This is a genomic window from Bacillus suaedaesalsae (assembly GCF_016890225.1).
GTDB lineage: Bacteria > Bacillota > Bacilli > Bacillales > SA4 > Bacillus_BS > Bacillus_BS suaedaesalsae.
Genome location: NZ_JAFELM010000043.1, coordinates 115,344 through 173,014, shown reverse-complemented (window position 1 = coordinate 173,014; position 57,671 = coordinate 115,344). Strand labels below are relative to the sequence as shown.

Genomic DNA, 57,671 nt, shown 5'->3' with positions numbered 1-57,671 from the left:
GCTGAACGAGTAATGAACCAATTCCAATCATAATAACAACTTGTGCTAAAGTCATTTGAGAGATTGATTTTCTTCCAGCTATTCTTAATAAGAATGTACCTCCTAATAAAATGACTACTGCTTTCCATAGCAAACTCCAATCCATAAATAAATCCTCCTTACTTCTATCTACTAGTAAGGTTTCTCATATAAAAATGATTTATACGATTTACTCCTCTCTCTCAATCGTTAGACCTTCAACATAATGCTTCTTAAGTTGTTTCTCTTTTTTTCTGTTGTCCTTAGATTCAAAAACAATATCCATATCATATTGTTCCGGATACAATTCTTCTGATCGAATGTACAGCTCTAATCGTTTTTGATTAATTAGTTTCTTTTCACCTTTGACAATAACAATAACATTCCCTGCAGGATCTTCAGGCTTGAAAATAATTCCGTATTCATTCAAATATGGAATCTTAACGTTATCTCCCACATTAAAATAATGCTTCAATTTCTTACTCTGCTCTTCTTTCATAAAATGTTTTTGATTTCGAATATGTTTATTGTTTGTTCCTAACTGTCTTTCCATCGTTTTAAGACTACCCTCTGTAAGCGACACATAATCTTTTTCCTCTTTATAGGTGATATGGTGTGCTCGTTCAATAATTTTAGGGTGCATTCCTAGCTTCAATGCAATCGCAAACGCCTGGCTGTCTCCACCTTTACCCACTAATAATCGATATGTTGGCTTTAATGATTGTATATCAAATTCCATTGAAGCGTTTTGAAAACCATCTTTAGTTGCAGCGTATTCTTTGATCTCACTATAATGGGTCGTCGCGAGCAAGGTTACACCTTTATGATAAAGTTCCTCTAATATCGCTGTAGCTAATCCCATACCCTCTGCTGGGTCAGTACCTGATCCTAACTCATCAAGAAGGACTAACGTTTGAGGTGTTGCTTCACCTAATATGTCGATTACATTTTTAATACGAGAGGAAAACGTACTTAACGATTGTTCTATGCTTTGACCGTCACCAATATCTACTAAAATCTTATGAAAAATGGCGATTTCACTCCCTTCTTTAACTGGAAGATGTAAACCGATTTGTGCCATAAAGGTGAGCAATCCTACTGTCTTAATCGTTACCGTTTTCCCACCAGTATTTGGTCCTGTAATGACGAGTGCATCGTATTTTATTCCCATATCAATTGTAAGTGGAACAGCATGATTTCCTAATAACGGGTGCCTAGCCTCTATAAGTTTGATAACATGGTGCTCATTAATTATTACAGCTCTTCCGTCTATTTTTTGACTGAACTTCGCTTTAGCAAAAATCACATCATATTGGACCAGTGTGTCAACCGCAATTTTAATTTCGTGTTCATGTTTTTCGACTAAATCAGTTAGTTGATAGAGGATCTTTTGAAGTTCTGCCTCCTCTTCATAACGCAAACTTGTTACTTCATCTTGGATTATTCCTACTTCACTCGGTTCCATATACACCGTCGAACCTGATGCTGAAGTGTCTAATATCGTTCCGTTCATTTGTTTACGAAATTCTCGCTTTACCGATATACAATATCGGCCATTACGGATACTTACAACGGTATCCTGCAAGTATTTACTGTACTTCGATGATTTCACTACATGTTCAATCTTTTCTTTTACTTTTTGTTCTTGAAAATCAATTTGTTTACGAATCTTTAATAAATCCTTGCTCGCATAATCATCAACCTGACCATTACGAATACATCGGTTAATTTCTGCTGCTAACTCTGATAAATCATACACAGAATGCACATATGAACTAATTCTCGGAGCAATAAACTCTTTATCTTTCATAAATTTCTTTAGTTTCTCTGCACAATCAATTAAATGATAAATCTCAGTTAGTTGATCTGGTCGTAAATGCAGACCCTTCTTTAAGTGCTTTAGTGCTTGGATGATGCCTTGTATTGAAGTAAGAGGTACGCTTGATGATTTTGCTAATACGGCCTTCGCTTCTGTTACTTCCTCTAACCATCCTTCAATTTGTCTTTTATGAATAGAAGGTAATAGTTTTTGTATTTTCTGCTTCCCTATTTCAGACATCGCAAACTGTGATACTTCCTTTTTTATTTCTTCTATCTGTAATGCTTGAATTGTATTTTCAATCAATGTTGAATCCTCCCTAAGATAAAGTAAAATATAGTAAAATAAAAAACCGCAAATGAACACAAGTTCACTGCGGTTACATAATCAGCTATTGATAGGAAAAGTTTTAAAATCATCTTTCGTTTATTAGAGACTATGAACAATAATTTCTAATAAAAAACTGTGCATCATTGCACAGTACTTTTCACCATATCAGTTAAAAAGAATATGTGTGTAGTTCTGTGTTCTTAACTCCTGAATCAAGTCATACACAAATAAAACATCGAGTTCCGGATGTTTTTGCAAATGATTCAGAACGTATGAAATTACGTTAGTTAAGAACGACTCCACTCATAAAACAATCTCCTTTAAAATTTTCCTAAATTTACTATAATTTAATCCTTAACTTTCGTCAATAGTGTCTTACTTTATAAATGGTTTTATCGAAAGACTAAATTCATCTGAGATATCAGGATCATTAACATTTGTATGGTTTTTCTTATCTGTAATTATGATGAAATCACCTGAGTTAAAGGAACCCGCTCCACCATTATCTTGAGAACCACCATTAGGTGATATCCGAAGTGCATCTCCTACTGTAAATACACCATTGCCTACGCTGTCAATATTAACTGAACCCACAAAAGATGGCATATAGATCCCCTTTTCATAAAAAGTCACTTTGGCTATACATATGTTGACTTATATTATTTGGTGCAATTCCATAGTAAAAAGGAGCCTCGCCAATAAACGAGACTCATTTTACCGTTAATACATTCTAAAAGTTTTTGAAGCTGTGCTACTTGTGTATCCGCTCTTTGTGGCCGTTACATCAATTCTATATGTTCCAGTTGCAGTTGAATAACTAGTTCCAACTGACCAAGTTGCTACTCCTGAAGAGTTTGTTGTTGTTGCTTGAGTAAGGGATGTGCCGTTCGGTCGTGTAATCTTGAAGTTAACGCTAGCACCAGAAATTGCTGCTCCATTTTTATCCTTTACTGTACTTGTCATATGGATTGTTTCTCCACGATAGTAGTAGCTGTAATTTGTTGAAATTGTTGTAACTGTTTCCGTTGAAGATGGTGGTGGTGGAGTTGTGCCACCGCCTCCAGAAGCCGCCACTACTGAAGCTTGTGCATCCACTATTCCATATCCATAATAAGTTGAGCTTCCAGCATATTGCGCTGTATCACGTAAAATCTGTCTTGCCTCCGCAACCGAAATGTTCGGGTTGGCCGCTCTAATTAAACCCGCTACCCCCGCAACATGTGGAGTGGCCATTGACGTACCGGAAAGAGTTGCATATTGTCCGTTTGGATAGGTGCTGTAAATACTAGAGCCTGGAGCCATAACTTCTAGGCCAGAACCGTAGTTAGAAAAACTGGATCTTGTTTTACTAGAGGTAACTGAACCTACAGCAATAACAGAGCTATATGCTGCAGGATATGAAATGCTAGAAGCTCCGTCATTTCCTGATGCAGCAACAACAATAGTTCCTTCAGCAACTGCTGTTTGAACTGCCTCATCCATACTTTGGTCATATCCGCCGCCACCTAGCGACATGTTTATTACATCTGCATCGATATCTGCAGCATATAAAATACCTTGCGTAATTCCATATAAGGACCCTGAACCATTATCACCTAATACCTTTACTGGAATTAATGTAGCACTTTGCATAACACCCGATACTTGACCGTAACTTGCAATTGTTCCCGCAACATGCGTTCCATGACCTTGAACATCCATCGTTGTTCCACCGACAAAGCTTCTACCTAAGCTTGTGTTAACGAAGTTTGCTAAACTTGGGTGATTATGATCAATTCCCGTATCTAATACTGCTACTTTAACTGAAGTTGATCCCGGTGTTACTGTCCAAGCTTCTGGCGCTTTAATCATATTGTAATGCCATTGTTGATTTGCATGAACTCCTTGAATAGTTGCTGTTCCTTCAATAGCCATCATTTTTTGGTTCTCAGAGATGTAACGAACTTTAAAACCTAAATCTTTTAATTCTTTACGTAATTCTTGTTTTGCTTCTTTACTAGATTTATAAGAATCTAGATTATACTCAACTAAGTATACTAAGCCCATCTTGTCGATTACTTTTTTATTGAAGTTATTACTCACTAAAGGTTTAACAGTTGTTTCCTCAACATGAAGAGTGTCTAGTACTGTAAATCCTTTACTTGTTAATGTCGATTCCTTCCCATTTAAACTATCCGTACTTGCAATTGTAAAATCTGATTTTACTTTTTTCGGCTCAACAGAAACAATTAATTGTCCTTCCACATACTCGACATGATTTCCCTTGGCTGCTTGCCCTGAGCCGTTTGCAGATACCACACCAGAAAACAACGAGAGTACTAGAATTAAAGCGAGTGAAACACTAAACAATCTCTTCATCAACTTACCTCCTGTTTTTTATTTTTGCGTTGTTTCATACACTCTACCTAACTGATAGAATATGATTTCATCCGTCCTCCTTTTTATAAAAGATATTTACAGTAGAAAAAAGTAAAGTTATGAATGTCTTCAGAACTATTACTTTCTAACTGACACTAAGGAAAATGGTAAGTTAATAGAATGATTTATTCGGTATCTTTCAAAGAGGATTTTGATGGAATGAATGAAAGTGGATGATTATAGGGATTTTTTACACCATAATTGCTTCGCCTTTTATATTCTAATATCTCCGCTTCATAGTCAATTAATTCTGTTAATTCAGTTAATTTTTACTAACAACCATTCTTCTTTACTAGCACTAATTCACCATACCCTTAAGTCAAAAGTCATTATTACTACATGTAGCTATAGGAAAAAAGCTTCGCTCACCGAGGAGCAAAGCTTTTTTCATCCTGTTAAAACTTCTTCACTTGGGTAACGCACTTTCTCCTTTTCTTGTTTAGCAATAGAGTATACAAGAGTTAACGGTCCTAGCTTTCCGATTAACATGACTGTAATAATAACGAGTTTTCCGATAGATGTTAATGAATACGTTAGACCCAATGTTAAACCTACCGTTCCAAATGCAGAGACGACCTCAAAAAACACATGAAGTAATGGGGCTTCTTCGGTAATACTTAGTATAAAGATAGCACTAACAACAAATAACAACGAAATCATTGTAATCGCTAATGATTTTACCATTAATTTTTCACTAATCGATCTTCTGGCAATTACAATTTCTTCTTTTCCTTTCAAGTACGTTATTACACTTAATACAATGACAATAAATGTAGTAAGTTTGATTCCTCCACCTGTTGACCCACTTCCTGCACCGATGAACATGAGGATAATCATAAACAAAATTGACGGCTCACTTAATAGAGTTAAATCAACCGAATTGAATCCTGCTGTCCTTGGGCTAACAGCTTGAAAGTAGGAGGCCCATATTTTTTCCCAAATTGTAAAATCTGAGAAGGAGTTGGAGTACTCTAACGCAAAAATAATAAACATTGCACATATATTAAGGATGAATGTCCCACACAGCATAATTTTGGAATGTAATGATAATGAGCGAAAATTCTTCTTATATCGAATATCCATTAGAACGGTAAAACCAATTCCCCCTATAATAAATAAAGATGAAATCGTCAAATTCACAATCGGATCTCCAACATAGCCCATAAGACTATCAGACCATAGTCCAAATCCTGCATTATTAAATGCCGAAACAGAATGAAATAAACTATAATATAACCCTTTCACTAATCCATACTCTGGAACCCAGCGTATAGAGAGAAATACCATCGCAATCATCTCAATGGTCAATGAAAAAATAAATAAATGCTTGACGAGATTAATCATCCCACCTAATGATGATTGGTTTAATGCTTGTTGAATGACCATTCTTTCCTTTAACCCAATTTTCTTTCCTAGAACCATAAAAATGAGAACGGCAAAAGACATAATTCCTAGTCCACCAACTTGTATGAGAACCATAATGACACATTCACCAAATGTCGTAAAAACACTTCCCGTATCAACAACAGCTAATCCCGTCACAGTCATTGCAGATGTGGCGGTAAATAGAGCATCAATCCAAGATATCGGTAACGTGGTAGAGAATGGTAATTTCAATAGAGTCGTTCCTACAAGGATAGATGTGAAAAATACGAACACAAGCAATTGTGACGGGTTAAAGGTGATCCAATTTCTCTTAAAATGATATAAAGTTTTCAATGAAATACTCCCCTGTTTTATCGCTAGAAACAAGAATACAAGGTTGTGAGAAGCATCTCTAAATAGCCCATTCTAAATAAAAAAGACCACAAGAGAATAACCCTTGTGATCGTTTTAAAAAAACGAATGAAAGGCTTCTTCACTCTCTCTTGTAACGCTTACGGAGTTAGCTGTCGGATTAGGGTCATAAGAGTAACCCCACCTTAAAAGGTTTCACCCCAAGTGACATTTGCTGTCACAAAATGGTTCCCCCGCTCGTATTGATTCAGCGAATATAGAATAAGAAACGTATATGCGCTATATTACTCCCACCACTCAAACTAGTAAAGGGACGAAAACGTTAAAAAATAGTTAAAAACGTAGAATTTCATTCACTTTTCACATTAAAGCAACATGTAGCTCATTCAATCTCTTATTATCTAACTCAAAATAATTAGGACAAATTTCTTTATTAGCTGCATACATATTACTAGACAAGCTAAAGGAGGGTTTATATGAAGTTTATCATCATTAAAAGAAGTTGGATTATTACTGGATTTTTAATGCTCATTATTTTGATTAGTGGAATTATTTATTTCAATCCAACATCAATTCCTGTTACAAAGGAAACTCTTGCTGAAGAACATGAAGTGTATTCGTTCCATATGGTAACCGGAGAATTTAGCGGCAAAACAGACGATGGTAAAGAACTAGAGGCGTATCGCTTTGATCCTGGCACAATCGTTGTACCTGCAGGGAAAGATATAAAGCTAAGTATTTTAGGAGTAAATGGAAAAGAACATCCATTCTTCATTGAAGGTACAAACGCTAAGGGCAATGTAAAAAAAGGGGAAGAAACAGTATTAAACCTAAATTTTAAAAAAGAAGGTACCTATCGCCTTATTTGTACAGCACATCCTGATAAAGAACATAATGGTCCTATGATCGGTTATATAATTGTTGATTAAATACAAAAAGCATTGTTCTGTAACAATGCTTTTTGTATTATGTTCTATTAAATAATAATGTTGATTACTGTGGAAGGCATTGGCCGGATACCGCAGACGTCGGTGTTCCTCCTCGTCGATAGACTCTTGCGGGACCTAACCTGCCCCACTTCTCCGCAGGAGTTTCACGCCCTCAACTCTAATCAACATAAAGTTAAATTTCAACTCTGCACTTTAACAATGCCTTGTTACTGAGTATCATACAAGATTGAGTCTACATAGTCGAGTAACAGACTTTCTTCGTTACCCGCTAGCAGGGTCAATCGATGCAGGGGTCGTGTCATCGCGACATATAACAACTTTATATCAATATCGTTATTGGAATAAGGATCTTCGAGACTGACAACAAACACACTATCAAATTCTAACCCTTTAGCAATGTATGAAGGAGTAATAACTACCTTCTCCTTTGTCATTTCCTCCATACCAATTAAAAGCTTTGTTTCAAGTGAACTATGTTTTCGGAAATAGGAGTCTAGCATTTTCGCTTCAGTCTCGGTTTTTGTAATGACAGCAAAAGTTTTCATCCGATCCTGTCTTTGCGATTCTACTTGATTTTCAATTTCTTGCACAAGCTTCTTTTGAGATGTAATTTCAATGAAAAGAGGCTTATTACCATGTCTCACAACTGGTTCAACCTTTGGGATGTCTTCGACCATGAGCCCTAATATTTCATTCGCTGTGTTCATAATTTCGACGGTTGTACGGTAACTTTTCTGCATTGTTACATAATTAGCTCGCGGAAAGATTTTGTTCACAAGCACATTCCAGTCATTCATCCCACGATACGCATGAATTCCCTGCGCCAAGTCGCCAACGATCGTGAACATATCAGTTCCGAGTAAAGATTTTAATGCAAAAAACTGAAAGTAGCTATAATCCTGTGCTTCATCAATGACAATGTTTTTCGCTTTTAACTCAGGATCGATTCCATATAAGTAATGTTGTAAGTATAATAAAGAAGCTAAATCCTCAACTTCATATTGTTTCGTCCTCGTTAACTCGGCTTGATAACTGAGAAATTCATTGATTTGTTCGTCTGTTAAAATTCCATTTGCTAACTTTTTAAAGACATCATATGTAAACATGTCATGATAATAGTCTAGTAACGCTAGTTTAGGAAATTGTTTCATAAATTGTGTTACAGCAGATCGAATTTCCTTTTCAACTACCTTTACTCTTTCTTCTTTCTCATCCATACAATTGGATACTGCCACTCTTCGTTTCAACGGTTCTCTCTCGGCTAGTGCTTTATCAAGCTTATATTCATAAATAGCTTGTACCTTATGAAGCATTTGCTTTTTCTTCCGTTTCACGTCACCTTGCAGTACCTTTTTTATTCGATCCAATCTACGGTAATATGGTAAGTAATGATATTCAGTTGCGAATAGGCGTTTAATCTTTTTCGCTGTCATTAAACGGAATCGTTCAACAGAAAAATCTTCCTTTGGATAAAAAGTAGATTGTATGTCTTTCATATATTGTTCTATCATTCTTTGATATTCTAAAGAACCTTTAAATCGTGAAATCCACTTCACCTTGTTGACTTCAGTTTCCTCAGAATGAATGAGGGTCATTAACTTTTTTTCTTGCGGTATCACTTTAATTTTCTTTCGTATGCAATCCTGTACATAATCGATATACGTTGTTTGCCTAATTCGGTCTACTCCGAGCTCTGGCAGAACCTCTGAAATATAGTCAATAAATAATCGGTTTGGCGCAATGACCATCATATTCTCTGGATCAAATTCATGACCTAGTGTGTAAATAAAATAAGAAATACGATGAAGAGCAATCGTAGTTTTTCCACTACCCGCTGCACCTTGTACAATGATTGGCCTATTTAGATCTGCACGAATAATTTGGTTTTGTTCAGCTTGAATAGTAGAAACAATTTCGGTTAAACGATTATCACTACTTCTCGCTAACGACTCTTGAAGCAACTCATCGTTTGTTGTCAAATCTACATCTCGATAGTCTAGGAGAGAACCGTCTTCAATCTCATACTGTCTTTTAAGCGAAAGGTAACCCTCGTACGTTTCACCTTCCGCTATATATTCTACCTCTCCTAATCGTCCGTCATAATACACATTGGCAATCGGTGAACGCCAATCGACTATAATCGGCTGTTGGGATTCTCGATCAAAGACAGATGCCTTTCCAATATAGAGCTGTTCTTCAATCGGCCGGTCATTTGCTTTAAAATTTATTCTTGCGAAATACGGTTTTGGTCGAATCTTCTTTAAGTTCCGAACTTCCTCAGCCGAACGCTCCATAAACTGTGCGTTCGTTAATATATTGGAATAGCTTAAACTACTATCTAGCCAATCCATATCTTGAAATGCTTCTGAAATCTTATCACGATAATTTTCCTTTGTTGTTTCCGTTGCAATAATGATGGTTTCGATGTAATTCTTGGTGAAGGTTAATCTTTCAACCTCTTTCTGAAAATCAGGTTGTTTTGTAATAGACATGACGATCTCCTTTCAGGATGAAATGGAAAACGGTTAAATGCTATCCTGATAACCCGGTGTAATCGTTCATAAGAAACGGCCACTAAACACCCCAAAAAGTCTGTCCATAGGCTTAGCTACTAAAGTGTTGCCATAGGACATAGAGGTATTAGTGTAAGCACCACTCCACCAGGCTTCACTTTATACCTCCATAGGATTGTAAAGTTTCACGTCTGGATGTTTCTCCTGGAACCATCGAAGTGCAAAATCATTCTCAAATAAGAATGCCTTCTTCTCATATCGGTCTCTTACTAAAATACTTCTTGAGCTAGATAGATTATCATCAACATCATCACTTTCTATCCATCTTGCAATTTTAGACCCCATTGGTTGAATGACTATGTCAACATTGTATTCGCCCTTCATTCTATGTTCGAACACTTCGAATTGAAGTTGACCTACTGCACCTAAAATATACTCCTCTAAATGCATAGAACGGAATAATTGAATGGCACCTTCTTGAACTAACTGCGTTAATCCTTTTTGGAATTGCTTCTGTTTCATTACGTTCTTTGCTGTAACTTTAATATAAAGTTCAGGTGTAAATTGTGGTAGACGGTCATATTGGAATGTGTCTTTACCACCAACTAGTGTATCTCCAATTTGGTAAGTACCAGGATCATATACACCAATAATATCTCCAGCTACAGCTTCATCTACTGTATGACGATCATCAGCCATAAATTGTGTTGAATTAGAAAGCTTCATTTGTTTACCTGTACGTGAGAGTGTTACATTCATTCCTCTATCAAACTTGCCCGAACAAATACGTAGGAATGCAATTCGGTCACGGTGAGCTGGATTCATATTCGCTTGAATCTTAAAAATAAATCCAGAGAAAGGTGTTTCAATCGGATCAATTTCTCCGTCAGTTGAATGACGAGGTTGTGGTGAAGGAGCAAGTTCTACAAAGGTGTCAAGGAATGTTTGCACCCCGAAGTTAGCTAAACCACTACCAAAAAATACAGGAGTTAACGTTCCGTTCTGGACTTTCTCAATTGAGAATTCATTTCCCGCTTCACTTAACAGTTCAATTTCTTCTAAACACTGATCATAAAGACTGTTGTTTACAATTGCTGAGTCGGAAGAAGCTTTTCCTTCTTTATCTAAAGGAATATATCGGTCTTTTTCCTCCACACGTACTTGTTCAATACGATTGTGATAACGATCATAAACACCTAGAAATTCTTTACCCATTCCAATCGGCCAGTTCATCGGATAAGACTCAATGCCTAGCACTTCCTCTAATTCAGCTAAAAGTTCAAGTGGGTCTTTCCCTACACGGTCTAGCTTATTCATGAATGTAAAAATCGGAATTCCACGTTTTCTACAAACTTGGAATAGCTTAATCGTTTGGTCCTCAATCCCTTTCGTTGAGTCTATGACCATCACAGCACTATCAACAGCTGTTAATGTTCGATAAGTGTCTTCACTAAAGTCTTGGTGACCAGGTGTGTCGAGAATGTTAATGTTTCGATTTTTGTAATTAAACTGCATAACACTTGATGTAACTGAAATTCCACGTTGCTTTTCAATTTCCATCCAGTCTGATGTTGCAAATTTCCCTGTTTTCTTCCCTTTTACCGTTCCGGCATCACGAATGACACCACCAAAGAGAAGTAGTTGTTCTGTTAGTGTTGTTTTCCCTGCGTCCGGGTGGGAAATGATGGCAAAAGTCTTACGTGATAGGATTTTTTCTTGTAACGAATCTGTTTTCATACCGTACCTCTTCTTGCAAGAATTTTTTAAAATCAGAAAGATAATTTTACTGGAAAATAGCTTAAAAGTCAATGTTCATAGCCTGTGGGCTTACCTTGCAAACTTAAAGAATGATCAATTATTTATGTTCATTTAAACCCAATTCGATATGCGCTGAATGATGCCTGCTATGCCATGAATAAAGCGATAGGAGTTGATAAAGTGTTATATCTCCTATTTCTGGATGCGAAATCGTTTTGTTATAATCTTCTCTATTCATAGATTGTAATAAAATTGTCCATCGAGTATGAATACCATCAATGATTTGTAGCGAAGGTGTTAGGTCACCGTTGCTATCAGGCATTTGAGCCCAAGCAACTTCGTCATACGTTTTAACAATCGGTGAATATTCTGTTAACGCTAACTTAAATCGAACAAAACAATTCATATGGCTGTCTGCGAGGTGATGCACAACTTGCCTTACTGTCCACCCACCGTCTCTGTAAGGAGTATCTAATTGTTGCTCGGTTGTTTTATCTAGCTGTTTTCTCAATACGACCGGAAGATTTGTAATGTCTTGAATCCATTGTTCAATTCTATCTTCATGAAAGGAAGTAGGTGGTTGAAACTTTCCTACCGGATATCGTAACACTTCCATATAGTCCCTCCCCATATATACACGAAAAAAGATAGGATTCATCTTGTCCTATCTCTCAAACTTTACATTTCTTCAAAATAATCTTTGTAAAAACCGCCAACCATTCCTGTGTTATCAACAATAAAATAAAACTCTTCTGTCTCATTCTTCACTTCGTATGTTTTATCTGGTGTTAAAACGTTATTTACAATATATTTTTCTGCCTTTGAATGCACACACTTTACCTGCTTAACGCTTTCTTTTTCTTTCCATGTTAAGTGGATCATTACGTGTAGCCCTCCTTGAATAGAATCTTCATTCATCATACACAAATATTACGCAATAGAAAAGTCCTATACTTCATATCAAACAGTAGACAGATGATTTCTTGTGCCAAAACTTATTTTTTATGTTATGATAGTTAATAATTAGAATACAATAAAAAAGACCGCAGATGTTGCAGCATCTACGGCCAAATAATATTCGATCCCCAAAGGGATCGGCTATCTTACATGAAAATAGACCTCACCCTGTATTAACGGTCAAGGGAGGTCTATTTTTTTGTGTTGTTTGAGTTTAAAATCGCAACAACTAAAGACGCAAACGAAAGCATAATGACTAAGCTTTCAAATATCGTCATAGGCATCACCCCCTTTCATATGGGGTTAGCCGACCGCCCTTGGTGAATTCGAATATTATTAGTTGAATTATATCACACAACTAATCAGAACACACGTTCTATTAAGGAAATAGGACAACCTTACTATTTTACTTTTTTTACACTGATCGCTTGTGTTGATTTTCGGACACGACATTCTGAAAGATCTTCATCATTTAATAAACCTAATTGAATAGCAGAAGCAATCTTTTCATCATCAGCCTTTTTGACATATTTAATGCAATCTGTTAAATTCAGCCTTTCCAATTGAGTTACAGCCTTATCATCGTCATACCCTTCTGTTACACGAATTTGACGTTGAACGAAATAGTCTCCAATTTGTATTTCAGCTTTTTCACCAGGACCTGTTTGCTCATCAAAATAAACATGGAACACACGTTTTATCTTGTCCATTTCTTCTTTAATTTCCTTCGCACGATTATTCAGGTCTACATATCTTGCCAAAAGACTTTCTGAAAGACTGTCTCTCAAAACTGACATCTCGATCCCTCCCCATACAATCTGATTCATCATATGAGTGAAAAAAGGAATTCATTCGTGATAAATATTTTGATATGGCAGCCAGTGGGTAGGTCGTTTTAACTGAGAGGGAACCTTGTGTGAGCATCGCCATAAGCTGCATTCAGTGATATAGCCTCTTTTAGTTGAAGTGCCTCGGGCAAGAAATAAAGCATTTCGTATTTCCAATCATGCAGCATCGGAAAGGCAACACAGTATAATCGAAAACAACTTTCACAGTCAGCATGCAAATAGTTTGTTCGTTCAACTTCTACTCATTCCTTCTACTAAACTAGTTCATGTCTATCTTTTTTATATCAATGATTTTGAACAATACAAAATGAACTACCGCGATGGTCAACAATATATCAGTATAGGGACTGCTTGTCGTTACGATACTCGCAACAATCCAGAAAAACAAAAATGAGATGGCAAGCAAAACTATTAAATACATCTCAGCTTTCATTAAACGTTCACTCCTTTAGGTAATTACATAAATGAATACAAATAACAAAATCGTCCACGAAACAAAAAAACGGAACTGAAAAGATAAATAGGGTGGCTGGACTAGCTACCTTCCAAAATTAAACAACACATATATATTCAATAAAGAGATTAGAATTCCTATCGACTATTAAAAAAAGCATTAATCCGAAGGGATTCAATGCTTCACTAAATACTAGTTTTGTATAGAATTAGCTAGAAATTTCTTAAGTTTTTCCTTATATTCTTCTTCCGCTATTGTGTAAGCCTCTGTATGACCAGCACCTTCGACAATCCATAGCTCTTTCTCACTTGTCGCGACATCGTAGATTTCATCTGCCATACTTGTTGGCACTAAGTCATCCTGATCGCCATGGATAATGAATAGTGGTAGTGTATTTTTCTTTACAGCTTCGACTGCTGATGCTTCTTCAAAAGAATACCCCGCCCTTATTTTTGTTACAAAGCTCGTTACTTCCATAATTGGAAAGGCTGGAAGTTGGTACATATATTTAAGTTGATGTGTTAATTCATCTTTAACTGATGTATAACCACTGTCTGCAATGATACCCTTTACTTCAGGAGGCAACTCTTCTCCGCTCGTCATTAAAACAGTTGCAGCTCCCATGGAAAATCCATGTAGGAAGATAGAATGTTTCTTCTTTTCATCCGTTAAAAACTCCACCCAATTCACATAATCTTTTCGATCATGCCAGCCGTACCCAATATAATCTCCTTCACTGTCACCATGTCCGCGTGCATCAGGCTTTAATACATCATAACCTAAGTCATAATAATATTTTGTAATTCCTGGCATCTGTTCACTATTGCCTCTGTAACCATGTGCTAGAATAACCACTTTTCCATTCGAATCTGGATTTTCCAAATATCTTCCTTTTAGCGTTAATCCATCATATGATTGAATCTTAACTATGTTAAAGTCTTGTTGATCCGTCCACTCCATTAATTCAGCAAGTCTATTTTGTTGCTCTTCCGTCTCTAACAAACTAGCAACTGCCACACTTTCTCCACCACCATGCAAATCGGGCCCTTCTTCACCTCTATTTATCGCCACTTGGTAAAAATAATTTCCCGCTACACCAAGTACAACGATAAGTAGAAGAACAAGAACAAGTGAAATTTTCCCTAATTTTCTCTTCAATGTTCATTCCCCTTTATTCTTTTTCTATAATTATATTACTATTTTACTAGAATTATAGTAAATCAGGAGAATTTTCTTTTACCACTTTTACCCACATTTTTTGTTGCAATAGGTGTGTATGGAAGTGTTAAAGAATCATGCTAAGAACAAAGAATGTAATAAAAAATAGTACAAAGAAGCTAATAAAGAAATAACCAAAATACCTTAGTGGTTTAGGTAATGATTTTAAGTCAACATTTGTTGGATAACCTTCTATTCCATTCATATGATCCATTGCGTCATTTATGGGCTTACGATCACTCATTTTTTATTCCTCCTTATTTCTCGACATACCGTTCATATGCAAAATATGAGTATACTCTGTAGATTAGTGGAATGATAGCAAGTAGTGAAACAAATTTACTTCCACCATCGGCAACAATCATCCACACAAACACAAAGATTAACAATATTACAACACCAAAATTACCTGAAATTCCGTTTATTGGCTGATTATCTAGGGAAAATGTTTTTGCACCTTTCAAATCCCTTGCATAACACTCCTCATGATACAGAACTACTTCAAAAAATAAAGATGTTGTGACTAAATCATCTCTCACTTTTATCGGACGTAAACATTTATCACAGTAAATAACTTTTCCATCATTTAATCCCCTTATATTAACACTTTTCTTTTAATACGGTTCACCGATAGGATAGGTTTCGAAATTTCTGAATTAATAGCTAATCCCCTTTTTTGTAACTAGTTTGTAACTTCACAAAAGTATTGTGTTGTATGGGGGAGATAGTTGAAAGGAGGTTTGCATAAGAAACTTTAATCATTATTTATCCTTTCTTATTCTACTTATGTACCTCTTTACATCTTCATTATTCGTCCTACTAATATTAAAGTCTTCTCCTTAGAAAGGAACGCCTTAAATATAAAGGAGGACTTTCAATGCTCAAATATTTATTTCGTATATTCATTGTTACCCTTACCTTTCTCATGACTTTAAGTTCATATCCTCAGAAAGACACTCATGCTGCTAGTAGCTTTACTCGATATTCTATGGGTGGTGGCTGGTATTTTAAAGTGTATGTCCCTAGTTCTTATAACGGTAATGCGGTTCCACTTATGGTCATGTTGCACGGTTGCACGCAGGATGCTGATGATTTCGCTGCGGGAACAAGGATGAATCAATTAGCCGAGAGCAAAAATTTCATTGTTGTTTATCCAGAAATGAACAGGACTTACAACTCCTATGATTGTTGGAACTGGTTTTATGACTACAATCAGCACCGTAACGGAGGTGAGGCTGCAATTATTGATAGTATGATTGATTACGTAAAGAGCAATTACAACATTAGTTCAAAAGGGTATGCTGCTGGAATTTCAGCCGGTGGCTATATGACATCCATAATGGGCGCTACTTACCCTGAACATATAATAGCAATTGGAATTCACTCTGGAGGAATGTATAATGCAGCAGACTCTGCTGTTGCTGGTACAAATACAATGTATTATGGTTCTGCTACTAACCCAGATTCAGCTGGATATGAAGCTGCTGTTGAAATGGATAAATCTGCATTACAGCGAGTCCCAACGATTATCTTCCACGGTTCTCAAGATGGTACGGTTTATATAGAGAATGCATGGCAAGCAAAAACGCAGTGGGCACAAACGAATGATTATGCTGACGATCGTAACAATAACAATTCTGTAGATGCAAATTATGATGTGAAACAAACAGGAACGACAAACGGATATAGCTGGGAGAAATATGTATACAACGATAGTGCAGGAAGATCACTTATTCAGTTATGGAAGGTAAATGGATTAGGTCACGCATGGTCAGGAGGGAGTTCTAGCGGTTCCTATACAGACGCAAATGGTCCTCAAGCAACAAATGTAATGTGGGATTTCTTTTTGGGCCATTAACTATTTATAGGGGGTACTCACCCCCTTCCCTTAGATAGAGGAGGGACATATATGTATAAAAACTCATACACTATCCTATTATTTAGCTTTTTACTCTTAGTAGGATGTAGCCAAAATATAGTGAAATATTCTGAAACACCAATTAATGTAGTAAATACTTATTATAATAGTATCTCGAACGAAGACTATGAAACTACTCTTTCACTCTACCCCTCATCCTTTCAACAAATAACGAAACCAAGTGATTTGAGACAGGATTTTCAAGAAGTAAAAGATATTAAGATCAAGAAAATTATCGGATCACAAATAGATAACACTTTAGCACACGTGCTCGTGAGTATTGAAGTAACGACTATGGAGGATCTCCAGATTTATCACATTGCTCAACATGATATGAAACGTACAAAAGGTGTTTGGAAGTTTACAACTTTAGATCTTCTTAATAAAGATGAGAAAACCACCTTAATTAGTTTATGGGAAACACAGAAAGAAAACATCAAAAAAAATGCCACTCTCCAAAAACATATAGAATGGGTTATTGCACAGCAACAAACAGGTCTTCATGAACCAAGGGTTGTAGAGTAATGGTTTTTCTGACCAATCCAAACTATTGAATGAGCATGAAAATTTTTCAAACTAAAAATCAACATTTTTTCCCAATCTCCCCCTTTATAATCTGCGAAATAAACGGTTCAATATAACATTGATACTCTTTTGTTAAGCCTTCTGGTAAATTATGAAGGGGAAAATATTTTAATGAAACAGACTCACTCTTATTCATTTCAACTTCACCCTTTGCTTTGCGGCTGACATAAACTGCCGTTACCGAATAAAATTCATCACCATTTGATACTTTAAAATAGTAATCAGATCCTGAGAAAATACCAAGCAATTGTAGTTCATGTAATAGTAAGCCTGTTTCTTCCATTACTTCTCTTTTTGCAGTATCTTCTAGACTTTCACCTAACTCCATTAACCCACCTGGCAATCCCCATCCACCCTCAATTCTCTCTTGTAATAAGATTTCGTTTTCATCATTTACAATCAATACCACAGCTCCAGGTAGTATTAATGGCCGAGTTCCAACTACTTTTCTTAGTTCCTTCACATAATTCATATATTATCTGCTCCTTATACATTATCGTGTATAAGCAGTACTTCTCTTCAAGATGTTAGTTTTCCTTCATAAAAAAAGAACTTAAGATTTTCATCTCAAGCTCCTTCTCTTTAACTTTATTTACTTTTTACGAAAACCTTCTTCTTCTAAATATTGTCTTGCCTCGTTTAGTGAAGGGAACGTTCCATCTAACATCGATCCCGCATATACATTCCACATTCCTTCTTCATATATAAGTGTTAAAGTATGCTTTTCTGAGTTGATCCAAATTTCCTCATCAAAGTCAATTTGAGCTTCCTCTTCATAGTTTGAAAGTGACTCAATTGATTTTTTTATAATCGCTCTCAGGTCCTCTTCTGAAAAGTCTCTAATATTTGTCATTCCTTTTTCATCACTTGAGAACCCTTCAAGTAACTCTGAATATACATATCCATTTCCGTTTGGGTGTAAATGAAAAACAACATTCTTTTTGTCGTGCAAACTTTCTTCATATTGAAAGTTCACTCGCTTTAATGACACATCTTTTCGTGTTAATTCTGGAAAGGTTTCGATAATCGTTAATTTTTGTTCAAAAGTTAACATGTTGCCTCCAACTATAATTATTTGCATTGATTTGATACCATTATAGCACTAGAAGTGCATACATAAAAATATTGACTAAATTTGTCGCAAGAATGTTGGTGCTTTTAGGAACCATTTGTTGTTAAAATAATTTTTGTGTCGATGAAGAAATGGAGAGGAGCTTATTCGTACTATGGATCTTGTTATGTACAAAGGTTTTGAGTGTAAAGTCGTGTTTAATTACGGAAATGGTAATCTTGAAATTTTATACGGAAAAGATGTACTTCTTGTTAGTGAATCACAAATTAAATTTCTTGTAACAAATTAATGAATTTGAGGATTTTCCCATTACATAAAAAGAGGTATGAATTCATCATTCATAACCTCCTTCTGCCTTAGGTAAACGCTTATATTCTTCTTTATTAACAGCCATTTCGTGAATATAATTTTCTAGTTCATATAATGCGATAATTCTCTTTGGAGGATCACAATATGACATATAGTAGAATGAATTTGTTTCACCATTCATATGAATCGTCCATTTTGATAAGTTAGACGGTTCAACTCCGCATCCTTTTTCTTTCTTTACATTGAATTTTTTCATAATATCCAGTTCATTCATCTTCTCATAAATTTGCTGCATTTCATCACGAGTTAGTACAATGTCAGCTTCAATCTTTCCATTATTAATTAAATCTTTCACAACTTTGCCTTCAAATGTATCAATTCGATTGATGCCATTCACTCCATATGACAGACTAAAATTAAAATCTTCAGGTATTTTTTTATGATCATTCACTTTAAATGTGCAACCAGAAACACTTAGAATGAGGAAAATAGCAATAATGAAACGTTTCAATTTTTTTCGCCTCCGACTCTTTAGTCGAGTTGAATTCAAAATTGTTACAGCGATTTTAAACTTTCTTCACAAATTCAGATTTTAAACTCATCGCTCCAAAGCCATCAATTTTACAGTCAATATTATGATCACCATCGACAAGTCGAATGTTTTTTACCTTCGTCCCTATCTTTAATGAGGATGAGCTTCCCTTTACCTTCAAGTCTTTAATAATAGTAACCGTATCCCCATCCTGAAGTATGTTTCCATTTGAATCTTTGACCACCGATTCATCTTCATTTCCATATTCAGTAGCAGACCATTCATGCGCACACTCAGGACAAACAAGAAGATTTCCATCCTCATATGTATATTCATACTTGCATTTCGGACATTTTGGTAAAATAGACATATTTATACCTCCGTTTCGTTTTTAACACAAGAAGTATACCCCTATAATCCATAAAATCCTAGTTAAAAATTTCATACATGCACAATCAAAATGGCAAAAACACACCATTCCTTAAAGATGAGAAACAACTGTTAGAGCAGGACGGACAATTGTTACAGTTTGAAACCAGGAAAAAAGTAAGAGGCTAGCAAAAGCTAGCCTCTTACGATTGGTGATGAGTAGTTATCTTCCCTGCTTCAATAATGCTTGTCCAATTTTCACCGTTATCCAAACTTATCCAAACACTACCATTATTTGTCGCAATACTTATTTCCTTTTCATCATTAGGACTTATGGCCACATTTGTTATAACTTCATTACCCGCAAGTTCAGGAAGTTTCCTGTCTGTTAAGTCATCAGATTCTAGAGGCTGTTCTACTAATTTGAATTTACCTTTATTCTCCATTACATAAAGGATGGAGTTTTCTTTTAACACAAATGCATAAACAGGAACCTCTTCTGAGAAAAGTGAAAAAGTATCTCCATTATCGTGTGATAAATATAATCCTTTTGGAGTCGACAGACCGACAATATGTCCTAAGTTGGGATGAACTCCCAGGTTATTTGCACTAACGGCTGGCAGTCCTGATAGCTTACTTTGTATCCAATCCTTACCGTCTTTACTAAAAAATAAACCCGTTCCAATTTTACTATTAGGCTGCTCGTTGACAACATATATTTGATTTGATTCATAACTTGCTGCCATATAATGAAAATCAGACTCTCCATAAAAATTTACTTGCTCTAATGTTTGTCCAAAGTCATCACTAAATTGTAAACCAAGTGGATTTTTTAAATCGGATCCTTGTTCTGGGTGTCCACTACTGAAAAATCCTTCTTGTGTTGCTTGGAACCCCATATAATCATGATTATTTTGCTTCGTTTCAAACCATAAATGATCTGAATAAACCTTTAACCCATGGTGAGTGGCGATAAAAAGACCTGAGTCAGAATTTGGATAGCCAATTCCATGTATATGAGTAATTTTGTCATTTTGCAATGTCTGAAATCCTTCAAGTGAACTAAAATCAATACTCTCTGTAGAAATCTGTTGCTTTAATTCTTGGGATTCTTTAACATCGACACTTTGTTCTTTGTCCTCATTACTTCCAGCCGAACAACCTGTTACAAAAGCTAGTCCCATCATTAAACATACAAATAATATTTTCTTCAAAGTTCATACACTCCAAGCTTTTATATCTTATGTACCCCTTATTATTTCATATGAAACATGTGAAAACAAACTACAGTAATTTTCTTTTATATCTCAATGAAATATATGGGTCTGTATCCTTTGCTGCAAAAGTAGACACTTCACTTACAAATTTGAATCCTCGAGCTTCATAAAACGGAATACCTTTTTCATTATCTTTTAAGACCGAAACCCACTGATACTTTGCACCATTTTCAACTTGTAATCTTGTAATCTCTTCTAAAAGAAGAGTACCTATTCCTTCTCCTCTTCGGGTTGGATCTAAGTAAAGAACAAATAATTCTCCTTCCTCATCTCCAATCATTCCTCCACCACCAGCACCAATAACAACATTATTTTCTACAGCAACAATCCAACCGTCCCATCCTTCTGGTTTTTCTAATTCAGATTGAAGTCGGTCAACATTGTAAAATTCCTGTATCGTCCGGTCAATATACTCTTTTGCACATAATTTCTTGTATGTCTGTCTGTACCCTTCAGCGCACACTCTAGCAATTCCTTCTATATGATTAGCAGTTGCTTTCATTATTTGAATCAACTTTATCCACTCTCCTTCTTTATCTATTATTCTAACAAATATATTTTCGTTAGTTTTCCATCAAGTATGTAATTTTTCAAAAAAAGAGGCTGAGACATAAGTATTTCAGCCAATGATAAACCCGAACTATTAGGCAATATCTTTCACCTACTAGTTCGGGTCTTTATTTGTTGCTTTCAATAGATTTGTTTGATTTTGCATACTATTTTATAAAAACTAGTGGAGTGGAGCGGAAGACACTCGACTCCTGCGGGAAGTAGAGGAAAGGCTGAGACCCCGCAGTCGTAGCGAGGAGGTAGGTTTTTTCACGATAGTGAAAATAACCATCAGCTTCCTCCACGCGGTATCCGGCGAGTGTCTGCAGCGCAATGGAACGAACATGTTCTTCCAGCTTAACTGATAAAAAAAAGTATCATATTTAATAGGTAGAATAATTTAGATATTATTCGCTTTTGAGGATGATTTATTTAGTAATGTCCCAGCCTCTACATTGATTTTTCAACAATAGATTTTTGGGTTTGGGACCTTACATGCTTAATCACATAATAAGCAATTAACATAAACGAAGAAACACTAAATACAAGTACCATAAGGTGAAAACCAATTGTATCTAAGAATAATCCAGTTGCAAGTAATACCACCTGGAACATAACTCGATCTAACATATTTTTAAACGAGAAGAATCTTCCGTGATATTCCTTTGGTATCCTTGTTTGAAAGATTGTTGATACAATCGGAAAGAAAAAGCCTAGAGAAAGTCCTAGTAACCCAAAAGACATGAGTGAAAGAATCTGATAATCTGCGAAAAATAGTAAAGCTTGAGAGGCTGCAACTACTGAAGTGAACACGAACATTAATGTAATGTGATTAAACTTCTCAGACACACGTTTTACAAAAAAGGCACCGATCATAAAGGAAACTCCTTCAACAGTATAAATGAGTCCTTTCATTGTACTATCATCTTGCATTTCACTTATTTCAATTACCATTAAGTTAAAACCACCAAGAAAAAGCATTGGTACAATCGTTAAAATTAGAGCCATCATTGCGATCGGCAATCCTTTAATGATTGGGAGAACCTCTTTGAATCCAGCCGACTTCTTATTCGTTCCTTTCGGCGTTCCCATAAGGTTTTCTTCTTTTATGTTTAACAGGAATGTTGAAAGCAACAACAATCCATAGGCAATAAACGATGCAATATATAGTGAGTATAAACTGATTACGACTAACATTGCTCCTGCTAGAGCTGTTCCGATAATTCTGGAAATAGTTGAAACGTTCATATGAGCTCCATTCATTTGCAACAATTCTTTTTCTTCTACAATTCGTGGAATGAGAGCTTGTAAGGCAGGAAAATAAAACGCTGCTGATAATTGTATTGCAATCATAAAGGCAATCATCCAATAAATCGATTCAAACTCAATTGCCAAAAACATAAATAACACACTGATCATTCTACCTATTCCAGCATAAATAAGAATTTTTTTCTTATTCACTGAATCTATAATTCTACCAGCAAGAGGTCCAATCATTACCCCAGCTAATAGTCCTGTAAATAAAATTAGCGATTTTAGAAAATCAGATGGTACATGCTGTTGAAGGAATTCTAAATTCCCGATAATTCCAGTCCATAAACCAACACCCGCGATAAATTCACCAGTTAATAATATCCAAACATTTCGGTTTTTCCACATATGCTGTTGTCTCCACTTCCAAGTATTTCAATATATATAAATGATACCACGCTTGAAAGTATTTCGCTACACGAAATTTATTGAAATGGGTAAACAACCAACCTTGTGTTATAATTCAATTTGCTAATTGATTGATAGAGAATGAGGGACGCTTGATGTATCAAACAATAACAAGTAAAGAAAAATTCATTTTATATTTAAAGATTTTAGTACCGATTCTAATAACTCAAGTTGGATTATTTGCGATGAACTTCTTAGATATTATGATGTCAGGAAGAGCAGGAGCTACCGATTTAGCAGGTGTTGCGATTGGTTCTAGCTTATGGATTCCTGTCTACACTGGTTTAAGTGGAATTTTATTAGCAGTGACTCCAATCGTTGCGCAACTTATTGGGGGAAAAAAACAGCACGAAATCGCCTACACCGTGATGCAGGCAGTGTACTTATCAATAATTATTGCGATTATTGTGTTTATAATAGGGTTCTTCACTCTTCAGCCATTAGTAAATGCCATGGACCTAGAAGTACGGGTACACGAGATTGCCTATGATTATTTAATAGCGTTATCGATTGGAATCATCCCGTTATTTATCTATACGGTACTTCGTTCATTTATGGATGCCCTTGGCGAAACAAAAATGACAATGTGGATTACCCTTACTTCTCTCCCCATTAATGCAATACTTAATTACTTATTGATTTTCGGAAAATTCGGCTTTCCAAAACTAGGTGGAGTAGGAGCTGGATATGCAACAGCCATAACATATTGGGTTATTCTATTTATTACCATTTTGATTATTCAAAAACAAATCTCGTTTTCACAATACAATGTTTTTGCACGTTTTTATGCCATCTCTGTGAAAAAGTGGAAAGAATTACTTGTTATCGGAGTACCCATCGGGCTTGCTATTTTCTTTGAAACAAGTATTTTTTCTGCCGTTACATTATTAATGAGTGAATATGACACAATTACCATTGCAGCTCATCAAATCGCGTTAAATTTTGCTTCATTTCTTTATATGATTCCATTAAGTATCTCGATGGCTTTAACCATTTGTGTTGGCTTTGAAGTAGGAGCAAAACGAACAGTTGACGCAAAACAATATAGCATCATAGGAATTGGACTTGCCTTACTACTCGCCATTGTTACCGGAATTATTTTGTTCCTTTATAGAGATATCATTGCCACAATTTATAGCACGGACCAAGCTGTTATTCCGTTAGCTCAGCACTTCTTACTTTATGCAATATTCTTTCAGTTATCTGATGCAGTTGGCCAGCCAATCCAAGGAGCCTTACGTGGATACAAAGATGTCAATATATCTTTAATTCTTTCTCTTATTTCTTTTTGGGTAATTGGTTTGCCATTAGGATATGTTCTTGCACAATATACAAGCTTAGATGCATTTGGGTATTGGATCGGGCTAAGTAGTGGCCTCGCAGTTGGAGCTATTCTCTTGTTCGTTCGTTTATATTTAGTACAACGAAATTTTCATACAATAGAGCTTTTAAAAGGCAAATAAACATCAAAAGGATCAGGAAAACAAACTCTGATCCTTTTTCAACGATATATTTAATAAACTTCCCAATCACCATTTACTGAATGAACCTTCGTTATCTTACCCTCATCATTAAAAAATTCTATAGAAGTACGTTCTTTTTTATATTTTGTAATAGGAAACTCGAATTCTACTAAATCATATTCTGGATGATCTTCCATAAAATCAAGGTTAAACCTTAACATAACAGATCCTTCCCGAATTTCTTCTATCATTGTTTTAGCAATATTGTTCTCTTCAGATAACTTATTAGCTAATTCTCTTTGGTTACGTTCCATCCAATAAAGCTCATCATAACTAACAATCTTTGTTACTGTTTCTTCATGTTTTTCATAAGGAGAGCAACCTAGAATTAGTACGAACAATACAGTCATAAATGGTAGAACTATTTTCCTCACAAAGACAACTCCTTACAAGGTTCTCAACTTATAATAGCTATTACAAACAATATAATATGAAAAATAATAGGCAATAGCATGACGATATACCCAATTTTTCTCCACTTAAAATGAAGCGAGAAACCAACTACCCACAATGCAAACCACCACAACCATTTATAATCTGGTAGTGAGCCTTCTCCTAACGCAGAGAAACCGATAGCTAACAGTGTAAGGCAACTAATTAATACACCACTAATAATAATGAAACTAATTCTAAACAATCTATTTACGCCCCCTTAAAACGAAAATACAATTTTGACCTAAATAAAAAACCTCACTAATAAAGTAAGGTTCTTCTATACATATTCGCCATAAGGAAAAATTATCCTTTTTTTAAGAAAAGTGGTTCTGTTACTTAATAATGATCAAAAATCATCATAGATATTTAACAAAGCATATAAATTAGTTCAGCTAAAAACTCTTCTTTCTGTTCTAGCCTTCTGAATACTGAAGTGTTCTTATCAAACTAATTTCGGTTTGATGGTCTTCACCTGGTGTCTCAAGGACAAAAGGTAAATCCCTAAGCTTTTTTTCTTGTAGTAGTTGGCTAAATACGTTTATGTCAATTTTCCCACTATCTATATTCGCATGACGATCCATTCCTGAACCATTTTCATACTTGGAGTTATTCAGGTGGATTACCTTTAAATGGTCGAAATAGGAAAGCTCAATTCCTTTTTGTATAAATTCATCGTGTTTCTCACCAGTCCAAACGTCACTAGAAAAAGCATGGCATGTGTCTAAACAAAAACCAATCTTATTAGGAAACTGACAAAGGCTACGTACTTGTACTTGTTCTTCAAGTGTTGTACCCATTATTCCTGATTTACCTGCTACATTTTCAATTAACAATAACGCATTACCTTCCCAATTTCTGAGAACTTCATTTAACATCTCAATCATAACTTGATAGCCCTTTAATGGGTCATAAGAATCGATTTGACTACCAAAATGAACAACAACACCAATGGAACCACATGCTTCTGCTATTTCTAAATCATTTAAAAGCGAATCAATGGTGATCTTTCGTTTATCATCAGAGGGTGTTAGATTGGTCGGATACGGCGTATGTGCGACCGAGATGATAGAGTGTTCTTCACAAAAGTCCTTACACCCCTTCGCATCATAGGAATTATATTCTTTTACAGATAAGCTTCGAGGATTTTTTGGGAAGTATTGATAGGCGTTTGCTCCTAATTGTTGTGCGGTCTTTGCTGCTCCTAAATATCCATCTCGAATACTAACATGACAACCTGCTAACAAAATGAATCACCCTTTTTCCAAGTTAATTTTATCCTCTCCTTTTTAGAAAAATCTACTCAGTTCTTGAATAAAAAGGTGAGGGCTACACCACCAACCCTCACGATCTAGTATTTATTCAACTGGTGGAAAAAAGATATCCGACTTTTTCACAATAAAACTTGCGCCACCAGCACAACTTAAGGCAACAAACTGTTCTTGTTCATCTGAGAGGATACACGTTTGGTCAACTTCAGTTTTGGTCGTTTCTGTTCCTTGTATTTCCGTGAATAAATTCACTTTATATACGTTCGTTCCTTCTTTTAAAGTGATTGGACTTTTTACCTTTGATTGAGTTTCTACTGTATATAATTGTGTATCCGGTTCTTTAATCCATCCTTTCATATTTGCTGGTGTATCAAATACCGGCATCGTAACGTATAGCCAAACTTCTTGATTAACTTCTACAAAATCCTGTACTTCTACAACTGTATTCGGCTCAATTTTATTTAACACTTGAGCATCTACTTGTGGGATTAGCAGCAGTGGTACCTCTTGTTCAACAAATCTTCGTTTATCCTTACCTTCTATGTAGTTTAACGTTAGACTCCCCTGTTTCAATTGGACTGGTGTTAGTTTTTGTTGCAATTCTCTATTCTCAATCTCTAAAGCTTCTATTCTTTTTTTATATTGATCTGCTTCAGCTTGTATACTTGCAATTTCATTGTTGGAGCAACCACAAAGTATAATAGCAAAAGCAAAAAAAATACTACATATCTTTATCGGTTTCATCTTTTACTCTCCCATCAAAACAGGAATTTCTTTTTTAGAATTCCTGTTTCGCCATTTTTCTAAAGAATGCATTTAATTCATCATTCTGTGTTGTAGCAATATGATTATTTAGTTGGTCTATGTATAGCTTTGTATTATCTAGAGTTTCATCAATCCATTTTTTTAGTGTATGAACGACCTCAGATAATTCGCATACCGCATTTCTTTTACGTGCAATGATATCTTGGATTGATCCTTTAACCTCCTTTGATTCTATAATAGAAAGAACTCTTTCAATATGAACTGGTGGAAATTCTTTATACGTCATAATCCATTCACATAACAATAGTGGTCGTATCACATTCAAAAGTAGTTTTGTTGAAGGTTTCTTATCTAGTAGTTTTATGTTTGTTTTAGCCATATTGAAATAATGATGTAATAGTGGTTTTTCTTGGAAGTATCGTTGATGTAGGGATAGTAGCTGTTCTTTCACATCATTTTGGTTGAGATAATGAATCGAACTGTGCAGCCATTCTAATATAGATGGATTTTGTTTTTTTAGAAGCTGAAGAGACTTTTTCAAATCCCACCCTGAATATTCGATATGATCAGAGCTTTTTCCTTCTATTACTTGTTTTGGTTCATTAATTGATAAATATTGATTTATCGGATGAATAAAAATAAACCGAACGTCGTAATCACTCTTTTCATGGTGTAAATTCCAAGCACGACTTCCTGCTTCACAGGCATATAAGATTGTAACGTTATGAGAATGTTCAATTGTTTGAAGTAGAGATAAAATTTGTTCGTTCATTCTATCACCATCATTTATAATTATGTTCATATAGATTAGTATAAGGAGACTGACATGATTTTATCAAAACAACTTACGAAGCATTACAAGTGGGGAGAAAACTATGATGGTTGGTTTTTTGCCAAAATGACGAACAAACGATAATTTTAGAAAAGATGCCTCCTCATACAATGGAACAGAGGCATTATCATAAACATGCACAACAACTGTTTTTTATCCTACGAGGAACAGCATTGATTGAAATTGATGGAACTGTTTATGAGCTTCACGAGCAAGAAGCAATTGAGGTTGAAAAAGGGCTTCCTCATCAAATTTTTAACAAAAGTGAGGAAGCTGTTGATTTTCTTGTGATTTCACAGCCCCCAACTACAAATGACCGTTACCCATTGTAATTACTTTTGGATTGGTTTTTCAAGTAGATACAGTTCTTCTTCAAGAAGACTTATTCTTTCATTTAATACTTTTCTCGCATCAGTAATTGCCTGATTATATACGTATGGAGAAGCTTCCTTGAGTACAAAATCAAGAAAGCCCTCCGCTCCAATCGAACCGATTTCTTCACCACGTTCAAGTTGAAAATATTGTTGTACTTGTTCAATTAATCGTTCCTTTTCATTTCGTGGTATTTTTATCATAATCTATTTAGCGACCTCTTTAATTAAATTTAGTACAGGTTGAATCGAGAAATCACCTTCGTAATGGTCCATCTGAGCAATATATCGATCACGCTCTTGATAGATCTTCTGAACAATAGTTAGGAACTTTTCCTGTGTTAACTCTTCTTCTTGAAGTACTTCCGCATACCCTGCTTTTCGGAAAGATTCTGCATTGATGATTTGATCTCCGCGACTTTGTTCTTTCGTAAGAGGAATTAATAACATCGGCTTTTTTAATGCAAGAAATTCAAAAATCGAATTAGAACCTGCTCTTGTTACAACGACATCTGTCATGGCAAGAACATCTGGTAATTCATCTGTTAAATATTCAAATTGCTTATAGCCAGGTTGATGAAGTGAATGTCTGCTGTTTCCTTTTCCACATATGTGCACAATTTGGAACATCTTTAAAAGCTCATCTAAGTTAGCACGAATCATTTCATTAATACGTTTTGACCCTAAACTGCCACCCATAATTAAAAGGACTGGTTTTTGACTTGTAAAGTGAAGATCTCGCAATCCCTTTGCAGGGTCTCCTTTTAAAATTTCCTCTCGAACTATTGCTCCCGTATGAACGACTTTATCTTTTTCTTTTATATATTTTTCTGTATCCTTAAATGTCACACATAGCTTCGTCGCAAGCGGAATTGCGATTTTATTCGCGAGTCCAGGTGTAACATCTGACTCATGGATAATCGACGGAACTTTGTTAAGCTTTCCAGCAACAATAACAGGAACTGACACGAACCCACCTTTTGAGAAGATAACGTTCGGCTTAATTTTTCTTAGTAGACGATAAGCTTGATACGTACCTTTTAATACATTGAAAGGATCCTTCAAGTTTTTCCAATCAAAGTAACGTCTGAGTTTACCTGTTTCAATCGGGTAATACGTTACGTCATCTACCTTGGAAATAAGGTCTCGCTCAATCCCATTTTTGGACCCTATATAACTAACATCCCAGCCTTCTTTTTGGAAAAGCGGAATTAATGCTAAGTTTAAAATAACGTGACCTGCTGAGCCACCACCTGTAAATACGATTTTCTTTCTCATTGTAACCCTCACTATTCTGTTTATTTTCTATAAGCTGTCTATATTGTCACAATCAACGTACCAACTAGGAATGTGACTTGTAAATTGATTATGGTCTTTCAAAATTTGATGTAGATTCCCAATCATGGAATTAAGTAAGCTCGGTTCTTGCTTAAGTGACCATAAAATCGAAGAAAAAATACTCATACCCATATATACGGTATAAATTTTCCAGAATTCATCTGGAACGCTATTATCAAAATAACCATGTAGCTGCCCTACCGCAAAAGGAACACTTACATGGGTAGTAAATAATCCAACTTTATAAAAGTCATGATAAGGATCTCCCCAGTCATAACGATTAAAATCAATGACACCATTGTATCGACCTTTATGAAAAATAAGATTGCCGGGATGGAAGTCATCATGTTGAAAAGTTGACGGTCTATTTTTTAATAGGTCCACATTTTTTTCAATAAAACGTTGGATGTCCTCTGCATGTTCGAAAACAAATCCGCAAGTTTTATATGATTCATAATAAGACATATGCTTCTTCCATTTTTGTTCATACCAATTTTGAAGGTCAACAGGAGCTGGAATAGAATGCATCATTTTTAACTGTCTGCCCGCTTCAAATCCCATTTTATACTGAATATCTTCAGAATGTTTCCGTAATGCCTCTTCCCCATCTTCACCTTCAATAAAGCCTAACACCATACAAATGTTACCACTAGGAAGGACATGAAAATGTAATGGCTCTGAACATGTCACACCTAGGCGATAAACGGTCGCTAGTACGTCAAATTCATCCTTCTTTCGTTTATATGAATCAGGACTTGAAACACGAACTAACAAAACCGTCCCATCCTTTAGTGAGACTTTATACTTTTCGTCATTTGAAAATCCTTTATGAATCTGTACAATATCTTGTATTTTATATTTATCCAGTAAAAACGTTTGAAATTCGTGCATTCCTTCCTCCATTATAAAGGGTAACCACCTTGCATAAGTAGATCGTTTTCTAACTGTTCGTGAATAAGCATTTAGTAAACAACTTTCAAGCAGAAATTCTATATTTTTGTAAATTCTATTATAACGTGTATTGTCATTTATTTGTTCAAAAACGACAAAAAAGTGAGCAAAACGCTCACTTTTTACTTTTCAATCCATGTATACATATAGTTTTGATCCTCAATAGATTGAGCTTTTTTTACAACTTTAAGTGGTTTGAAGGTATCGATCATAACTGCTAATTCTAACGTTTCCTTCTTACCGATACTTGCCTCTGTAGTACCTGGATGTGGCCCATGCGGAATTCCACTTGGATGAAGGGTAATTGATCCGCGTTTAATTCCTTTTCTGCTCATAAAATTACCTTCAACATAATATAAAAGTTCATCACTATTGACGTTGCTATGATAATACGGTGCTGGAATTGCCTCTGGGTGATAATCATACAATCTTGGCACAAACGAACATACAACGAAGTTATGTCCTTCAAACGTTTGGTGAACGGGAGGTGGCTGATGAACTCGACCTGTAATCGGTTCGAAATCCTCAATATTAAACACCCATGGGTATAGATACCCATCCCAACCAACTACATCAAGTGGGTGATGATTTAACACATGGGAATGCAAATATCCACGAGATTTCGTGATGACCTCGAACTCCCCTTTTTCCGCATATGTTAACAGCTTCTCAGGTCCGCGAATATCTCTCTCACAAAACGGGCTATGCTCAAGTAATTGTCCATATTCATTACGGTAGCGTCTCGGTGTTGTAATTTGACTAAATGCTTCCACAAATAATAGCTTCGTCGGTTCACTTGGTATGACGCGGTAAATCGTACCAATTGGTATCATTACATAATCACCAGGACGATAAGTAATCGTACCAAACATCGTTTCTACCTTACCTGTTCCATAATGGACATATAACATTTCATCTCCATCACCATTACGGTAATAACTCTTCATTTCCTCTGTTACCATGACTGTTCCAATTAATAAGTCACTATTTCCTAATAAGTACTCCCTCGCAAATAGCGCGTCACCAACCGCCTGTATATCTTCTGTTAATAAATGACGATGCTTTAACGATTCATCTGTTTCATACTCGGGCAGATAGGATGATAGTATTTGAGAACTCACCACTTCTGTAGGCAGATGGTGATGATAAAGGATGGATTGAGTTCCAGAGAATCCCTTAGTCCCCATTACTTGCTCCCGAAATAAAGAGCCATCTTCTTTTTTAAACATCGTATGTCTTTTATGTGGTATTTTGCCCATTTGACGATAATACATCAACATTCACCTGCTTTTTCATTAATAATCGTATTCTTCAACGCTCCAAGCCCTGTAACATTTAGCTCAACTTCATCACCAGAATCTAGCCATCTATGAACTTCTTGGCCTAGTTCTAGTAAGCATCCCGTTCCAACAGTACCAGATCCAATCACATCTCCTGGGTATAAAGAGACTCCCTTTGAAGCTCTCTCTATCATTTCATTGAAGGAATAATAGATGTCCTTAAAATTCCCTTTCGATAAAAGCTTACCATTCACAGTAGCTGTCATTTCTAAATTGTAGTTATCTCCGTCTCGATACTGTTCAAGTTCGTCTTTCGTTACAAGCCAAGGTCCTAATGAAGTTGCAAAATCCTTCCCTTTAGCGGGTCCTAAACCAACTTTAACTTCCTGTGCTTGTAGGTCTCTAGCACTCCAGTCATTCAAAATACAAAAACCGAATATATAGGAATGAGCATCTTTAACTTTAATATTTTTGCCTTCTTTTCCGATGATGCAGGCAACCTCAAGCTCATAATCCAGTCGCTGAGTAGCTTGTGGCTTCTCGATTTCTTGATTGGGTCCTTTAATGGCTAGATGATTAGAAAAATAAAAAACAGGAATTTCATACCATTCTGGTACGACATCAAGTCCTCTTCTCCCTCTCGCTGTTCGAACATGATCTAAAAATGCATAGAAATCTCTTACACTAGTAGGTCGCTCTAAGGGCGCTTTCAATATCACACGATCAAGTTGATAAACCCCTGTACTTGGTAGAGCTTTAGACAATGAATCTACTAGATCCTTGTATTCATCATAATTTTCAATGAGTTCCAACATTTTAGAAGGTAACTTTCCATTCGATGCTTCTTGCATATCAATAGCATAATCATCATGTATCCATCCACCAGCAACTTCACCAGATGGCTTTTGAAATGTAATAAATTTCATTCACGTCACCTTTTTCTAACAATTTCAAATGTGTCAGTCATAGGTCTCGTATACATATTTCCTGTTAATCTACCAATTGGGTTTAGCAATTCAGTATTAATTTTTCCGTCATAATAAAGTTCATCATCAATATGAACATGCTGTACTTTACCAATTACAAGACTTCCACTTCCTGCATGTTCACCAAAATGTAATACATCATGAAGAACACACTCTAAGTGTACTTTGCATTCTTTTACTCGGTATGGTCTAACAGATTCACTACGTTCCTTTGTAAGACCCGATACTTCAAACTCATCAATTCTCGCTTCAAATTCAGGAGCTGTGTCATTCATTTTCTGTGCTAATGAATCACTTACGATATTGATGACAAACTCTTTTGTTTGTTCAATATTAATAAGTGTATCCTTCTTATCACCGGTGCTGCCTCGTCTCATCGGAGAAAAACAGATTAATAGCGGATCAGCACAAATAGCTGTGAAAAAGCTAAATGGAGCAAGATTTGAGTTTCCGTATTCATCCATCGTTGAAACAAAAGCAATCGGTCTTGGAACAATCGATCCTACTAGTAATTTATATGCATCTTGCCATGGTAATGTATGAGGCGTGATATCCATCTACTTGTATTCCCCCTGTCTTAGCTTTTGTTCGAGAATTGAAACGAATTTTTGATTATCATTTCTTGTACCAATTGTATAGCGGATTTTATTTGGAAAACCTAATAAACTCCCTGTTCGAACAACAATGCCATTTCGAAGTAGTTCATTTGTTATTTCATCACCAGTACATCCACAATCAATCATCATAAAATTTGCTTCTGAAGGAAAATAAGTTAGTCCTAATTTCCCAAGCTCTTTTTCTAAAAATGCTCTCTCGATTTGATTTTTTTCTTTACACGTTTGAACATGAGCGACATCTCGAATCGAAATCTCTGCAGCCCGCTGCGCTACCTGATTTACATTAAACACATCTTTTACTTTTGTAAGTTGAGTTGCAATTTCTTCATTCATTACACCATAGCCAATTCGTAAACTCGCAAGTCCGTAAATCTTTGAGAAAGTACGTAAGATTACTAGATTAGAAAATTTACTTAACAGTGGTATTGTCTGCAAATAATCATCAGTCGTAACATACTCATAATACGCCTCATCAACTATCACTAAAATGTGTGAGGGAATTTGTTCGATGAAGGCTAATAGTTCTTCTTTTCCTACTATCGTACCAGTAGGATTATTAGGATTGCATACGAAAACCATTTTTGTCTTTACTGTAATTGCTTCAAGCATGCCGGATAAGTCGTGAACACCATTTACGAGTGGAACAAGTACCGGTTTTCCACCCTCTAGAAAGACATTGGATCGATAACGCGGAAATGTCTTGTCTGCCATTACAGCTTCATCGCCATAATTCAGATATGCTTTCGCGATTAGTCTAATCACTTCATCAGAACCATTACCGAATACAAGCTGATTTCGCTTAACATGAAGGTGAGTACTAACTGCAGCAGCTGAATCAGTTACTGAACCATCTGGATATAAATGAAGTTGTTCCGCTAAATTCGCTAAGTAGTTTTTCACCTTAACCGAGCAACCATAAATATTTTCGTTTTCTGACAACTTACGAATTTCTTTCAAACCAAACTCTTCTTGAATCTCATTTAAGCGTTTACCAAGAACGTAAGGTGTGATTGACTCCACTTCCGTTCTTGTTTTAATTTTAAGCATCATTTTGACACCATCCCTTCTTTGGCAATTAGAAAATGATAAATTTTGAAGGAATTATTGAGTTTCCTTATAAACCTATAGAAAAGGGAGATTACAAGTATCATCTCCCTTAACCATTACTTATAGATTTCCACGTTTTTCTTGTTCGCGCTCAATTGATTCAAACAGTGCCTTGAAGTTCCCTTCGCCGAATCCTCTTGCACCTTTCCTTTGAATAATTTCAATAAATAATGTTGGTCTGTCAACAATAGGCTTCGTAAAAATTTGTAATAAATATCCTTCATCATCACGGTCAACAAGAATATTTAACTCACGAATCTTTTCGATTTCTTCGTCAATCTGTCCAACACGCTCTGAAAGCATTTCATAATAAGAGTCTGGTGTGCTTAGGAATTCAACACCATTCTTTTTAAGTACAGCTACTGTCTTCACAATATCTTCAGTTAAAATGGCAATATGTTGAACACCAGGTCCATTATAGAATTCTAAGTATTCTTGAATTTGTGATTTTCTCTTTCCTTCTGCAGGTTCATTAATAGGGAATTTAATTCTTCCACCATTATGCATAACCTTAGACATTAGTGCAGAGTATTCAGTTGTAATATCTTTATCAGAAAAGTGCTTTAATTCTTTAAAGCCCATTACTTTTTCGTAGTATGCTACCCATTCTTCCATTCTTTCAACGTTACCTACTACGTGGTCAACGCCGATAATACCAGCATCTTCTGAAGGAATGGTAAATTCAGTAGGTACAAACCCTGGCATAAACACACCTTTATAGTTTTTACGCTCAATCAGTGTATGTATGGTATCACCGTATGTACCAATGATTGCTTTTTTAATCGTACCGTGCTCATCTGTTAATTCAATTGGAGGCATAATTTCAATAGCACCTCTTGATACAGCTTCACTGTAAGCCTTTTCAACATCAGCAACAGTTAATGCAACGTCTTTCACTCCGTCACCGTGTTTCTTAATGAATGAGGCAACTCTACTACTCTCTGTTAATGATCCAGTGATAACTAAGCGAACTTTTCGTTGCTGTAAAACGTAAGAAACAGTATCACGATTTCCAGTTTCCAAACCAGAATATGCCACGGGCTTAAACCCATAAGCTGCACAGAAAAAATGACATGCTTGCTTTGCATTTCCACTATAAATTTCTAAATAATCTACATCTGTTACTGGAAAAAAATCTTCAACTTCTGTTTGTGCTTTTAATGTTTTTTCTGACATTTTATTCCCCTCCCTATAATTCTAAAAATTATAAACTATCTGATTTTACTATACTTGTAATTGTCAGAATATCTCAAGAGTCTCGTTTAAAGCTATAACGCTTTGTAGTGATAAAGAACTAAACTAATTGTTTTGATTTTGGTGGTAAATGAATTGCCTTACCATTTAAACCTTCCACAGATTCTAGTAAACTTTCATTAATACTTGGATGTGCATAATATGGGAATGAAAAATCTTCTTCTCTAGCGACCATTTCAAGGCCAATTATACTTGTTGACAACAACTCGATTGCACCGTGTCCCATCATGTGCACTCCAACTATGATTCCGCTTTCAGCATCAGAAATGGTTTTAATAAACCCGTCTTTATTCCCAATTACACTAGCAAATCCATTTGACTGAATAGGTGCTTGTGAAACTTTAATCTCTTTATATTCAAACTTTGCTTGTTCTTCTGTTAATCCGACTGTAGCAATTGGAGGATTAGCGTGAATGACTGTAGGAATATGGATATCGTCATATTCGCTATTCATACCGGCAATTACTTCTGCTGCAACCTTCCCTTGTTTAATGGCAATAACGGCAAGCTTATGAGTTGTGGTAACATCACCAATTGCCAAGATATGAGGCACTGATGTTTGGCATTTGGAATTGGTCATAATAAATCCATCTTGATCACATTGAATAGGTAAGCGGTCAATTCCAAGTCCTTCTATATTCGGTTTCTTTTCACGACTAACAAAACAATGTGATCCTTCAAGAGTAACTTCTCCGTTTTTCATTTCTATCGTAACTTGAGCAACCTCGTTATCTCCTCTAACGCTCCGGAGTTTACTACCTTTATAAATTTTAATTTTAGCCTTTTTTAACATACGTGTTAGTTCACGATTAATTGAAGTATCTAGTTTGAAATCCTCTTCTTGTAAACAAATAGATACTTTAGCCCCTAGTTGTTGAAAAACCATCGCTACTTCAATAGAGATGTAGTCTGATCCATAAACAATTAAATGATCAGGTATTTTTTCAAGAGAATAAATCGTTCTCTCGTCTAAGATAAGCTCTGAATCTGTTACAGCCGATTTGTGTAGTGAAGCTCCTGCCGCTATAATAGCGTTTTTGAACTTATAAACATCAAATTGATGACCAGACTCTACGCCAATCTTTTCTTCTGATATAAAATAAGCAGTTCCATTTACAACATCTACTTTATTCGCCTTACAAAGTGCTTCTACACCAGAACGGAGTTGGGCGACTACCTTGTTTTTATATTGATGAAGCTGCATTAAGTTCAATTTGAAATCTTCTAGCTCTATTCCAAAATCATGAAAATTGCTTAAATCACTATACTTCTTAGCACTTGTTGTAAACACTTTTGAAGGAATGCATCCTTCATTTAAACAAACGCCACCTAAATTTAATTTCTCTACTAATGTTACGGATAAACCAAGCTGGGCTGCGCGAATAGCTGCATGATAGCCACCTGGTCCACCGCCTATAATCACAACGTTTCGTTCTTGAGCTAATTCACCAACAACCATTTACACCAACTCCAGCAACATAAAAGTAGGATTTTCTATTAATTTTGCAAAATGGTTCGTAAATTTAACTGCCGTTGCACCATCAACAACCCGATGGTCAAATGACATGGATACATTCATCATTGAGCGGACAACAATTTCATCTTTCTTATTCACAACTGGCATTTTCTTTGTTTTATGAAAGGATAACAACGCTACCTCTGGATAGTTAATAATTGGCGTTGCACCAATTGAACCACCTAGGGGACCTACGTTGCTAATCGTAAACGTACCACCTGAAACTTCTTGTATCGATAACTTGTTTTCAAGTGCCTTTTTCGTTAAATCCTTCATCTCTGTATGCAATTGTTTTAGATTCTTTTTTTCTACATTTCGAACAACAGGGACTATAAGGCCATCCTCTGTGTCTGTTGCAATACCCAAATGATGCTCATCAAGCAGACGAATGACTTCATTTTCTTCATCTAAAACAGCATTGAATATTGGAAACTCCTTTAATGTTAACGAGATCGCTTTTAAGAAGAAGGCGTTAGCAGAAATTTTGATTTCCTCTTCTTTTAGATGCTCCCTAATATTCATTAATTCTGTTACATCAATTTCCTCAAAGTGAGTGCAGTGAGGTATAGTAATTAAAGACTGCTGCATTTTCTTACCAATTTGCTTTCTACGACCCTTGAACGGAATGTCTGTACTATAAGGTTTAATAGGGACAACTGTCTTTGACTCAGTAACTAATTCCTCAACAATGATAGGGCTAGAATTAGATCTGATTTGACTGTAAACATCTTCATCTGTAATTCTGCCACCAGGTCCTGATCCTTGTATCTGTTCAATGTTAATTCCATTCTCCCTTGCAATCTTTCTTGTATATGGAGATGCCATAATTCGTTTTGACTTACTTTTATTCTCGGGTTGTTGATTAGAAGGCTGCGTTACAACAGTAGACTCATCCTCAATAATCATAACCGTCGTTCCTACACTGATTGTTTCACCTGTACCAACAACGATTTCTTTCACTACTCCAGATTTCGGTGCTGGAATTTCCGCCACCATTTTATCTGTTTGTACCTCGACGATCGGTTCATCAGCCTTAACCCGATCTCCCACCTTAACAAAAAAGTGAGTAATATCAGCTTCGGTCATTCCTTCACCAATATCATGAAGCTTCACTTCAATCATAAAAGTACCCCCTAGAACTTCATTACCTTCTCAATTGCTTCAATCACTCTTTCCGTAGTCGGTAAATAATCATCTTCAAAGCCAAAATAAGGTACAGGTGTATCAAATCCCGATACCTTTTCGGTTGGAGCTTTTTGATAAAGGAACGAATAGTCATTAATGATTTGCAAAATATCATTTCCAACACCACTTGTTGAATGCCCCTCATGCACAATAACCGTTCTTCCTGTTTTTTGGACAGACTCTGTAATGAGGTCTCTATCTAGTGGATATAGTGAACGTAGATCAATTACATCGCAATTAATTCCACGATTCTTCATTTGTTCTGCAGCCTTCATGACAAGGGGAATCATCGCTCCCCAAGCAAAAATGGAAACATCTTCACCCTCCATTACACGCTTTCCCTTTCCTATTTCAATCGTATATTTTCCATCTGGTACTTCCTCTTTAAACGCACGATAGGATCTCATTGGTTCAAGGAATAATACCGGATCTGGATCTTCAATTGCTGCTATTAACAGGCCTTTTGCGTCATAAGGATTCGAAGGACAAACTACCTTCATTCCTGGCATGTGGGTAAATAAAGCTTCAGTGCTATCTGAGTGAATTTCAGGAGCACGAACACCTGCCCCATAAGGAGCACGAATGACCATTGGTACCGTATAATGTCCCATCGTTCTTGACCGTAGTCTTGAGGCATGTGTCATGATTTGCTCATAAGCAGGATAAATAAAACCAAGAAACTGTATTTCTACCACAGGGCGAAAACCACAAACAGCCATACCGATTGCAGCTCCAACAAATCCTGCTTCACTCAAAGGTGTATCCAGAACTCGAACGTCACCAAACTCCTCTTGTAACCCATCCGTAGCTCTAAAAACGCCACCATTTTTACCAATATCCTCACCGAGTAAAACAACATCTTCTCTTTCTTTCAGCATAATACGCATCGCGTCCGTAATAGCTTGAATCATTGTTAACGTTTTTGTTTTAACGGCTGTTTGCATGTTTTTCACCTCTCTTATGGTTGAGTAACGCTTCTTTCTGCTCTAGAATTGACCAAGTTGGAGTTTCGAACACAAAATCAAATATATCTGCAGGATTCGCTTTCGGATATTGCTCCATTTCTTCAATAGCCTCATCTATTTCATTTGACACTTTGGTTTCTAATTCTTTCATCCAACTTTCATTAAACCAGCCTTTGTTTTTCATCAATCTCTCTATTCTTAGAAGAGGGTCTGTTGTTTCTCTTCTATTATTACTTTCTAATTGATCACGGTATTTCGTTGGGTCATCAGCTGTTGTATGTGCTCCGTAACGCCATGTAACAGATTCTATTAATGTTGGTCCTTCACCACTTCTCGCTTTCTCAAGTGATTGAAGTGTCGTAAAATAAACTGAAAACACATCATTCCCATCAATTCGAATGCCTTCAATATCATAGGCAAGTGCCTTTTGGGCGATGGTTTTCGTTTTCATTTGCTTATGAAGTGGTACAGAGATAGCAAAGCCATTATTTTGATTGAAAAAGACAACTGGAGAATTCAGAACACTCCCCATGTTTAATGCTTCATGAAAGTCTCCTTCTGAAGTTGCTCCGTCACCAAAGTAAACGATTGCTGCATTTTTCGTTCCTTTTAATGATTCTGCATAAGCAGCCCCAACAGCATGTGGTAATTGTGTCGCAATCGGAATACCTGGTGGGAATATCTTCTTCCCAGGTGGTGGAACACACCCTTCATTTCGACCATTCCAAAATAATAGAATGTTCACTAATGAATGACCAAACGTCATCGCAGCACCATGATCCCGATACGAAGGAAATAGCCAATCATCTCCATTAAGCGCAATAGCACTCCCTACTTGTGATGCTTCCTGTCCTTCAAATGGAGCATACGTACCAATTCGTCCTTGTCGTTGTAAACTTACACATTTACGATCAAATACACGAATGCGAACCATTTGCTCATAAAACTTATATACTAACTCTCTTGTAATATCATTTTCATAGTTTTTATCTACAATAACTCCTTGCTCATCAACGATAGTTTTAATTGGAAATTGAGTTTCCATTTAAACACCCCTATTCTCTATATCCATCATGTTCGTTTTAATATCTTACATTCCATTTAGGGCGCTTTGAGTGAGAGAAGAAGCTATTACGTTTTGTACGTGCTTTAATTCGCTCCTCACAGAAACGGTTCGCTGCTTCTACAGTTGTAATGCTGTCCATTTCAGCTTGCTTGTATATATCAAATAATGAATTGTAAATAGCCTTTGTTTTTCGTAGGACTCTCTCTTTGTTTGGTTCATATAGTTCATCTGCTACTTGAATTAATCCACCAGCATTTACGATATAGTCTGGAGCATATAGAATTCCTTTATCTTGCAGCATTTGTCCATGACGTAACTCCAGTAATTGATTATTAGCAGAACCAACAACAGCCTTTACATTTAACATTGAAATCGTTTCATCATTAATAATCCCACCAATCGCACAAGGCACAAAAACGTCCGCGTTTGTTTGGTAGATTTCTTGACTACTAACTACCTTAATTAATGTCCCAAGTTGCTTTGACTTTGTCACAAGGTCATCAATCGCATGTTGATGAATATCGGTTACATAAAGGTCTGCCCCTTCTTCCATCAAACGTTCTGCTACTTTAAAGCCAACCTTACCAAGACCTTGTATGGCATAGCTTTTACCATACAAATCTTCAGATCCAAATACCGCTTTATTTGTAGCTTGCAGTCCGTAAATTACTCCTAATGCTGTTGGTGCAGATGAGTCACCACTTCCGCCATAAACTTCTTCAACTCCAACAATACAGTTCGTTTCTTTTAATGCATGAACGAAATCTTCAGGCTCTGTACCCATATCTGTTCCTGTATAAAAACGTCCATTTAATCCTTCAACAAATTGACCGAAAGCGCGGAACAATTCTGGTGACTTATCCTTAAGTGGATCCCCGATAATAACAGCTTTACCACCACCAAAGTCGACATCAGCTGCGGCACACTTGTACGTCATTCCCTTTGATAATCGAAGAACATCTTCGAGTGCGTCATCAACTGTCTTGTAAGGTTGCATACGGCAGCCACCTAATGCAGGTCCTAATGTTGTGTTATGAATGGCTATAATCGCTTTTAACCCACTTTGTTCATCATTACAAAAAACAACTTGTTGGTGTTCATTAATTCTTTGAAACATATCCATTCCAATTCATCCTTTCACTCATTCCATTTATAGAGACTTGATTAGCTCATTTATTTTCATTTTTGGAACAATCACTTGTTTTACCTCTCCAACGCCAACTACTTGATTACGATGCTTGACTTCTGTCCTTGTAATAACAACTGACCCCATATGCTTTGTTACTTCGGCTGTTATGGTTAGAATTGCTCCTTCAGGTGAAGGTGCTACATGTTTTACCGTTACTGCACCACCCATTCCTTCTTCGTGCTCTTCTATAAAGGGAAGAATAATTAAACGTGATACCCATTCCATGTGATATACCATTGATACTGTTGAATACACAGGATGAACGACTTGACCACCAAACTGAGCAAACATATCAGGGGTGACGATTATTTCCATACACTCTTTTGTCCCAACTAGTAATCCTTCTTTCATTTTTGAATCTCCTTTTTGTAATGGCCAAAAAAAGAAGAGTAAATAGACGAATGTATTCTCCCTACTTACTCTTTATTTTTTTTGTACTACGACAATAGTGCACGATCACTCGCCATTGTCGTTCCACGAATTTGCTGGAATTCTTGTAGCAATTGCGGAACCGTTAAGTTTTTCTTATTTGCCTCATCCACTTGTAAAATGATCTGACCTTTATCCATCATGATTAAACGATTTCCAAGATCAATTGCTTGCTGCATGTTATGCGTTACCATCATTGTCGTTAGTCCATACTTTTCAACAATTTCTTTTGTAAGATTTGTGATTAACTCTGCTCTTGATGGATCTAACGCAGCTGTATGTTCATCTAACAATAGAATCGATGGCTCTGTAAATGTAGCCATTAGAAGTGAAAGTGCTTGTCGTTCCCCTCCAGAAAGAAGACCGACTTTTGCGCTAAGACGATTTTCCAACCCTAAGTGCAAGCTCTCCAATACTTCCTTAAAGTAATCTCTACGTTTTTTCGTCACACCAAGCTTGAGTGTTCTTTTTTTATTACGTGAATAGGCCATCGCTAAATTTTCTTCAATCGTCATACTCGGTGCCGTTCCTGCCATCGGGTCTTGGAACACACGGCCGATATACCTAGCTCGTTTATTTTCAGATAAAACTGTCACGGTCTTGTCATCGATAACAACGTTACCTGTATCTGGAATTAATACTCCCGAAACTATGTTCATCAATGTCGATTTCCCTGCACCGTTACTTCCAATAATTGTAACGAAGTCACCTTTATTGAGTTTGAGATTAATGCGATCTAACGCTATTTTTTCATCAGGGGTACCCTCGTTAAATATCTTGTTAATATTATTTAGCTGGAGCATTATGTTCCCCCTCTCCATTCATAACAGCTGGCATAGCTTCTAACTCTCTTATTTTTTGTTTCTTCCTCTTCTTATCACGCATCGAGTCAATGATCTTTGGCATAACTAATGCTAAAATGACGATCGTTGCAGTAATGAGTTTCATATCTCCTGTTTCAAGGAACTCTACTCGAAGAGCCATAGAAATGACAATTCGGTAAATAATTGCCCCACCTATTACGGCAAAAGTCGTGCGAACTATTGTTTTTGTCCCGAATATTGCCTCTCCAATAATGACAGAAGCAAGACCAATAATAATCATTCCGATACCCATTCCAACGTCTGCAAATCCACCAAGTTGAGCTATAAGTGAACCAGAGAAGGCAACGAGGGCATTCGATAATCCAAGCCCTAAAATAACAAGTGTGTTGGTATTTGCGGCAAAACTTCGAATCATACGTTGGTTGTCTCCTGTCGCTCTTACCGCTAAACCAATTTCCGTCTTTAAGAAACGGTCAACTAGAAACTTTATAAGAAAAGTAACAATTGTCATGAAGATTAATATCCCCCATGAACTTGGAATTCCGATTTCCGCAAAAAACTCTTCAACACTAGTAAATAGGGTGTCAGTGTTTAGTAGAGAGACGTTTGATCTACCCATTATCCGCAAATTGATGGAATAAAGGGCTATCATCATGAGGATACCAGATAATAAGGCATTTATTTTTCCAATCGTATGTAAAATACCAGTGATACAGCCTGCTATAAAGCCAACAAAGATAGCAGCAACTGATGCAAGAGCGGGATTTACTCCCGCTACTAGTAATGTTGCTGCAACAGCTGCCCCCGTAACAAAGCTGCCATCCACTGTTAAGTCCGGAAAATCTAGCACTCTAAAAGATAAGTAAACGCCTAAAGCCATGATGGCATAGATAATTCCTGACTCAAATGATCCGAATATGGCAGTGAACAAAGGAAACCATCCTCTCTATTTCTGTTTTATTCTCCCTCGTAGATCTCACCAAGATCCTTCCAGCTATCCTTTACTTCAACACCTTGCTCTTTGGCAGCAATTTTGTTGATTACAAGAGCAAAGCTCTTCGGAACGGCTACAGGGATTTCAGAAGGCTTTTTGTTACCTTTCAGAATTTCCACTGCCATTAATCCTGTTTCATAACCAAGATCAAAATAACTAAAACCACTAGCAGCCAATGAACCTTTCTTCATTGAATCTAGTTCACCAGCGAATAGAGGGATATCTTTACTATTTGCTACAGAGATAACAGTATCCAGTGCTGAAACAACCGTATTGTCAGTAGGGACATATATTGCATCCACACGTCCAATTAACGATTCTGCAGCTTGCTTTACCTCAGCAGAAGTTGATACTGATACTTCCACAATCTCTGCACCGTTTGATTCTGCAATCTTCTTAATTTCATTTACTTGAACCTGAGAATTTTGTTCACCAGAGTTATAGATAACTCCTAATTTCTTTGAACCTACTTCTTTTATAGCGAATTCTAATGTTTTGGAAAGAGCTTCTGGGTGGGTGTCTGTTGTACCGGTGATGTTTGAACCTGGCTTATCAAAAGATTTAACCAATTCAGCTCCAACTGGATCCGTAACTGAGGTGAATACAATCGGAATGTCTTTAGTAGCATTTAATGCGCTTTGAGCACTTGGTGTAGAGTTAGCAAAAATTAAATCAACTTTATCACCAACAAAGTTTTGAGCAATTGTTTGACTATTACTCATTTCTCCTTGAGCGATTTGAACGTCAAATTTAACATTCTCACCTTCTATGTATCCATTATCTGCTAACGCCTTTTTAAAACCATCAAACGCAGCGTCTAATGAAACGTGCTCAACTATTTGAGTAACACCAATTACAACTTCCTTGTCCGAAGATGAACTACTACTACATCCACCTAGGACTAATTGAAAAATCAAAAAAAGTGCTGATACGTAACGTTTTCCCATACAGATCCCCCTTGTTCTTTTATTAGCCAGTAATCTAACTTACTAGCATAAGTAAACTATGCTTGTGTTCTACACTCGCAAAGTGTTACTACTACCTTATGAGAAATACTAGCTTTTTAGAAACAAGCTAAAGCTAATACTTACTACTAAATTGAACAATTATCTGCAAACGCTTTCAATTAATATAATGTTATTTTTACATAACGTTATTACAACGTTATATTATCACTGTAGCAATTAAATTGTCAATAATTTTCAAAAAATTTAGTGAAATAACATTTTTACTATTTCTTTGTCTTTATATTCACTGGCTAACCTAGTTTCATAACCGACATTTCCTATATTAGTATATTTTCCCAACAAAAAAACTCCGATTATTCGGAGTCTTCATATGTATTGAGTTTCACAAATACTTGTTGAAGTTGTTTTTTTGCTTCATTCACCATTTTTTTCAATAGTTCTTCTACTGTTGGAACATCATCGATGAGTCCAGCAATTTGCCCTCCATTTATAAACCCATCGGTCAACTTTCCTTCAATTGCACCTACTTTATGATAGTGTTCAGACGTCTTCTCTTGAAAAAGCTCAGCTGTGCCCTTCTTCTCTAATTCTAATAAACTTTGTGCATACGGTGTATCAATTAACCTACGGATTTTCCCAAACGTTCTGCCAACGATCACTGTGTTACCATCCTGTGCTTTAATAATGGCTTCCTTGTAATTAGGATGGAAAGGTGCTTCCTTCGTCGCAATAAAACGTGTCCCCATCTGAACGCCACTTGCTCCAAGTGCTAGCATTGCAGCTAACCCTTTTCCGTCTCCAATCCCTCCAGCAGCCACAACTGGGATGTTCACTTCTTTCACGATTTGTGGAATTAACGTTAACGTTGTGGTCTCAAGTGCTGAATTGATACCAGCTGCTTCATAGCCTTCTGCTACGACTACGTCTACACCTAACTTCTCAACCTTTATCGCTTGTTTTACAGAAGCAACGACACTGATTATTTTAATGCCATTATCTTTGAATAACGATATAAATGGAGCGGGATTCCCTGCAGATAATGAAACAATTGGCACCTTATACTGTATAACTAAATTGATCATTTCCTTCACATATGGATTTACTGATAATGGAATGTTTACACAAAAAGAATTAGATGTTTTTTCCTTCGTTTCAATAATCATTATTTCAATTTCTTGAGGAGTAAGTGTACCTACTCCAATTGTCCCTAGCCCTCCAGCATTAGAAATTGAAGAGGCAAGTGTAGCGTTACTTATGTTACCCATACCACCTTGGATGATTGGATATTTAATATTTAATATTTCTTCAAGAGTACTCATAAAATTTCCCTCCCCGTATTAATAATGTTATACTAGTTGAAAAATTATGACAATATGTAAGGAGGAGAAAAAAATGCTATATACATTTTTAGATAAAGTGCCAAAAGTTGAAGAAAGTGTATTTGTCGCACCAGGAGCGAAGATTATTGGAGATGTTGTCATTGGAAAAGAGTCTTCTATATGGTTTAACGCTGTTTTGCGTGGTGATGAAGACCAAATAACAATTGGAGAAAGGACAAGTATCCAAGATAATGTAACTTGTCATTTATATGAAGGTTCACCACTTGTCATTGAGGATGAAGTAACAGTTGGCCATAATGCAATACTACACGGTTGTCATATTAAGAAAAGATCAATTATCGGAATGGGTTCAACAATTCTAGACGGTGCTGAGATTGGTGAAGAGTGCATAGTCGGTGCAAATACATTAGTGCCTCCCGGCAAGAAAATCCCTCCACGTTCTCTAGTAGTTGGTTCTCCGTGCAAGGTAGTTCGTGAGCTATCAGAGAAAGACTTTGCGTTAATTCAACTTTCCATTGATACATATGTTGAAAAAGGAAAACTGTATAAAAATTCTATTGAATAAGTAAACTCCCCCACCTTCTGGTAAGGTCGGGGATTATTATTTAGTCGATCATTAAAGGATGATTCAGCACATCGTATTTTTTATTCTTATGCAAAATTTCATTACCTTCACTAAAAACTTCTTCAAAAAAGGTAGAAGCTGGTTCTGCCAATTCTTTATAATACTCACTAAAAAGTGATGCAGCATGACTACCGAGCCACTTAGGCGGTAATAGTTCCTCAGGTAACCCTGGATCCACGAATAGAAACTTTCTATACTCATGTACAAGCTTGGTACGCTCAACAAAGCATTCAGCTGGTGTCATTTCACCTTTGTGTATTTTATTTTTATCAATAATATACTTTTGACTATATTCAGAAATAAATTCCTTATATTTTTCGTTAATATCGTGTAGATCCCATGATTTTTCGACTAAACGTTGACTTTCATGAGGGCCTTTGTAATCTGCCTCGAAGAAATCAACATACTCTGCAATATCATATTTGTTAATTAGATCATTCACTTGTTTTCCTAGGTTATTGGGTGATACCCAGCAGCTATTTGAGAATGTTCCAAATCCGCTCCATACAAGCTCTTTACGAAGTTCATCGCGAATATTTCGAATTTCTTCTGGAATGGTATACATTAATATTCTCCACTTTCCATCCCATTCCTCTGGCTTTAGTTTAAAAATACGATCTGCTGCTTCTTCCATACGAGTAGAGCCTCTGTCTGATAAAAAATAATAGCTTTTATTTCCTTGCTTCTCAGATTCAACCCACCCTTGTTTCAGCATTCTTGAGATTGCCGCACGCACTGCTTGGTCATTATGTCCAAACTCATTTAAAAGACGAATTAGACTTCCAATCCATATTTTATTTCCATAATGACGGATATAGTCTCCGTATAAAGTAAAAATCATTGATCTTGTGTTCATTATGCTGTCATCCTTCGCTACTTTCAATATAACGCTTTATTCTCGTAAGGTGTATGTATCATCATACACAATTAACAAACCTTACGATATCACACAATTCAGATTTTAACAAGTTAAAGTACTACAGAAAAATGATAGCTTTATTCTCCTAAAAAGATTGGTGCTCGTTTTTCATTAAACGCTTGTAATGCGATGGTTCTATCTTTTGTTGGAATTGTCATTTCATAAGCCCTAGATTCAATTATTAGTCCAGTTTGCAAATCTGTATTTATTCCAAGATTAATAGCAGCTTTGGCCTGCTGGACAGCTATCGGGGCATTAGACATCATTTCCTCTGCTAATTGTAAGCATTTATCTAGAAGTTGTTCTTTACTAACAACATAACTCAGAATACCGTCTTTTAACGCTTGTTCGGCTGTGATTTTTCTAGCGGTAAAGATTAGTTCCTTTGCTTTTGTCTCTCCAATTAGACGAGGTAGACGTTGTGTTCCACCTGCCCCAGGGATGATGCCCCAGCTTACTTCTGTAAGGCCCATTTTCGCATTACTCACCGCAATTCTAAAGTCACATGCAATCATCAACTCAAAGCCACCACCAAACGCATACCCGTTAACGGCTGCTATTGTCGGCTGTGGGAGACTCGCAACTGCATCAAATACTTCTCGTATCTTTTTCACGTTTCTTTTGACTTCTGCTGTTGAAAGGTGTTGTCTCTCCTTTAAATCTGCACCTGCACTAAATGCCTTTTCACCAGCACCTGTAAATATCACAACTCGAATATCTTGGTTTGTAGATATATTTTCAACAAGTAACCCAAACTCTTGCAGAGTATCATAATTAAAGCAATTTAATGCTTCAGGACGATTCAACGTTACGATTGCTATATGACCCATTCTTTCTAATTTTACATTCATTTGACCACTCCTCTCTTACTCTATATTTTCAATAATGGTCGCAATACCTTGCCCTACCCCAATACACATTGTCGCTAATCCATATTGAACATTTCTTCGCTTCATTTCATATATGAGTGTGGTTAAAATTCTAGCACCACTCGCCCCTAAAGGATGACCGAAAGCAATAGCACCACCATTGACATTCACAATATCCGGATTCACTTCCAAATCTTTCATACATGCTAAGGACTGCGCAGCAAATGCTTCATTTAATTCTACTAATCCAATATCATTTATTGATAAAGAAGCCCTTTCTAACGCCTTTTTCGACGCATAAATTGGACCTAATCCCATTACTCTCGGTTCTAAACCAGCAGTAGCTGAAACAACATATTTAACTAGAGGTTTTAAGTTTAGCTGTTGAGCTTTTTCTGCACTCATTAGTAAAAGCGCAGAAGCCCCGTCATTCACACCTGAAGCGTTACCTGCTGTAACAGTACCGTTTTCAAAAAGTGGTTTTAACGATGATAACTTCTCTAATGTTGTTGACGGACGTGGATGTTCATCTTGTGAAATCACTGCCCCGTTCCCTTTCCGATCGCGAATGACAACCGGAACCATTTCATCATTGAACTTCCCTTCATTCATGGCCGTAGCAGCTTTTTGTTGACTAGCAAAAGCAAATGCATCTTGTTCTTCTCTTGTAATTCCATACTCTTTTGCCACATTTTCAGCTGTTTCAGGCATACTATCTGTTCCAAATTGCTCTTTTAATTTGGAATTCACAAATCGCCAGCCGATTGTTGTATCATACATTTCCATATTTCCACGAGGAAAATCTGAATCAGGCTTTGCCATTACAAACGGAGCACGAGTCATACTTTCCGTACCACCCGCTATAAAAATATCGCCTTCACCAGCGAGAATTGCCCTTGCAGCATAATTAATGGCATCAAGACCTGAACCACATAAACGATTCAACGTTGTTCCAGCCACTTCAACAGGTAATCCAGCAAGAAGCGTTGACATTCTTGCAACATTACGATTATCTTCTCCAGCACCGTTTGCATTACCTAAAACCACTTCTTCAATGTGAGAAGCAGGCACATTCGGATTACGTTTCAACAATGATTTAATAACAATTGCTCCTAAATCATCAGGACGAATAGATTTTAAGCACCCTTTGTATTTACCAATTGGAGTTCTTACGGCATCGACAATGACTACCTCTCTCATGATTCTTTTCCTCCTGTATAATCGTATACACCTTTGCCAGATTTTCGTCCTAACCGTCCTGCCTTCACATATTGTTCTAACAATGGCGCTGGGCGATATTTCTCTCCTAACTTTTCATGAAGGTAACGAAGGTTATTTAATCTTGTATCAAGCCCTACAAGATCTCCTAACTCAAATGGTCCCATCGGATAATTCAGTCCTAGTTTAATCGCTTTATCGATTTCCTCTGGTGATCCGAGCCCCTCCTGCAACATATAAAATGCCTCATTCCCAACGAGTGCACTAATTCGGCTCGTCACGAAACCAGGGAATTCATTAATCGTTACCGTTTCCTTTCCCATCTTCTTCGCCACTTCATTTACAATAGTAGCCGTTTCATCACTAGTCTCTAAACCTTTTACAATTTCTATAAGCGGCATTTTATGTACAGGATTAAAGAAATGCATCGCAATGACACGTTCTGGTCTACTAGTAAAGGAAGCAATTTCAGTTGGACTCATTGTCGAAGTATTTGTAGCAAAATAACAAGATGCCTTCGCGTTTTGGTCAATTAACTCAAACACACTTTCCTTAATTTCTATTTTTTCTGGCACTGCTTCTATAATAAGGTCTGCTAGTTTGCTAACCTCAGCTAGATTTGTTGTATAGAATAGCTGCTCTAGTGCCTTACCTTTCGCTTCCTCAGAAAGTTTACCTCTTTGGACTCCTTTATTGAAAATAGACTCGATTTCTATTTTTGCATTTTCTAATTGTTCATCCTTCACATCTACTAACGTAGTTTCATAGCCACCCACTGCCGATACATACGCAATTCCTCTTCCCATGATACCTGAACCGATTACAACAATGTGCTTAATCACGGTAGTCCCTCCTTACTATTCATTAAGACCAACTATGTCTAACAATATGAAACGAGCACCTCTTTGAGTGCTCGTTCTTTTCTCTATCTAACTTACACACCAAATGGATTTAATGGTCTCGAGCCGTAATAAGAGATGATGCTCTTAGTTTCTGTATATAAGTCTAGCGTTTCAATACATAACTCTCTACCGAATCCTGATTGCTTGTAGCCACCGAACGGAGTACCAGGAAATGCTGAGAACGGACAGTTTACCATAACAATTCCAGCTTGGATTTGGTTTGCAACACGTGTTGCTCTTCCATGATCTTTTGTCCAAATCGCAGATCCTAATCCAAATTCACTGTCATTTGCTAGTTTAATCACTTCCTTCTCATCAGAGAACTTCATCACAACAACAACAGGTCCAAAGATTTCTTCACGAACTGCTTTCATGTCATGATTTACATTTGTAATGATTGTTGGCTCATACCAATGACCATTTTCAAGGCCATCTAATTTTGCTTCTTTCCCACCTGTTACAATCGTTGCACCATCTTCTATTGCAGATTTTACATAGCCATCAATTACTTCAAGCTGGTCTCTACTTATAATGGCACCAACATGTGTTTCTTTATTTAATGGGTTTCCTAATACTAATTTCTTCGTTTTCAGAGTGAATTTTTCTATGAACTCATCATAAATATCCTCATGTACATAAAGACGAGATCTTGCTTCACAAGATTGACCTGTGTTATAGAAGATACCAAATAATGAACCATCAACTGCCGCATCAACATCTGCATCGTTAAATACGATATTTGGAGATTTACCACCAAGCTCTAGCGTTACTCTCTTAAGCGTTTTAGAAGCGCGCTCCATAATGTTTTTCCCAATTGGAGTTGAACCTGTGAAAGCCACTTTGTCTACCTTCTCATGTTCTACTAAGTAATTTCCAACTTCAGATCCAGCGCCTGGAATAATGTTAACTACACCTTCTGGAACTCCTGCTTCAATACAAATTTCTCCTAATAAGATCGCAGTAAGTGGAGTTAATGTTGCAGGTTTTACAACAACTGAACAACCAACTGCGATTGCCGGAGCAACTTTCCAAGCAGCCATCATTAATGGATAATTCCATGGAATAATTTGCGCGCAAACACCTACTGGTTCTTTTTCTGTATAGTTATGGAATGCACCCGGAACGTTATTTACAACTCCACGGTGACCAACGATAGCCCCCGCATAAAACTCGAAGTCTTCAATTGCTTGCATGACTTGACCTTGAGCTGCAGATAAAGATTTACCGCTATCTAAAATCTCTAATTCTACTAACTCGTTAAAACGAGCTCTCATAATTGATGCGATTTTGTTTAATACACGTGAGCGCTTGTTTACAGGGAAATGACGCCATTTTCCAAAATCAAACGCATTTCTAGCGGCTAGTACAGCCTTTTCTGCATCTTCTTTAGATGCTTTTGCTACTGTTGCAATAGCTTCCCCCGTTGCAGGGTTGTATGTAGTAAATGTTTCTCCATTTTCACTATTAACACGCTTTCCATTAATGATTAAATGATAAACCTCACGCTTCATCTCAAGCTGTTCAAACGATTGTTCTTTAACTGTTGCCATGAATTGTTCATCTCCTTTGATTTTCGGGTCTTTGACTGTACTTTATTTTCCAACAAAGGTCGGTCTGCGCTTTTCAACAAACGCCATTACACCCTCTTGATGGTCGATTGTTTTACCAGCAATTCGTTGATTTTGTGCTTCTAATTCTAAATATTCATCATAAGAAATATTCCAGCTATTTTGTAAGGATCTTTTTATTAGCCCTATTGCCTTTGTAGGCATAGCAGCTAAACGAGTTGCAAATGCATGTACCTCTTCCAAAAACGTCTCGACTGGAACTACCTTTGTTACAAGTCCAATATTCTTCGCTTCGTCTGCAGAAATTTTTTCACCTAATACCGCTAGCTCTAATGCTTTCGCATGCCCAATTAGTTTAGGTAGTGTGTATAAATTACCAGAGTCGGGAATGAGTCCGACATGAATAAACGCTTGAAGCATACTTGCTTTTTCAGATGCAATTCGGAAGTCACATGCAAGTGCTAAGCTTAATCCAGCTCCTGCAGCAACACCGTTAATTGCAGCAATTACAGGCTTTTCTGTTGCAGCTAGTTGCTTCATCATTGGACCGTAGTTTGAGCGCAATACTTCCCCATGATCCATTTCCTCTCCTACGCCTTCTAGGTCTTGCCCCGAGCAAAATGCTCTACCTGCTCCAGTCATTACAATACATCTTACGTTATCGTTCGCTTCTGATGACTTTAAGGCATGAGCAATTTCTTTATTCATTTGCGCAGTAAAGCTATTTAGTCTATCTGGACGATTAAGCGTAATCCATGCAAGTTGATTCTGGATTTCATATTGAATCGTTTCGTACATTATGACGCCCTACTTTCCTTTAAAGTTTGGCTTTCGTTTCTCAATAAATGCTTTCATCCCTTCCTTCTGGTCCTCAGAAGAAAACAAAAGGTAGAAATTCTTTCGTTCAAATTGCATTCCCTCATAAAGTGGATAATCAATTGCCTTTAAAACGGATTCCTTAATGAGTCTTAAAGCAATTGGTGGTCTTGAAGCAAGCTTTTTTGAATATTTAACAGCTTCTTCTAACAACACCTCTTTTTCTACAATACGGTTAATGACGCCATATTGGATTGCTTCATCAGCACTCATTCGGTCACCAGTCAATAACCATTCAAGCGCTTTCATTTTACCCATTAATTTAGTAAGTCTTTGCGTTCCACCCGCGCCAGGCATTACACCTAGGTTCACCTCTGGAAAACCAAACTCAGTTCGTTTTGCCGCAAAGAGAACATCACAGCAAAGTGCAAGCTCAAAGCCTCCGCCTAACACAAATCCTTGGACGGCACCAATAATTGGTTTTTTCACTAATGCAAATCGATCCCAACAGGCAAATTGATTTAATAGCTCTAACTCTATCGAACTATCATCTTTCATTTCGTCAATGTCAGCACCTGCAGCAAAAGCACGACCATTACCTGAAATGAGAATTACTTTTACTTCAGGATTTTGATCAAAGCTTTCAGCTGCAGCTACTATTTCAGATACCATTTGACGATTGATGGCATTTAGCACTTTGGGTCTATTTAACGTAATAAATCCAATACCATCCTCAATTTGAGTCTGAATAAATTGGAGCTGATTACTCATTCACTTCTTCACCAATCATTAATGTCACAAGATCTCCTGCAAATGACATTAAATCTTTTCCAGAGGCTTTTGATTCATCTGTTCTCATCGCTATTTTTAACGCTTCATGGCTCTCATAATACATTTCACACATTAAGTAATATTTCCCTTCTCCACCCATTGGTGAGCCTACAACTCTTGTTACTTCCATTTTTTGTAGTCCTGGAATTTTTGCTGTAATTGGAGCGTGTGTTTCAAAATAATGCTTGTCAAAAGCTTCCTTGTTTTCTGGGTGCTTGTATAAAGCGATTAATTTTACCATTTTTCATTTCTCCCTTATTTTTAGATAGCTAGTATACTAGCTTCATTACTACATGAGTGTAGAGATTGGTTTCATTGCTTCAAATGGATTTTTACAAGATTTACAGTATAAAATACTTCTACATGCAGTTGGACCAAATATGTTTTCGAGTGTTGTATACGTCGATCCACAGTAAGGACAGTCAACGTGCCACCCTCCATCTTTTTCCATTTGTTTCGGCGGAGGAGCTATCCCAAACTTCTTTAGCTGCTCCCTTCCCTTAGAAGTTATTCGATCTGACGTCCATGGTGGGTGGAAGATAAATTCTACGTTGATCGTAAAAGCATCTCCTACTTCTTTTGTTACTGCACTTTCTACATTCTTCTTAATGATTTCAAGTGCTGGGCATCCCATGAACGTTGGTAATAATAGAATGGTTATTTCATAATTAGTTAATTTTATTTCGTGAAGCATCCCTAAGTCTAAAATATTTATAGAGTCTATTTCGGGATCCTTTACAAACGATAGTGCAGTCCTTACTTGTTCTTTGATCATGAGTTCTTCACCCTTTAAATAAGGAACACTTACATCCTTACAGTTTATTACAAATCTTCTTTAACTATTACACTCTACCAATTTGCCGCTGGATTTATGTTATACACTTCACTTAGCGTAGTTAGAGCTACTTCAAGATCTTTTGTATGTTGACCGATTCTTCCATTTCCTTTTTCCATCTCCATTGTTAACGGAATTTGCAATTGCAGATTTTCAAAGACTGGTGTCATCGTTGCGACCCAACGTTGTTTTATTTGTTCTTCACCTTCTATTAATCCAAGACTTGAAATATTGGAAGATTGATCCCCAAGTAAAAATAAGTCACCAAGATTACTAGATACCTTTTTAACTGCCTGTTCCATTCTCTCTCTTGCTTCTCCACCAGCTTTTACTAGCTCTTGAAACCACGTTTTCCAATGCAGTAAGTGATAATATAGCTCCATGTTTACTTTAACAGCAGCTTCGGCTAAGGGTTGATAGCTAGAATTTTTTAATGAATCAATGCGAATTTTCTTTGCTTGGGTATAGAAGTAATGGCGAACGACTGCAAAAGCCCAGTCAAAATGTGGTTCTGATAAATACGTACCTGTACCGTTTACTTCTTCTAACATGATTGAATTTCTTCGGTCTTCCGCCTGTCTAGCATGTGCTAGATAATCCATGTCTCCAGCACCTATATCCTCTAACAACTTATAAAAGATTGCGGCGTGCCCCATCGTATCTTGACTAATTGAGGAAAAGGCAACATCCTCTTCAATATGAGGGGCAAGGCCAAGCCACTCAGAACCACGGAAGGCTACGATAAAATCGTCATCTGCTAATTGAAATAATAATTCGGTTAGTGCTTCCTTATATATTGGATTAGAAATTGACTTTGATTGCTCACTCATGACTTGATTTCTTCCCTCCCCATGATAATATTTCCTTTTCATCAAGCATCTCTTGCTCGTAATGACGCCATTTTTTCTTTAAATAGCCATAGCCTTTTGCATTACGATAATCTTTATTATCGAGACGATGAAGAGACAGCTTTTCTTCTTGAGTCATTTTTCGAATATGAGATCGGTTCACTACCCAAAGATCAGCTACTGATTCTCTTCTCATAAAATTTTCTTGTGCCATAACAAGAGCAATTTCTTCGTTAGGAGCTAGTAAACTGAATTGATATTGCATGGGGGCAGTATCTGTTCTTTTGCTGAACACTTCAAATTCTTGATAAAAGCTATTGTCTTTGTTCGCCAATGAAATCCCCCCTTTTTACTTGCTCAATGCTTCTCTAACCCAAGCGTTATTTTGATGAGCAATTTCTCTTAGTCGCAAGCGATCCTTTGATTTTGGACCATTATTTTTAACAATTTGCTTAAAATAATTCCAATCAGGTTGCTGGTAAATCCATGTATTTTGCTCTTCATCATAATGCAAGGACGGATCTGGCAACGTTAAGCCGAGCGAAAGTATGCGTGGTACGTATTTTGTAAAGAAATCCTGTCTTAACTCTTCATTCGTTTTTGTTCGTATTCCATACTTAATCGTAATATCTTGTTTCGAAGTACCTGTTGTTGAAGCATCAGCTGGACCAAAGAACATCAATAGTGCATCCCACCATCTATTAATCGCATCTTGAATCATTGCACGTTGTTCTTTCCATCCTTCAGCAAGGGCAATAATAATTGCCTCCCCGTGTTGTGCATGGAATACTTCTTCTGCACAAATTCTTTTCAGCGCTCTCGCATAAGGTCCATAAGAAGCATCTAACATATTAGTTTGCGAAATAATGGCCGCCCCATCAACTAACCAACCAATTAACCCAGCATCTCCCCAAGTTGGCGCTTCCATATGAAATACATTATGAAACTTTAAATCTCCTGAAAATAAATCTTGCATAATCTGATCACGTGATTTCCCAATAGGTTTCATCAAATCTTCAGCAACTCGGAGCAACAATTGTCCGTGGCCCATTTCATCTTGTACTTTAGCCATGATTCCAAGCTTTCTGCGCAGAGAAGGTGCTTTCGGTACCCACTCTTTCTCTGGAAGAGCCCCCATAATTTCGCTAATACCGTGCATGGAAATTAACTTAATTAATGCATAACGATATTCATCTGGCATCCAATCGTCTGCTTCAATTTTTTCCCCAGCATCAATCCGCGATATAAAATGCTGAAGCTTCTCTTCTTCTGTTAAAGATTGAAAAGAAAGAAGGTCGGACATAATAACGCCTCCTAATTATAACGTATATTTAACGATATTATATAATAACGTTATATAATTATCAATCTAGAAATTTCAAAAAATTTACTCATTTTTATTTCTATGTATCTTGCAAAAATAAAAAGCACTCAAATGAGCGCTTCCGTTTATACTATTATTTCCCAATAAACATCTGAGTCCAGTAGTTACCAGACGATACATGTCCTACACCGATATGGGTGAAATTCGTACTTAGTATATTTTTTCTATGACCTTCACTATTCATCCAAGCGTTCACAACTTCCTGCGCGGAACGTTGACCCATGGCGATGTTTTCTCCTGCGGCACGATATGTGATTCCAAATTGCTTCATCATGTCAAATGGAGATCCGTACGTTGGGCTAG

65 protein-coding genes and 1 riboswitch (2 of these 66 cut by a window edge) are annotated in these 57,671 nt (G+C 36.6%); of the genes, 7 read left to right on the top strand and 58 right to left on the bottom strand.

The features are described 5' to 3' along the window. The 5 genes from JR050_RS17510 to JR050_RS17490 form a co-directional block, all read right to left on the bottom strand. On the bottom strand, positions 1-145 hold the start of the coding sequence (locus tag JR050_RS17510) for a DUF421 domain-containing protein (RefSeq protein ID WP_204204925.1). The gene continues 530 nt to the left of window position 1, outside the view; 145 of the gene's 675 nt are visible here — the first part of the coding sequence; the start codon lies at positions 143-145; its stop codon lies beyond the left edge, outside the window. Positions 146-208: 63 nt separating this feature from the next. Next, on the bottom strand, positions 209-2,143 hold the full coding sequence (locus JR050_RS17505; RefSeq protein WP_204204923.1) for an endonuclease MutS2: 1,935 nt from the start codon (positions 2,141-2,143) through the stop codon (positions 209-211). A gap of 399 nt (positions 2,144-2,542) precedes the next feature. Continuing rightward, positions 2,543-2,773 (bottom strand): spore germination protein, encoded by a 231-nt coding sequence (locus tag JR050_RS17500; protein ID WP_204204921.1) that lies wholly within the window; start codon positions 2,771-2,773, stop codon positions 2,543-2,545. A gap of 114 nt (positions 2,774-2,887) precedes the next feature. Beyond that, positions 2,888-4,525, bottom strand: a complete 1,638-nt coding sequence (locus JR050_RS17495; RefSeq protein ID WP_204204919.1) for a S8 family peptidase — start codon at positions 4,523-4,525, stop codon at positions 2,888-2,890. A gap of 447 nt (positions 4,526-4,972) precedes the next feature. Beyond that, positions 4,973-6,304, bottom strand: coding sequence for a TrkH family potassium uptake protein (locus tag JR050_RS17490; protein ID WP_204204918.1), 1,332 nt, complete (start codon positions 6,302-6,304; stop codon positions 4,973-4,975). Between the two features lie 139 nt (positions 6,305-6,443). After that, positions 6,444-6,585: riboswitch (cyclic di-AMP (ydaO/yuaA leader) on the bottom strand. A gap of 213 nt (positions 6,586-6,798) precedes the next feature. On the opposite strand from JR050_RS17490, the gene JR050_RS17485 reads away from it, so the two are divergent. After that, positions 6,799-7,251, top strand: a complete 453-nt coding sequence (locus JR050_RS17485; protein ID WP_204204916.1) for a cupredoxin domain-containing protein — start codon at positions 6,799-6,801, stop codon at positions 7,249-7,251. A gap of 227 nt (positions 7,252-7,478) precedes the next feature. Here the strand turns inward: JR050_RS17485 and helD are convergent, their stop codons facing one another. The 10 genes from helD to JR050_RS17440 all read right to left on the bottom strand — a co-directional run bounded on the left by helD (position 7,479) and on the right by JR050_RS17440 (position 15,484). Beyond that, positions 7,479-9,764: an RNA polymerase recycling motor HelD gene (gene helD / locus JR050_RS17480; protein WP_204204915.1), complete on the bottom strand. Its 2,286-nt coding sequence runs from the start codon at positions 9,762-9,764 to the stop codon at positions 7,479-7,481. A gap of 180 nt (positions 9,765-9,944) precedes the next feature. Then, positions 9,945-11,522 (bottom strand): peptide chain release factor 3, encoded by a 1,578-nt coding sequence (locus JR050_RS17475; protein WP_204204913.1) that lies wholly within the window; start codon positions 11,520-11,522, stop codon positions 9,945-9,947. Positions 11,523-11,640: 118 nt separating this feature from the next. Continuing rightward, on the bottom strand, positions 11,641-12,159 hold the full coding sequence (locus JR050_RS17470; protein WP_204204911.1) for a YfiT family bacillithiol transferase: 519 nt from the start codon (positions 12,157-12,159) through the stop codon (positions 11,641-11,643). A gap of 62 nt (positions 12,160-12,221) precedes the next feature. Beyond that, positions 12,222-12,425 (bottom strand): DUF6501 family protein, encoded by a 204-nt coding sequence (locus JR050_RS17465; RefSeq protein WP_204204910.1) that lies wholly within the window; start codon positions 12,423-12,425, stop codon positions 12,222-12,224. Positions 12,426-12,691: 266 nt separating this feature from the next. Further along, positions 12,692-12,778 (bottom strand): putative holin-like toxin, encoded by an 87-nt coding sequence (locus tag JR050_RS20885; RefSeq protein ID WP_430392898.1) that lies wholly within the window; start codon positions 12,776-12,778, stop codon positions 12,692-12,694. Between the two features lie 123 nt (positions 12,779-12,901). Continuing rightward, entirely contained in the window at positions 12,902-13,297 is a 396-nt protein-coding gene (locus JR050_RS17460) for a hypothetical protein (protein WP_204204908.1), read from the bottom strand. A gap of 310 nt (positions 13,298-13,607) precedes the next feature. Further along, the gene (locus JR050_RS17455; RefSeq protein ID WP_204204907.1) at positions 13,608-13,781 is read right to left on the bottom strand and encodes a hypothetical protein; all 174 of its coding nucleotides are present in this window, start codon (positions 13,779-13,781) and stop codon (positions 13,608-13,610) included. A gap of 213 nt (positions 13,782-13,994) precedes the next feature. Further along, positions 13,995-14,960, bottom strand: a complete 966-nt coding sequence (locus JR050_RS17450) for an alpha/beta hydrolase (RefSeq protein WP_204204906.1) — start codon at positions 14,958-14,960, stop codon at positions 13,995-13,997. 127 nt (positions 14,961-15,087) lie between these two features. Further along, positions 15,088-15,264, bottom strand: coding sequence for a hypothetical protein (locus JR050_RS17445; protein WP_204204905.1), 177 nt, complete (start codon positions 15,262-15,264; stop codon positions 15,088-15,090). A 13-nt stretch (positions 15,265-15,277) separates the two neighbouring features. Beyond that, the gene (locus JR050_RS17440) at positions 15,278-15,484 is read right to left on the bottom strand and encodes a hypothetical protein (RefSeq protein ID WP_204204904.1); all 207 of its coding nucleotides are present in this window, start codon (positions 15,482-15,484) and stop codon (positions 15,278-15,280) included. A gap of 413 nt (positions 15,485-15,897) precedes the next feature. Between JR050_RS17440 and JR050_RS17435 the strand changes: the two genes are divergently transcribed. Together JR050_RS17435 and JR050_RS17430 are read left to right on the top strand one after the other, a co-directional pair. Further along, positions 15,898-16,878: an extracellular catalytic domain type 1 short-chain-length polyhydroxyalkanoate depolymerase gene (locus JR050_RS17435; protein WP_204204903.1), complete on the top strand. Its 981-nt coding sequence runs from the start codon at positions 15,898-15,900 to the stop codon at positions 16,876-16,878. A gap of 51 nt (positions 16,879-16,929) precedes the next feature. Next, positions 16,930-17,463: a hypothetical protein gene (locus tag JR050_RS17430; RefSeq protein WP_204204902.1), complete on the top strand. Its 534-nt coding sequence runs from the start codon at positions 16,930-16,932 to the stop codon at positions 17,461-17,463. A gap of 58 nt (positions 17,464-17,521) precedes the next feature. Here the strand turns inward: JR050_RS17430 and JR050_RS17425 are convergent, their stop codons facing one another. Both JR050_RS17425 and JR050_RS17420 read right to left on the bottom strand, forming a co-directional pair. Further along, on the bottom strand, positions 17,522-17,995 hold the full coding sequence (locus tag JR050_RS17425; protein WP_204204901.1) for an NUDIX hydrolase: 474 nt from the start codon (positions 17,993-17,995) through the stop codon (positions 17,522-17,524). A 120-nt stretch (positions 17,996-18,115) separates the two neighbouring features. Next, complete coding sequence (locus JR050_RS17420) at positions 18,116-18,577, bottom strand: hypothetical protein (RefSeq protein ID WP_204204898.1); 462 nt, start codon at positions 18,575-18,577, stop codon at positions 18,116-18,118. Positions 18,578-18,749: 172 nt separating this feature from the next. On the opposite strand from JR050_RS17420, the gene JR050_RS20615 reads away from it, so the two are divergent. Further along, positions 18,750-18,884, top strand: a complete 135-nt coding sequence (locus tag JR050_RS20615) for a hypothetical protein (RefSeq protein WP_283244094.1) — start codon at positions 18,750-18,752, stop codon at positions 18,882-18,884. 45 nt (positions 18,885-18,929) lie between these two features. Here the strand turns inward: JR050_RS20615 and JR050_RS17415 are convergent, their stop codons facing one another. The 5 genes from JR050_RS17415 to JR050_RS17395 all read right to left on the bottom strand — a co-directional run bounded on the left by JR050_RS17415 (position 18,930) and on the right by JR050_RS17395 (position 23,290). Further along, positions 18,930-19,415 carry a hypothetical protein gene (locus JR050_RS17415; RefSeq protein ID WP_204204897.1) on the bottom strand — a complete coding sequence of 162 codons (486 nt, stop codon included), beginning with the start codon at positions 19,413-19,415 and terminating at the stop codon, positions 18,930-18,932. Between the two features lie 55 nt (positions 19,416-19,470). Then, a complete protein-coding gene (locus tag JR050_RS17410) occupies positions 19,471-19,806 on the bottom strand; it encodes a zinc ribbon domain-containing protein YjdM (RefSeq protein ID WP_204204895.1) in 336 nt (111 codons plus the stop codon). A gap of 202 nt (positions 19,807-20,008) precedes the next feature. Beyond that, positions 20,009-21,019 (bottom strand): F510_1955 family glycosylhydrolase, encoded by a 1,011-nt coding sequence (locus JR050_RS17405; RefSeq protein ID WP_204204894.1) that lies wholly within the window; start codon positions 21,017-21,019, stop codon positions 20,009-20,011. Positions 21,020-21,089: 70 nt separating this feature from the next. Continuing rightward, positions 21,090-21,596 (bottom strand): GNAT family N-acetyltransferase, encoded by a 507-nt coding sequence (locus tag JR050_RS17400; RefSeq protein ID WP_204204893.1) that lies wholly within the window; start codon positions 21,594-21,596, stop codon positions 21,090-21,092. A gap of 485 nt (positions 21,597-22,081) precedes the next feature. After that, complete coding sequence (locus tag JR050_RS17395; RefSeq protein WP_204204892.1) at positions 22,082-23,290, bottom strand: MFS transporter; 1,209 nt, start codon at positions 23,288-23,290, stop codon at positions 22,082-22,084. Positions 23,291-23,445: 155 nt separating this feature from the next. Here JR050_RS17395 and JR050_RS17390 point away from each other — a divergent pair, with 155 nt between their 5' ends. Beyond that, the gene (locus JR050_RS17390; protein WP_204204891.1) at positions 23,446-24,813 is read left to right on the top strand and encodes an MATE family efflux transporter; all 1,368 of its coding nucleotides are present in this window, start codon (positions 23,446-23,448) and stop codon (positions 24,811-24,813) included. Between the two features lie 50 nt (positions 24,814-24,863). On the opposite strand, the gene JR050_RS17385 is transcribed toward JR050_RS17390, so the two are convergent. From JR050_RS17385 to JR050_RS17365, 5 genes are all read right to left on the bottom strand, one after another. After that, positions 24,864-25,247 carry a hypothetical protein gene (locus tag JR050_RS17385; protein ID WP_204204890.1) on the bottom strand — a complete coding sequence of 128 codons (384 nt, stop codon included), beginning with the start codon at positions 25,245-25,247 and terminating at the stop codon, positions 24,864-24,866. Between the two features lie 23 nt (positions 25,248-25,270). Beyond that, positions 25,271-25,510: a hypothetical protein gene (locus JR050_RS17380; protein ID WP_204204889.1), complete on the bottom strand. Its 240-nt coding sequence runs from the start codon at positions 25,508-25,510 to the stop codon at positions 25,271-25,273. A gap of 211 nt (positions 25,511-25,721) precedes the next feature. Continuing rightward, entirely contained in the window at positions 25,722-26,552 is an 831-nt protein-coding gene (locus JR050_RS17375) for a deoxyribonuclease IV (protein ID WP_204204888.1), read from the bottom strand. Between the two features lie 111 nt (positions 26,553-26,663). Next, the gene (locus JR050_RS17370; RefSeq protein ID WP_204204887.1) at positions 26,664-27,320 is read right to left on the bottom strand and encodes a hypothetical protein; all 657 of its coding nucleotides are present in this window, start codon (positions 27,318-27,320) and stop codon (positions 26,664-26,666) included. Between the two features lie 34 nt (positions 27,321-27,354). Further along, positions 27,355-28,113 (bottom strand): nucleotidyltransferase domain-containing protein, encoded by a 759-nt coding sequence (locus JR050_RS17365; RefSeq protein WP_204204886.1) that lies wholly within the window; start codon positions 28,111-28,113, stop codon positions 27,355-27,357. A 155-nt stretch (positions 28,114-28,268) separates the two neighbouring features. Between JR050_RS17365 and JR050_RS17360 the strand changes: the two genes are divergently transcribed. Then, positions 28,269-28,505 carry a cupin domain-containing protein gene (locus JR050_RS17360; protein ID WP_346726778.1) on the top strand — a complete coding sequence of 79 codons (237 nt, stop codon included), beginning with the start codon at positions 28,269-28,271 and terminating at the stop codon, positions 28,503-28,505. On the opposite strand, the gene JR050_RS17355 is transcribed toward JR050_RS17360, so the two are convergent. The 18 genes from JR050_RS17355 to JR050_RS17270 form a co-directional block, all read right to left on the bottom strand. Then, positions 28,506-28,748 (bottom strand): DUF2164 domain-containing protein, encoded by a 243-nt coding sequence (locus JR050_RS17355; RefSeq protein ID WP_204204885.1) that lies wholly within the window; start codon positions 28,746-28,748, stop codon positions 28,506-28,508. A 3-nt stretch (positions 28,749-28,751) separates the two neighbouring features. After that, the gene (gene murG, locus JR050_RS17350) at positions 28,752-29,822 is read right to left on the bottom strand and encodes an undecaprenyldiphospho-muramoylpentapeptide beta-N-acetylglucosaminyltransferase (RefSeq protein WP_204204884.1); all 1,071 of its coding nucleotides are present in this window, start codon (positions 29,820-29,822) and stop codon (positions 28,752-28,754) included. 27 nt (positions 29,823-29,849) lie between these two features. Then, positions 29,850-30,773 carry an aminoglycoside phosphotransferase family protein gene (locus JR050_RS17345; protein WP_204204883.1) on the bottom strand — a complete coding sequence of 308 codons (924 nt, stop codon included), beginning with the start codon at positions 30,771-30,773 and terminating at the stop codon, positions 29,850-29,852. Positions 30,774-30,955: 182 nt separating this feature from the next. Continuing rightward, positions 30,956-32,113 (bottom strand): homogentisate 1,2-dioxygenase, encoded by a 1,158-nt coding sequence (locus JR050_RS17340; protein WP_204204882.1) that lies wholly within the window; start codon positions 32,111-32,113, stop codon positions 30,956-30,958. Then, positions 32,107-33,039 (bottom strand): fumarylacetoacetate hydrolase family protein, encoded by a 933-nt coding sequence (locus JR050_RS17335; protein WP_204204881.1) that lies wholly within the window; start codon positions 33,037-33,039, stop codon positions 32,107-32,109. Before JR050_RS17335 ends, JR050_RS17340 begins: the two co-directional genes overlap by 7 nt. Positions 33,040-33,044: 5 nt before the next feature. Next, complete coding sequence (locus JR050_RS17330; protein WP_204204880.1) at positions 33,045-33,656, bottom strand: flavin reductase family protein; 612 nt, start codon at positions 33,654-33,656, stop codon at positions 33,045-33,047. Then, positions 33,657-34,766 carry a histidinol-phosphate transaminase gene (gene hisC / locus JR050_RS17325; RefSeq protein WP_204204879.1) on the bottom strand — a complete coding sequence of 370 codons (1,110 nt, stop codon included), beginning with the start codon at positions 34,764-34,766 and terminating at the stop codon, positions 33,657-33,659. A 117-nt stretch (positions 34,767-34,883) separates the two neighbouring features. Then, entirely contained in the window at positions 34,884-35,999 is a 1,116-nt protein-coding gene (hppD, locus tag JR050_RS17320) for a 4-hydroxyphenylpyruvate dioxygenase (RefSeq protein ID WP_204204878.1), read from the bottom strand. A gap of 118 nt (positions 36,000-36,117) precedes the next feature. Then, on the bottom strand, positions 36,118-37,536 hold the full coding sequence (gene lpdA, locus JR050_RS17315; RefSeq protein WP_204204877.1) for a dihydrolipoyl dehydrogenase: 1,419 nt from the start codon (positions 37,534-37,536) through the stop codon (positions 36,118-36,120). Further along, complete coding sequence (locus tag JR050_RS17310) at positions 37,537-38,712, bottom strand: dihydrolipoamide acetyltransferase family protein (RefSeq protein ID WP_430392897.1); 1,176 nt, start codon at positions 38,710-38,712, stop codon at positions 37,537-37,539. It abuts the gene before it with no gap. A gap of 14 nt (positions 38,713-38,726) precedes the next feature. Then, complete coding sequence (locus JR050_RS17305; protein ID WP_204204875.1) at positions 38,727-39,722, bottom strand: alpha-ketoacid dehydrogenase subunit beta; 996 nt, start codon at positions 39,720-39,722, stop codon at positions 38,727-38,729. Beyond that, positions 39,706-40,788: a pyruvate dehydrogenase (acetyl-transferring) E1 component subunit alpha gene (gene pdhA / locus JR050_RS17300; protein WP_204204874.1), complete on the bottom strand. Its 1,083-nt coding sequence runs from the start codon at positions 40,786-40,788 to the stop codon at positions 39,706-39,708. The genes JR050_RS17305 and pdhA overlap by 17 nt, the downstream gene beginning before the upstream one ends. 37 nt (positions 40,789-40,825) lie before the next feature. Continuing rightward, on the bottom strand, positions 40,826-41,932 hold the full coding sequence (locus tag JR050_RS17295) for a Leu/Phe/Val dehydrogenase (RefSeq protein ID WP_204204873.1): 1,107 nt from the start codon (positions 41,930-41,932) through the stop codon (positions 40,826-40,828). A 27-nt stretch (positions 41,933-41,959) separates the two neighbouring features. Further along, positions 41,960-42,349 carry a thioesterase family protein gene (locus JR050_RS17290; protein ID WP_204204872.1) on the bottom strand — a complete coding sequence of 130 codons (390 nt, stop codon included), beginning with the start codon at positions 42,347-42,349 and terminating at the stop codon, positions 41,960-41,962. Positions 42,350-42,435: 86 nt separating this feature from the next. Next, positions 42,436-43,230 carry an ABC transporter ATP-binding protein gene (locus JR050_RS17285; RefSeq protein ID WP_204204871.1) on the bottom strand — a complete coding sequence of 265 codons (795 nt, stop codon included), beginning with the start codon at positions 43,228-43,230 and terminating at the stop codon, positions 42,436-42,438. Continuing rightward, a complete protein-coding gene (locus tag JR050_RS17280; RefSeq protein WP_204204870.1) occupies positions 43,214-44,182 on the bottom strand; it encodes an ABC transporter permease in 969 nt (322 codons plus the stop codon). Before JR050_RS17280 ends, JR050_RS17285 begins: the two co-directional genes overlap by 17 nt. Before the next feature lie 26 nt (positions 44,183-44,208). After that, the gene (locus tag JR050_RS17275; RefSeq protein WP_204204869.1) at positions 44,209-45,192 is read right to left on the bottom strand and encodes an ABC transporter substrate-binding protein; all 984 of its coding nucleotides are present in this window, start codon (positions 45,190-45,192) and stop codon (positions 44,209-44,211) included. Positions 45,193-45,566: 374 nt separating this feature from the next. Then, positions 45,567-46,532 (bottom strand): NAD(P)H-dependent flavin oxidoreductase, encoded by a 966-nt coding sequence (locus JR050_RS17270; RefSeq protein ID WP_204204868.1) that lies wholly within the window; start codon positions 46,530-46,532, stop codon positions 45,567-45,569. A gap of 73 nt (positions 46,533-46,605) precedes the next feature. Here JR050_RS17270 and JR050_RS17265 point away from each other — a divergent pair, with 73 nt between their 5' ends. Beyond that, positions 46,606-47,118 carry a gamma carbonic anhydrase family protein gene (locus tag JR050_RS17265; protein WP_204204867.1) on the top strand — a complete coding sequence of 171 codons (513 nt, stop codon included), beginning with the start codon at positions 46,606-46,608 and terminating at the stop codon, positions 47,116-47,118. A gap of 40 nt (positions 47,119-47,158) precedes the next feature. On the opposite strand, the gene paaX is transcribed toward JR050_RS17265, so the two are convergent. The 13 genes from paaX to JR050_RS17200 all read right to left on the bottom strand — a co-directional run. Continuing rightward, positions 47,159-48,034 carry a phenylacetic acid degradation operon negative regulatory protein PaaX gene (paaX, locus tag JR050_RS17260; RefSeq protein ID WP_204204866.1) on the bottom strand — a complete coding sequence of 292 codons (876 nt, stop codon included), beginning with the start codon at positions 48,032-48,034 and terminating at the stop codon, positions 47,159-47,161. Positions 48,035-48,174: 140 nt separating this feature from the next. Continuing rightward, positions 48,175-48,948 (bottom strand): enoyl-CoA hydratase-related protein, encoded by a 774-nt coding sequence (locus tag JR050_RS17255; protein WP_204204865.1) that lies wholly within the window; start codon positions 48,946-48,948, stop codon positions 48,175-48,177. Between the two features lie 15 nt (positions 48,949-48,963). Next, positions 48,964-50,166 (bottom strand): thiolase family protein, encoded by a 1,203-nt coding sequence (locus tag JR050_RS17250; RefSeq protein WP_204204864.1) that lies wholly within the window; start codon positions 50,164-50,166, stop codon positions 48,964-48,966. Then, a complete protein-coding gene (locus JR050_RS17245) occupies positions 50,163-51,026 on the bottom strand; it encodes a 3-hydroxyacyl-CoA dehydrogenase (protein WP_204204863.1) in 864 nt (287 codons plus the stop codon). Before JR050_RS17245 ends, JR050_RS17250 begins: the two co-directional genes overlap by 4 nt. 92 nt (positions 51,027-51,118) lie before the next feature. Continuing rightward, positions 51,119-52,636 (bottom strand): aldehyde dehydrogenase family protein, encoded by a 1,518-nt coding sequence (locus JR050_RS17240; RefSeq protein WP_204204862.1) that lies wholly within the window; start codon positions 52,634-52,636, stop codon positions 51,119-51,121. Positions 52,637-52,678: 42 nt separating this feature from the next. After that, entirely contained in the window at positions 52,679-53,452 is a 774-nt protein-coding gene (locus JR050_RS17235) for an enoyl-CoA hydratase-related protein (RefSeq protein WP_204204861.1), read from the bottom strand. Positions 53,453-53,461: 9 nt separating this feature from the next. Beyond that, positions 53,462-54,241, bottom strand: coding sequence for an enoyl-CoA hydratase/isomerase family protein (locus JR050_RS17230; RefSeq protein ID WP_204204860.1), 780 nt, complete (start codon positions 54,239-54,241; stop codon positions 53,462-53,464). Beyond that, complete coding sequence (locus tag JR050_RS17225; protein ID WP_204204859.1) at positions 54,234-54,542, bottom strand: EthD family reductase; 309 nt, start codon at positions 54,540-54,542, stop codon at positions 54,234-54,236. The genes JR050_RS17230 and JR050_RS17225 overlap by 8 nt, the downstream gene beginning before the upstream one ends. 48 nt (positions 54,543-54,590) lie before the next feature. Then, positions 54,591-55,076, bottom strand: coding sequence for a 1,2-phenylacetyl-CoA epoxidase subunit PaaD (gene paaD, locus JR050_RS17220; protein ID WP_204204858.1), 486 nt, complete (start codon positions 55,074-55,076; stop codon positions 54,591-54,593). Between the two features lie 74 nt (positions 55,077-55,150). Next, positions 55,151-55,966 (bottom strand): 1,2-phenylacetyl-CoA epoxidase subunit PaaC, encoded by an 816-nt coding sequence (paaC, locus tag JR050_RS17215; protein ID WP_204204857.1) that lies wholly within the window; start codon positions 55,964-55,966, stop codon positions 55,151-55,153. Continuing rightward, on the bottom strand, positions 55,959-56,318 hold the full coding sequence (gene paaB, locus JR050_RS17210; RefSeq protein ID WP_204204856.1) for a 1,2-phenylacetyl-CoA epoxidase subunit PaaB: 360 nt from the start codon (positions 56,316-56,318) through the stop codon (positions 55,959-55,961). Before paaB ends, paaC begins: the two co-directional genes overlap by 8 nt. Before the next feature lie 15 nt (positions 56,319-56,333). After that, a complete protein-coding gene (paaA, locus tag JR050_RS17205; RefSeq protein WP_204204855.1) occupies positions 56,334-57,287 on the bottom strand; it encodes a 1,2-phenylacetyl-CoA epoxidase subunit PaaA in 954 nt (317 codons plus the stop codon). Between the two features lie 154 nt (positions 57,288-57,441). Further along, on the bottom strand, positions 57,442-57,671 hold the 3' portion of the coding sequence (locus tag JR050_RS17200; protein WP_204204854.1) for a CAP domain-containing protein. It continues 595 nt past the right edge of the window; the window shows 230 of its 825 coding nt (coding positions 596-825); the start codon falls outside the window, past its right edge; the stop codon is at positions 57,442-57,444.

Bases quoted from the DNA above. Each gene is read 5' to 3' on its own strand.
- JR050_RS17445 (WP_204204905.1), bottom strand. From the start codon at position 15,264: ATGAGTGATCGTAAGCCCATAAATGACGCAATGGATCATATGAATGGA.
- JR050_RS17460 (WP_204204908.1), bottom strand. From the start codon at position 13,297: ATGTCAGTTTTGAGAGACAGTCTTTCAGAAAGTCTTTTGGCAAGATAT.
- JR050_RS17295 (WP_204204873.1), bottom strand. From the start codon at position 41,932: ATGGATATGTTTCAAAGAATTAATGAACACCAACAAGTTGTTTTTTGT.
- JR050_RS17305 (WP_204204875.1), bottom strand. From the start codon at position 39,722: ATGCAAACAGCCGTTAAAACAAAAACGTTAACAATGATTCAAGCTATT.
- paaC (WP_204204857.1), bottom strand. From the start codon at position 55,966: ATGAGTGAGCAATCAAAGTCAATTTCTAATCCAATATATAAGGAAGCA.
- JR050_RS17425 (WP_204204901.1), bottom strand. From the start codon at position 17,995: ATGAATTATGTGAAGGAACTAAGAAAAGTAGTTGGAACTCGGCCATTA.
- JR050_RS17410 (WP_204204895.1), bottom strand. From the start codon at position 19,806: ATGTCTATTTTACCAAAATGTCCGAAATGCAAGTATGAATATACATAT.
- JR050_RS17285 (WP_204204871.1), bottom strand. From the start codon at position 43,230: ATGCTCCAGCTAAATAATATTAACAAGATATTTAACGAGGGTACCCCT.
- murG (WP_204204884.1), bottom strand. From the start codon at position 29,822: ATGAGAAAGAAAATCGTATTTACAGGTGGTGGCTCAGCAGGTCACGTT.
- paaA (WP_204204855.1), bottom strand. From the start codon at position 57,287: ATGTCCGACCTTCTTTCTTTTCAATCTTTAACAGAAGAAGAGAAGCTT.
- JR050_RS17270 (WP_204204868.1), bottom strand. From the start codon at position 46,532: ATGAGTACTCTTGAAGAAATATTAAATATTAAATATCCAATCATCCAA.
- JR050_RS17360 (WP_346726778.1), top strand. From the start codon at position 28,269: ATGCCTCCTCATACAATGGAACAGAGGCATTATCATAAACATGCACAA.
- JR050_RS17365 (WP_204204886.1), bottom strand. From the start codon at position 28,113: ATGAACGAACAAATTTTATCTCTACTTCAAACAATTGAACATTCTCAT.
- JR050_RS17455 (WP_204204907.1), bottom strand. From the start codon at position 13,781: ATGAAAGCTGAGATGTATTTAATAGTTTTGCTTGCCATCTCATTTTTG.
- JR050_RS17500 (WP_204204921.1), bottom strand. From the start codon at position 2,773: ATGCCATCTTTTGTGGGTTCAGTTAATATTGACAGCGTAGGCAATGGT.
- JR050_RS17275 (WP_204204869.1), bottom strand. From the start codon at position 45,192: ATGGGAAAACGTTACGTATCAGCACTTTTTTTGATTTTTCAATTAGTC.
- JR050_RS17340 (WP_204204882.1), bottom strand. From the start codon at position 32,113: ATGTTGATGTATTATCGTCAAATGGGCAAAATACCACATAAAAGACAT.
- JR050_RS17395 (WP_204204892.1), bottom strand. From the start codon at position 23,290: ATGTGGAAAAACCGAAATGTTTGGATATTATTAACTGGTGAATTTATC.
- JR050_RS17390 (WP_204204891.1), top strand. From the start codon at position 23,446: ATGTATCAAACAATAACAAGTAAAGAAAAATTCATTTTATATTTAAAG.
- JR050_RS17240 (WP_204204862.1), bottom strand. From the start codon at position 52,636: ATGGCAACAGTTAAAGAACAATCGTTTGAACAGCTTGAGATGAAGCGT.
- JR050_RS17250 (WP_204204864.1), bottom strand. From the start codon at position 50,166: ATGAGAGAGGTAGTCATTGTCGATGCCGTAAGAACTCCAATTGGTAAA.
- JR050_RS17255 (WP_204204865.1), bottom strand. From the start codon at position 48,948: ATGAATGTAAAATTAGAAAGAATGGGTCATATAGCAATCGTAACGTTG.
- JR050_RS17330 (WP_204204880.1), bottom strand. From the start codon at position 33,656: ATGGATATCACGCCTCATACATTACCATGGCAAGATGCATATAAATTA.
- JR050_RS17225 (WP_204204859.1), bottom strand. From the start codon at position 54,542: ATGGTAAAATTAATCGCTTTATACAAGCACCCAGAAAACAAGGAAGCT.
- JR050_RS17475 (WP_204204913.1), bottom strand. From the start codon at position 11,522: ATGAAAACAGATTCGTTACAAGAAAAAATCCTATCACGTAAGACTTTT.
- JR050_RS20615 (WP_283244094.1), top strand. From the start codon at position 18,750: ATGGATCTTGTTATGTACAAAGGTTTTGAGTGTAAAGTCGTGTTTAAT.
- paaX (WP_204204866.1), bottom strand. From the start codon at position 48,034: ATGAACACAAGATCAATGATTTTTACTTTATACGGAGACTATATCCGT.
- JR050_RS17495 (WP_204204919.1), bottom strand. From the start codon at position 4,525: ATGAAGAGATTGTTTAGTGTTTCACTCGCTTTAATTCTAGTACTCTCG.
- JR050_RS17345 (WP_204204883.1), bottom strand. From the start codon at position 30,773: ATGCACGAATTTCAAACGTTTTTACTGGATAAATATAAAATACAAGAT.
- JR050_RS20885 (WP_430392898.1), bottom strand. From the start codon at position 12,778: ATGACGATATTTGAAAGCTTAGTCATTATGCTTTCGTTTGCGTCTTTA.
- hppD (WP_204204878.1), bottom strand. From the start codon at position 35,999: ATGTCAGAAAAAACATTAAAAGCACAAACAGAAGTTGAAGATTTTTTT.
- JR050_RS17265 (WP_204204867.1), top strand. From the start codon at position 46,606: ATGCTATATACATTTTTAGATAAAGTGCCAAAAGTTGAAGAAAGTGTA.
- JR050_RS17465 (WP_204204910.1), bottom strand. From the start codon at position 12,425: ATGATCCACTTAACATGGAAAGAAAAAGAAAGCGTTAAGCAGGTAAAG.
- JR050_RS17355 (WP_204204885.1), bottom strand. From the start codon at position 28,748: ATGATAAAAATACCACGAAATGAAAAGGAACGATTAATTGAACAAGTA.
- JR050_RS17420 (WP_204204898.1), bottom strand. From the start codon at position 18,577: ATGTTAACTTTTGAACAAAAATTAACGATTATCGAAACCTTTCCAGAA.
- JR050_RS17485 (WP_204204916.1), top strand. From the start codon at position 6,799: ATGAAGTTTATCATCATTAAAAGAAGTTGGATTATTACTGGATTTTTA.
- JR050_RS17370 (WP_204204887.1), bottom strand. From the start codon at position 27,320: ATGAAACCGATAAAGATATGTAGTATTTTTTTTGCTTTTGCTATTATA.
- helD (WP_204204915.1), bottom strand. From the start codon at position 9,764: ATGTCTATTACAAAACAACCTGATTTTCAGAAAGAGGTTGAAAGATTA.
- JR050_RS17230 (WP_204204860.1), bottom strand. From the start codon at position 54,241: ATGAGTAATCAGCTCCAATTTATTCAGACTCAAATTGAGGATGGTATT.
- JR050_RS17435 (WP_204204903.1), top strand. From the start codon at position 15,898: ATGCTCAAATATTTATTTCGTATATTCATTGTTACCCTTACCTTTCTC.
- hisC (WP_204204879.1), bottom strand. From the start codon at position 34,766: ATGATGCTTAAAATTAAAACAAGAACGGAAGTGGAGTCAATCACACCT.
- JR050_RS17290 (WP_204204872.1), bottom strand. From the start codon at position 42,349: ATGAAAGAAGGATTACTAGTTGGGACAAAAGAGTGTATGGAAATAATC.
- JR050_RS17470 (WP_204204911.1), bottom strand. From the start codon at position 12,159: ATGGAAGTGTTACGATATCCGGTAGGAAAGTTTCAACCACCTACTTCC.
- pdhA (WP_204204874.1), bottom strand. From the start codon at position 40,788: ATGGAAACTCAATTTCCAATTAAAACTATCGTTGATGAGCAAGGAGTT.
- paaD (WP_204204858.1), bottom strand. From the start codon at position 55,076: ATGATCAAAGAACAAGTAAGGACTGCACTATCGTTTGTAAAGGATCCC.
- JR050_RS17335 (WP_204204881.1), bottom strand. From the start codon at position 33,039: ATGAAATTTATTACATTTCAAAAGCCATCTGGTGAAGTTGCTGGTGGA.
- lpdA (WP_204204877.1), bottom strand. From the start codon at position 37,536: ATGGTTGTTGGTGAATTAGCTCAAGAACGAAACGTTGTGATTATAGGC.
- JR050_RS17430 (WP_204204902.1), top strand. From the start codon at position 16,930: ATGTATAAAAACTCATACACTATCCTATTATTTAGCTTTTTACTCTTA.
- JR050_RS17235 (WP_204204861.1), bottom strand. From the start codon at position 53,452: ATGTACGAAACGATTCAATATGAAATCCAGAATCAACTTGCATGGATT.